The sequence below is a fragment of the Microbacterium sp. AK031 genome (assembly GCF_024807145.1).
Classification (GTDB): Bacteria; Actinomycetota; Actinomycetes; order Actinomycetales; family Microbacteriaceae; genus Microbacterium.
In genome coordinates this window covers 1-57,671 of the sequence record NZ_JANUCA010000004.1, presented here as the reverse complement: position 1 = coordinate 57,671, position 57,671 = coordinate 1, and the positions used below count along the sequence as shown (strand labels likewise).

The 57,671-nt window shown below is 66.3% G+C and carries 51 protein-coding genes, 1 pseudogene and 1 other annotated feature (1 of these 53 running past the window's edge); of the genes and pseudogenes, 24 read left to right on the top strand and 28 right to left on the bottom strand.

Annotated elements, in window-relative coordinates; translation table 11 throughout:
- Positions 1-104, bottom strand: the start of a protein-coding gene (locus HDC95_RS09625) for an ABC transporter substrate-binding protein (RefSeq protein WP_259063225.1). It extends 1,252 nt beyond the left edge of the window; 104 of the gene's 1,356 nt are visible here — the first part of the coding sequence; it begins with the start codon at positions 102-104; its stop codon lies beyond the left edge, outside the window.
- A gap of 151 nt (positions 105-255) precedes the next feature.
- Here HDC95_RS09625 and HDC95_RS09620 point away from each other — a divergent pair, with 151 nt between their 5' ends.
- A complete protein-coding gene (locus HDC95_RS09620) occupies positions 256-1,275 on the top strand; it encodes a LacI family DNA-binding transcriptional regulator (RefSeq protein ID WP_259063224.1) in 1,020 nt (339 codons plus the stop codon).
- Positions 1,276-1,298: 23 nt separating this feature from the next.
- Here HDC95_RS09620 and HDC95_RS09615 read toward each other — a convergent pair whose 3' ends face one another.
- The 7 genes from HDC95_RS09615 to HDC95_RS09585 form a co-directional block, all read right to left on the bottom strand.
- Positions 1,299-2,297 (bottom strand): aldo/keto reductase, encoded by a 999-nt coding sequence (locus HDC95_RS09615; RefSeq protein WP_259063223.1) that lies wholly within the window; start codon positions 2,295-2,297, stop codon positions 1,299-1,301.
- A 49-nt stretch (positions 2,298-2,346) separates the two neighbouring features.
- A complete protein-coding gene (locus HDC95_RS09610) occupies positions 2,347-3,318 on the bottom strand; it encodes an aldo/keto reductase (RefSeq protein ID WP_259063222.1) in 972 nt (323 codons plus the stop codon).
- 16 nt (positions 3,319-3,334) lie between these two features.
- Positions 3,335-4,387 carry an NAD-dependent epimerase/dehydratase family protein gene (locus tag HDC95_RS09605; protein ID WP_310503244.1) on the bottom strand — a complete coding sequence of 351 codons (1,053 nt, stop codon included), beginning with the start codon at positions 4,385-4,387 and terminating at the stop codon, positions 3,335-3,337.
- The gene (locus tag HDC95_RS09600; RefSeq protein ID WP_259063221.1) at positions 4,384-4,740 is read right to left on the bottom strand and encodes a tautomerase family protein; all 357 of its coding nucleotides are present in this window, start codon (positions 4,738-4,740) and stop codon (positions 4,384-4,386) included. Before HDC95_RS09600 ends, HDC95_RS09605 begins: the two co-directional genes overlap by 4 nt.
- A gap of 37 nt (positions 4,741-4,777) precedes the next feature.
- The gene (locus HDC95_RS09595) at positions 4,778-5,566 is read right to left on the bottom strand and encodes a carbohydrate ABC transporter permease (protein ID WP_259063220.1); all 789 of its coding nucleotides are present in this window, start codon (positions 5,564-5,566) and stop codon (positions 4,778-4,780) included.
- Positions 5,566-6,336, bottom strand: a complete 771-nt coding sequence (locus HDC95_RS09590) for a carbohydrate ABC transporter permease (RefSeq protein ID WP_259063219.1) — start codon at positions 6,334-6,336, stop codon at positions 5,566-5,568. The genes HDC95_RS09595 and HDC95_RS09590 overlap by 1 nt, the downstream gene beginning before the upstream one ends.
- Before the next feature lie 236 nt (positions 6,337-6,572).
- Positions 6,573-7,949, bottom strand: coding sequence for an ABC transporter substrate-binding protein (locus HDC95_RS09585; protein WP_259063423.1), 1,377 nt, complete (start codon positions 7,947-7,949; stop codon positions 6,573-6,575).
- Positions 7,950-8,367: 418 nt separating this feature from the next.
- Here HDC95_RS09585 and HDC95_RS09580 point away from each other — a divergent pair, with 418 nt between their 5' ends.
- The 4 genes from HDC95_RS09580 (at position 8,368) to HDC95_RS09565 (ending at position 12,565) form a co-directional block, all read left to right on the top strand.
- Positions 8,368-9,678: an extracellular solute-binding protein gene (locus HDC95_RS09580; RefSeq protein WP_259063218.1), complete on the top strand. Its 1,311-nt coding sequence runs from the start codon at positions 8,368-8,370 to the stop codon at positions 9,676-9,678.
- 106 nt (positions 9,679-9,784) lie between these two features.
- Positions 9,785-10,630 carry a carbohydrate ABC transporter permease gene (locus HDC95_RS09575; protein ID WP_259063422.1) on the top strand — a complete coding sequence of 282 codons (846 nt, stop codon included), beginning with the start codon at positions 9,785-9,787 and terminating at the stop codon, positions 10,628-10,630.
- Positions 10,627-11,454 (top strand): carbohydrate ABC transporter permease, encoded by an 828-nt coding sequence (locus tag HDC95_RS09570; protein ID WP_259063217.1) that lies wholly within the window; start codon positions 10,627-10,629, stop codon positions 11,452-11,454. The genes HDC95_RS09575 and HDC95_RS09570 overlap by 4 nt, the downstream gene beginning before the upstream one ends.
- A gap of 13 nt (positions 11,455-11,467) precedes the next feature.
- Positions 11,468-12,565: a Gfo/Idh/MocA family protein gene (locus HDC95_RS09565; protein WP_259063216.1), complete on the top strand. Its 1,098-nt coding sequence runs from the start codon at positions 11,468-11,470 to the stop codon at positions 12,563-12,565.
- A 39-nt stretch (positions 12,566-12,604) separates the two neighbouring features.
- On the opposite strand, the gene HDC95_RS09560 is transcribed toward HDC95_RS09565, so the two are convergent.
- From HDC95_RS09560 to HDC95_RS09540, 5 genes are read right to left on the bottom strand one after another with little or no spacing between them, the layout of a single operon-like run.
- The gene (locus HDC95_RS09560) at positions 12,605-14,053 is read right to left on the bottom strand and encodes an aldehyde dehydrogenase (NADP(+)) (protein ID WP_259063215.1); all 1,449 of its coding nucleotides are present in this window, start codon (positions 14,051-14,053) and stop codon (positions 12,605-12,607) included.
- 7 nt (positions 14,054-14,060) lie between these two features.
- Positions 14,061-14,843 carry an SDR family NAD(P)-dependent oxidoreductase gene (locus HDC95_RS09555; RefSeq protein WP_259063214.1) on the bottom strand — a complete coding sequence of 261 codons (783 nt, stop codon included), beginning with the start codon at positions 14,841-14,843 and terminating at the stop codon, positions 14,061-14,063.
- Positions 14,840-15,943 carry a zinc-binding dehydrogenase gene (locus HDC95_RS09550; RefSeq protein WP_259063212.1) on the bottom strand — a complete coding sequence of 368 codons (1,104 nt, stop codon included), beginning with the start codon at positions 15,941-15,943 and terminating at the stop codon, positions 14,840-14,842. The genes HDC95_RS09555 and HDC95_RS09550 overlap by 4 nt, the downstream gene beginning before the upstream one ends.
- 44 nt (positions 15,944-15,987) lie before the next feature.
- Positions 15,988-17,703 carry an IlvD/Edd family dehydratase gene (locus HDC95_RS09545; protein WP_259063210.1) on the bottom strand — a complete coding sequence of 572 codons (1,716 nt, stop codon included), beginning with the start codon at positions 17,701-17,703 and terminating at the stop codon, positions 15,988-15,990.
- Between the two features lie 43 nt (positions 17,704-17,746).
- Positions 17,747-18,757 (bottom strand): NAD(P)-dependent alcohol dehydrogenase, encoded by a 1,011-nt coding sequence (locus HDC95_RS09540; protein WP_259063421.1) that lies wholly within the window; start codon positions 18,755-18,757, stop codon positions 17,747-17,749.
- A 147-nt stretch (positions 18,758-18,904) separates the two neighbouring features.
- On the opposite strand from HDC95_RS09540, the gene HDC95_RS09535 reads away from it, so the two are divergent.
- The gene (locus HDC95_RS09535; protein WP_259063209.1) at positions 18,905-20,311 is read left to right on the top strand and encodes a glycoside hydrolase family 5 protein; all 1,407 of its coding nucleotides are present in this window, start codon (positions 18,905-18,907) and stop codon (positions 20,309-20,311) included.
- 40 nt (positions 20,312-20,351) lie between these two features.
- Here HDC95_RS09535 and HDC95_RS09530 read toward each other — a convergent pair whose 3' ends face one another.
- A complete protein-coding gene (locus HDC95_RS09530) occupies positions 20,352-21,206 on the bottom strand; it encodes an SMP-30/gluconolactonase/LRE family protein (protein WP_259063208.1) in 855 nt (284 codons plus the stop codon).
- 122 nt (positions 21,207-21,328) lie between these two features.
- On the opposite strand from HDC95_RS09530, the gene HDC95_RS09525 reads away from it, so the two are divergent.
- Genes HDC95_RS09525 through HDC95_RS09515 form a run of 3 tightly spaced genes read left to right on the top strand, consistent with a single transcriptional unit; the run spans position 21,329 to position 24,560 of the window.
- On the top strand, positions 21,329-22,621 hold the full coding sequence (locus tag HDC95_RS09525; protein WP_310503243.1) for an endo-1,4-beta-xylanase: 1,293 nt from the start codon (positions 21,329-21,331) through the stop codon (positions 22,619-22,621).
- A 47-nt stretch (positions 22,622-22,668) separates the two neighbouring features.
- Entirely contained in the window at positions 22,669-23,841 is a 1,173-nt protein-coding gene (locus HDC95_RS09520; protein ID WP_259063207.1) for a Gfo/Idh/MocA family protein, read from the top strand.
- Positions 23,838-24,560 (top strand): ThuA domain-containing protein, encoded by a 723-nt coding sequence (locus HDC95_RS09515; protein ID WP_259063206.1) that lies wholly within the window; start codon positions 23,838-23,840, stop codon positions 24,558-24,560. The genes HDC95_RS09520 and HDC95_RS09515 overlap by 4 nt, the downstream gene beginning before the upstream one ends.
- 5 nt (positions 24,561-24,565) lie before the next feature.
- Here HDC95_RS09515 and HDC95_RS09510 read toward each other — a convergent pair whose 3' ends face one another.
- The 3 genes from HDC95_RS09510 to HDC95_RS09500 form a co-directional block, all read right to left on the bottom strand.
- Positions 24,566-25,912 carry a serine/threonine-protein kinase gene (locus HDC95_RS09510; RefSeq protein ID WP_259063205.1) on the bottom strand — a complete coding sequence of 449 codons (1,347 nt, stop codon included), beginning with the start codon at positions 25,910-25,912 and terminating at the stop codon, positions 24,566-24,568.
- 111 nt (positions 25,913-26,023) lie between these two features.
- Complete coding sequence (locus tag HDC95_RS09505) at positions 26,024-28,249, bottom strand: cation-translocating P-type ATPase (RefSeq protein ID WP_259063204.1); 2,226 nt, start codon at positions 28,247-28,249, stop codon at positions 26,024-26,026.
- Between the two features lie 40 nt (positions 28,250-28,289).
- Complete coding sequence (locus HDC95_RS09500; protein ID WP_259063203.1) at positions 28,290-28,499, bottom strand: heavy-metal-associated domain-containing protein; 210 nt, start codon at positions 28,497-28,499, stop codon at positions 28,290-28,292.
- Positions 28,500-28,615: 116 nt separating this feature from the next.
- Here HDC95_RS09500 and rraA point away from each other — a divergent pair, with 116 nt between their 5' ends.
- Positions 28,616-29,083 carry a ribonuclease E activity regulator RraA gene (rraA, locus tag HDC95_RS09495; RefSeq protein ID WP_259063202.1) on the top strand — a complete coding sequence of 156 codons (468 nt, stop codon included), beginning with the start codon at positions 28,616-28,618 and terminating at the stop codon, positions 29,081-29,083.
- Between the two features lie 26 nt (positions 29,084-29,109).
- Here rraA and HDC95_RS09490 read toward each other — a convergent pair whose 3' ends face one another.
- Positions 29,110-29,964, bottom strand: coding sequence for an SDR family oxidoreductase (locus HDC95_RS09490; protein ID WP_259063201.1), 855 nt, complete (start codon positions 29,962-29,964; stop codon positions 29,110-29,112).
- Positions 29,965-30,058: 94 nt separating this feature from the next.
- Between HDC95_RS09490 and HDC95_RS09485 the strand changes: the two genes are divergently transcribed.
- Complete coding sequence (locus HDC95_RS09485; protein ID WP_259063200.1) at positions 30,059-30,430, top strand: helix-turn-helix domain-containing protein; 372 nt, start codon at positions 30,059-30,061, stop codon at positions 30,428-30,430.
- Between the two features lie 32 nt (positions 30,431-30,462).
- Here HDC95_RS09485 and HDC95_RS09480 read toward each other — a convergent pair whose 3' ends face one another.
- Both HDC95_RS09480 and HDC95_RS09475 read right to left on the bottom strand, forming a co-directional pair.
- On the bottom strand, positions 30,463-32,556 hold the full coding sequence (locus HDC95_RS09480; protein ID WP_259063199.1) for a bifunctional lysylphosphatidylglycerol flippase/synthetase MprF: 2,094 nt from the start codon (positions 32,554-32,556) through the stop codon (positions 30,463-30,465).
- Between the two features lie 50 nt (positions 32,557-32,606).
- Entirely contained in the window at positions 32,607-33,410 is an 804-nt protein-coding gene (locus tag HDC95_RS09475) for a peptidase dimerization domain-containing protein (protein ID WP_396652690.1), read from the bottom strand.
- On the opposite strand from HDC95_RS09475, the gene HDC95_RS09470 reads away from it, so the two are divergent.
- The 3 genes and pseudogenes from HDC95_RS09470 to HDC95_RS09460 all read left to right on the top strand — a co-directional run bounded on the left by HDC95_RS09470 (position 33,342) and on the right by HDC95_RS09460 (position 35,775).
- A complete protein-coding gene (locus HDC95_RS09470; RefSeq protein ID WP_396652692.1) occupies positions 33,342-34,157 on the top strand; it encodes a MetQ/NlpA family ABC transporter substrate-binding protein in 816 nt (271 codons plus the stop codon). The genes HDC95_RS09475 and HDC95_RS09470 overlap by 69 nt on opposite strands.
- A 3-nt stretch (positions 34,158-34,160) precedes the next feature.
- On the top strand, positions 34,161-35,102 hold the full coding sequence (locus HDC95_RS09465) for a methionine ABC transporter ATP-binding protein (protein WP_259063195.1): 942 nt from the start codon (positions 34,161-34,163) through the stop codon (positions 35,100-35,102).
- Positions 35,099-35,775 (top strand): annotated as a pseudogene (locus tag HDC95_RS09460) (methionine ABC transporter permease). Before HDC95_RS09465 ends, HDC95_RS09460 begins: the two are co-directional and overlap by 4 nt.
- 81 nt (positions 35,776-35,856) lie before the next feature.
- Here the strand turns inward: HDC95_RS09460 and HDC95_RS09455 are convergent.
- The gene (locus HDC95_RS09455) at positions 35,857-36,525 is read right to left on the bottom strand and encodes an endonuclease/exonuclease/phosphatase family protein (protein WP_259063194.1); all 669 of its coding nucleotides are present in this window, start codon (positions 36,523-36,525) and stop codon (positions 35,857-35,859) included.
- Positions 36,526-36,568: 43 nt separating this feature from the next.
- Complete coding sequence (truA, locus tag HDC95_RS09450) at positions 36,569-37,420, bottom strand: tRNA pseudouridine(38-40) synthase TruA (protein WP_259063193.1); 852 nt, start codon at positions 37,418-37,420, stop codon at positions 36,569-36,571.
- Positions 37,421-37,473: 53 nt separating this feature from the next.
- On the opposite strand from truA, the gene HDC95_RS09445 reads away from it, so the two are divergent.
- On the top strand, positions 37,474-39,360 hold the full coding sequence (locus HDC95_RS09445; protein ID WP_259063192.1) for an acyltransferase family protein: 1,887 nt from the start codon (positions 37,474-37,476) through the stop codon (positions 39,358-39,360).
- Positions 39,361-39,473: 113 nt separating this feature from the next.
- Here HDC95_RS09445 and HDC95_RS09440 read toward each other — a convergent pair whose 3' ends face one another.
- Positions 39,474-40,589: a sensor histidine kinase gene (locus HDC95_RS09440; RefSeq protein WP_259063191.1), complete on the bottom strand. Its 1,116-nt coding sequence runs from the start codon at positions 40,587-40,589 to the stop codon at positions 39,474-39,476.
- A 346-nt stretch (positions 40,590-40,935) separates the two neighbouring features.
- Here HDC95_RS09440 and HDC95_RS09435 point away from each other — a divergent pair, with 346 nt between their 5' ends.
- The 6 genes from HDC95_RS09435 to HDC95_RS09410 all read left to right on the top strand — a co-directional run bounded on the left by HDC95_RS09435 (position 40,936) and on the right by HDC95_RS09410 (position 49,923).
- Positions 40,936-41,586, top strand: a complete 651-nt coding sequence (locus tag HDC95_RS09435; protein WP_259063190.1) for a response regulator transcription factor — start codon at positions 40,936-40,938, stop codon at positions 41,584-41,586.
- A gap of 143 nt (positions 41,587-41,729) precedes the next feature.
- Positions 41,730-41,942, top strand: coding sequence for a hypothetical protein (locus tag HDC95_RS09430; protein WP_259063189.1), 213 nt, complete (start codon positions 41,730-41,732; stop codon positions 41,940-41,942).
- 187 nt (positions 41,943-42,129) lie between these two features.
- A complete protein-coding gene (gene rplM / locus HDC95_RS09425) occupies positions 42,130-42,576 on the top strand; it encodes a 50S ribosomal protein L13 (protein ID WP_259063188.1) in 447 nt (148 codons plus the stop codon).
- A gap of 29 nt (positions 42,577-42,605) precedes the next feature.
- Entirely contained in the window at positions 42,606-43,091 is a 486-nt protein-coding gene (rpsI, locus tag HDC95_RS09420; RefSeq protein WP_259063187.1) for a 30S ribosomal protein S9, read from the top strand.
- A gap of 14 nt (positions 43,092-43,105) precedes the next feature.
- Complete coding sequence (glmM, locus tag HDC95_RS09415; protein ID WP_259063185.1) at positions 43,106-44,464, top strand: phosphoglucosamine mutase; 1,359 nt, start codon at positions 43,106-43,108, stop codon at positions 44,462-44,464.
- A 251-nt stretch (positions 44,465-44,715) separates the two neighbouring features.
- Positions 44,716-49,923 carry a metallophosphoesterase gene (locus HDC95_RS09410; RefSeq protein WP_259063183.1) on the top strand — a complete coding sequence of 1,736 codons (5,208 nt, stop codon included), beginning with the start codon at positions 44,716-44,718 and terminating at the stop codon, positions 49,921-49,923.
- A gap of 109 nt (positions 49,924-50,032) precedes the next feature.
- Here the strand turns inward: HDC95_RS09410 and HDC95_RS09405 are convergent, their stop codons facing one another.
- From HDC95_RS09405 to HDC95_RS09390, 4 genes are all read right to left on the bottom strand, one after another.
- Complete coding sequence (locus HDC95_RS09405; RefSeq protein WP_259063182.1) at positions 50,033-51,793, bottom strand: HNH endonuclease signature motif containing protein; 1,761 nt, start codon at positions 51,791-51,793, stop codon at positions 50,033-50,035.
- Between the two features lie 58 nt (positions 51,794-51,851).
- Positions 51,852-52,568 carry a signal peptidase I gene (lepB, locus tag HDC95_RS09400; RefSeq protein ID WP_259063181.1) on the bottom strand — a complete coding sequence of 239 codons (717 nt, stop codon included), beginning with the start codon at positions 52,566-52,568 and terminating at the stop codon, positions 51,852-51,854.
- 122 nt (positions 52,569-52,690) lie between these two features.
- Positions 52,691-54,130: a hypothetical protein gene (locus tag HDC95_RS09395; protein ID WP_259063180.1), complete on the bottom strand. Its 1,440-nt coding sequence runs from the start codon at positions 54,128-54,130 to the stop codon at positions 52,691-52,693.
- Between the two features lies 1 nt (position 54,131).
- Positions 54,132-54,914, bottom strand: coding sequence for a glycosyltransferase family 2 protein (locus HDC95_RS09390; RefSeq protein WP_259063179.1), 783 nt, complete (start codon positions 54,912-54,914; stop codon positions 54,132-54,134).
- Between the two features lie 56 nt (positions 54,915-54,970).
- On the opposite strand from HDC95_RS09390, the gene HDC95_RS09385 reads away from it, so the two are divergent.
- Positions 54,971-55,420, top strand: a complete 450-nt coding sequence (locus HDC95_RS09385) for a GtrA family protein (RefSeq protein WP_259063178.1) — start codon at positions 54,971-54,973, stop codon at positions 55,418-55,420.
- Positions 55,421-55,436: 16 nt separating this feature from the next.
- On the opposite strand, the gene HDC95_RS09380 is transcribed toward HDC95_RS09385, so the two are convergent.
- The gene (locus HDC95_RS09380; RefSeq protein WP_259063177.1) at positions 55,437-56,675 is read right to left on the bottom strand and encodes a heparan-alpha-glucosaminide N-acetyltransferase domain-containing protein; all 1,239 of its coding nucleotides are present in this window, start codon (positions 56,673-56,675) and stop codon (positions 55,437-55,439) included.
- A gap of 152 nt (positions 56,676-56,827) precedes the next feature.
- Between HDC95_RS09380 and HDC95_RS09375 the strand changes: the two genes are divergently transcribed.
- Positions 56,828-57,163, top strand: coding sequence for a transposase (locus tag HDC95_RS09375; protein ID WP_310503241.1), 336 nt, complete (start codon positions 56,828-56,830; stop codon positions 57,161-57,163).
- Positions 57,122-57,249, top strand: a sequence feature (AL1L pseudoknot). (Overlaps the previous gene by 42 nt.)
- On the top strand, positions 57,157-57,588 hold the full coding sequence (locus tag HDC95_RS09370; protein ID WP_259063175.1) for an IS3 family transposase: 432 nt from the start codon (positions 57,157-57,159) through the stop codon (positions 57,586-57,588). It overlaps the preceding feature by 93 nt. The genes HDC95_RS09375 and HDC95_RS09370 overlap by 7 nt, the downstream gene beginning before the upstream one ends.
- Positions 57,589-57,671 lie beyond the last annotated feature (83 nt).

Genomic DNA, 57,671 nt, shown 5'->3' with positions numbered 1-57,671 from the left:
TCGGACGTGCTTTGGTCGGACGCTTGCGAGCTGCATCCGGTCGCGAAAGCCGCGACCGCCGTGAGCGCGATGATCGCTGTGTACCGGCCCTGCCGGCGCGACATACTGGGAAAGAACATCGTCGTCCTCCGTCTGCGGTGTGGGAACTCTTTCAAGGTACGTGCTCAAGCGTGTTTGATCAAGTTTCATCGTCAAGTACGATAGTTTTCGTACTACGCGTCGTATCGACCGGCTCGAACAGAGAAGAAGTGCAGCATGACAAAGACCGAAGCCGAACCTCGCCGGGCCACACTCGCCGTGATCGGGCAGGAGGCGTCCGTGTCGATGTCGACTGTGTCCAAGGTCCTGAACGGTCGATCAGGCGTCTCGGCGGAGACTCGCGCGATCGTCGAGGGGCTCCTCGATCGGTACGGATACACTCCGCGAGGGCAGACGACGGCATGGGATCCGTTCCTCGAACTCGTGATGAGCGAGATCGACACCCCGTGGTCGCTTGAGATCATTCGCGGTGCGCAGTCCGTCGCGCGTGACCACGGCCTCAGTCTCATTCTCACGCAGAGCGGCGACCGATATGCGCCGGAACCGGATTGGATCGACGGTGTGCTGCGCAGACGGCCGTTCGGCGTCGTCCTGGTTCTCTCCAGCCTGTCCGACCAGCTGCAGCGACAGCTGCGCACCCGTGGCATCCCGTTCGTCCTGGTGGACCCGTCAGGGGAGCAGTCCAGCGACATTCCGGCTGTCGGCGCTGCGAACTTCGACGGCGGGTTGCTCGCCACGCGCCACCTGATCGAGCTCGGACACACCCGCATCGGCGTGGTCGGCGGTCCTGAGCACGTGATGTCGGCACGAGCGCGGATCGCGGGATTTCGCACTGCCATGGAGGCTGCCGGACTTCCGATCCACAACGAGCTCATGCTCCCCGGCGACTATCACACAGGCAGCGGCATCGAAGCTGCGGAGAAGCTGCTCTCACTGCCGCAGCCGCCGACTGCGATCTTCGCACTCAACGACCTCGAGGCATTCGGCGTCTACACCGCAGCTCGCCGGCTCGGGGTATCCATCCCGCAGCAGCTCTCGGTCGTTGGCTTCGACGATATCCAGGGCGCGGAGTGGGCCGGACCGCCGTTGACGACGGTCCGGCAACCTCTGACGAAGATGGCTGAAGAGGCGGCTCGCATGCTGATCCGGATTCGCAATCAAGAATCTGATCTCAGTCTGCGCGTTGACCTCGCGACGACGCTCGTCGTCCGCGACAGCACCCGCCGCGTCGACTGAGGAGCTCCTCCGGCCGCGGAGGATCAGGCCGGCACTGCTCCCGCGCCGGCCGCACGCACCTCGGCATAGTCCTCAGCGGTCAGGTGCAGCGACGCTGCAGGCAACCAATCATCTACCTGTGCTGGTCGGCGTGCGCCGACGATCGCGCCCGTGACGCCGCGGAAGCCGAGAGTCCAGGCCACTGCTGCCGCAGCCTGAGGAACGCCGTGGCGCTCTGCGATCTTCCCCAGAGCGGCGCCGATGGCGAGATTCCGATCGAGGTTCGTCGTGAAATCTTCGCTCTGCTTGCGCCAGTCGTCGTCCGGAAGCCCGGCAACTCGTGTCGCCGTGAAAGCGCCGCTGAGCAGTCCGGAGCCCATCGGGCTGTACACGATCGCGCCCGTGCCGTTCTGATCGCACCACGGCAGCACATCGCTCGCGCTCTGCGTGGCGATGGCTGAGAACTTCGGCTGAAGCGAGGCAACGCGGCCCAGGTGCGCCGCGGCGGTCAACTGCGGCACGGAGTGATTTGAAAGGCCCACCCAGCGCGCCTTTCCCGACTGCTGGATGTCGAGCATCGCCTGCCAGTACTCTTCGACGGGCGTGCCGTTCTCAGCGGGCCAGTGCACCTGGTACAGGTCGATCTGCTCCACGCCGAGCCGTCTCAGCGAAGCATTCACTTCGGCGCGCAGCGAGGCCGCGTTCGCAACTCTGCGAGACGGCTGCGAGGGGTCCGCGTCGTCCCAGACCACTCCGCCCTTCGTGAAGATGTAGGGCCTGTCCGGTCCGGCGAAATCACGCACGACACGACCGACGATGGTCTCCGAATGGCCGAGGCCGTAGATCGCAGCGGTGTCTATCCAGTTGACGCCGCGCTCGATCGCCGATCGGATGGTGCCCACAGAATCGTCATCGTCCTGCGGACCCCAGCCGAACGCCCAATCCCCGCGGCGAGGTCCGCCGACAGCCCAGGCGCCGAGACCGACGCGCGTGATCTTAAGATCGGTGCGTCCGAGCGGGATGACGGGCAGTTCGGTTCTCATGATGCCTTTCGAGTCGTGTGATCTTCAGGTGGTGAGGGGTGCGCGAAGGTCACTCCAACCAATACTCGCGCGGGGGAGCGAGCGAGCGCAGCTCATCCCAGAGGCCCTGCGGTACCCGGACGGCGAGGAGCTCAAGAGTCTGGGCCACTCGCTCCGGCGACGACATGCCGACGACGGTGGAATGGATGCGGGGATCGGCAACCGAGAACTGCAGAGCGGCGGCGGCCAGCGGCACGTCATGGCGTGCGCAGGCCGCCATCATCTCCGTCGCGCGTCGGCGGATGGTGTCGTCGCGCTGTCCGTAGGCGTACTTCGGCTGCGCATCCGGTCCCTTGACGAGCATGCCACCGCCATAGGGTGCGGCGTTCACGACACCCATCCTCTTCGCTGCGGCGCTCTCATACAACGCCTCGGCCGACTGGTCGAGCAACGTGAAGCGGTTGTGGTTGAGGACGACATCGAACTCGCCCGTGTCGACGTACTTCTGCATCACGTCCAACTGCCCGCCGGCGACGCCGATATGGTCGACGAGCCCGTCGTCCTTTAGCCGTACGAGAGCCTCGAGCGGGCCTCCGGGCGCGATTCCGTCCTCGAACGAGATGCGCTCGGGGTCGTGCAGGTACAGCAGCGGAAGACGGTCCATCCCCAGTCGTTCCAGGCTCTCCTGGAACGATGCACGAACCCGTGCTCCGGAGAAGTCCTGGGATCCGTGAGCGGGGTCGACCTTACTCGCGACGATGCTTCCGTCCGGCAGCCCGCCTCTCTGCGCGATGGCCAGGCCGATCCGATGCTCGCTCTCGCCGCTGCTGCCGTACCCGTTGGAGGTGTCGATGAAGTTGATCGGACTGTCCAACGCCGCAGCCACGGTCGCCACCGCGGTCTGCTCGTCGACGCCATAGCCATACAGGAACGCCATGTCCGCCAGTGGGCTGGTGCCGAGGCACACCGAGGTGACCTCGAGCCCGGTCGACCCCAGCTGGCGCCGAGTGAGTCCCGAGGCCGTCGTTCGATCTTCACTCACGCCGTCTGCCTGTCTCTCACTCGTCTCGAGGTGCGAGCGCCGCATACACTTCGCTCGCCTTGTGGTATCCCTCGACCAATCGATCGAAGATCGCGTCTGTCGCGGCATCGGCCTGTGTCGTCTCAGGGTTCGCCTGTCTCCATTGCACCATCCGCAGCACCGCGCGATGGAACGTGAGCCGAGGATTGAACCCGGGGACGAAGCGCCGCAGCTTGGAATTGTCGAAGACTGCACTGTGGGTGAGGTCGCCGGTGAGCAGTTCAGACCAGAACCAGTCCGGGGCGGCGACGGAGATCATCTCCGAGGGAATGTGCACGAGCCGGGCCTCGACCTCGAGCGCATCCGCAATGAGCGTGTAGATCTGGTCCCAGGTATAGGTTTCGTCGCCGGTGATGTGGAAAGCTTCGCCGATCGCCCGAGGGTTTCCGAGAAGACCGACCAGGCCCTGGGCGAAGTCCTCCGCGTGAGTGAGAGTCCACAGCGAGGTCCCATCGCCGTGGACGACCATCTCATCACCGCGGGCGATTCGCTCGAAGACCGTCCACCCACCGGGCAACGGCGGGTTGGCATCGTCGTAGGTGTGCGATGGCCGCACGATCGTGACGGGGAAGGCCTGCTCGGCGTAGGCGCGGTTCAAGACGTGCTCGGCGTCCAGCTTCTTGCGTGAGTACTCGGTGAAGCGGTTGTGCAGCTGCGTCGATTCGTCGATCGGCGTCATCAGAACTGGCTTGCCGTAGAGCGACGCGGTGCTGATGTGCACGTAGTGCTTGGTCCGACCGGTGAACAGCCGCACCATCCGCTCCGCATCTTCTGCGTCGAATGAGAGGAAGTTCACCACGACATCGAAGCGCTGCTCGCCAAGGGCGGCCAGCAGGCTCTCGTCGTCGGTGACGTCACCGGTGATTCCGATCACGGACTCCGGCAGGTCGCGACCTGCGGAGTTGCGGCCGCGGTTCAGTACGGACACCGTCATTCCCGTCTCCACCGACAGCCGCACGCACGATGCGCTGATGGTGCCGGTTCCGCCGATGTACAGCACGCTCAGGGGAGCGACGTCATGGTTCATCATCGTCCTGCGTACCAATCCTCGAAGCCGTTCTCCACGACAGAGATCAGGATGTCTTCCGGACGGAGGCCGAGTGCGCCGAGACGACGGACTATGGTCTCGAACAGCGCCCGTTTCTTGCTCACGGGATACATGTGCACCATCGTGATGTGGATGAGCAAGAGGTCTCGTCTATCGACGTCGTTGTAGCCGGGATCGAACTTGAGCTCGCCCGGTCCGTGCGGTCGGAACACGTGGAACAGGTCGTCAGGGGTGATGTCGAGAGCTTCGACCTGCGCAGCCTGAATCTCCGTGCTCAGTTGCTCGTGCAGCTCGTTGTAAATGTGTTGGGCGAGATCGACCTGGATGAGGGGCATTGCAGACTCTTTCGTCGAGCGGTTGGTGGTTGGGTGGTCACTTGATCGCGCCGGCCGCGAGGCCGCGCTCGAACAGGCGCTGCAGGAGCAGGTAGGCGATCACGATCGGCAGCGCTGTGATGACCGCCGCCGCGAGAACCTTCGTCTGATCGTTGTTGAACTGGCCGATGAAGAACGTCGGCAGGAGGGTGATGGTCTGCGTGTCCGGGGACTGCAGGAACACGAGCGGGAGAAGGAAGTTGTTCCACGCCCCGATGAACGTCAGCACCACGATCGCCGCAGCGATGGGCCGGGTGAGCGGCAGGATGATGTGCCAGAACGCCCTCCAGGTGTTCGCTCCATCGATGCGGGCGGCCTCGAGCAGACCGTTCGGGATGCCGTTCATGAACGATCGAGTGATGAGCACGGTGAAGGGGATCTGCAGTGCCGCCAGCGGCAGGATCACCGACCAGTACGTGTTGTAGAGGCCCAGGTGCAGCGTGGTCGAGAACAGCGGCGTCAGCAGCACCACCTCGGGCAGCGTGAGCGCTGCGAGGATCATCCAGAAGTAGATCTCGCGGCCGCGGATGTGCAGCTTCGAGAAGGCGAACGAGGCCAGCATCGTGCACACGTAGACCACGACGATCGTGCCGGCCGAGATGAGGAGGCTGTTGCGGAAGAACAGTGGCAGCTCCGGCCGCGACAGCACGGCCGCGTAGTTGCCCCATCCGATACCGGCGAGAGACCCCTGCACCATGGCGACGAGCGGGAAGAAGAACGGCAGCACGAGCAGGGTGAGCAGCACCTGCAGACCGATCTTGGCGCGCCGAGTGCGTGTTTCGAACATCAGTCTTCCTTCCGTTGTCCGCGGATGTTGACGATCATCGCGATCCCGAGCGCCAGCACGAGCAGGATGATCGAGATGGCCGCGCCGTAGCCGGCGTTTGCTAGCGGGATGCTCTCGCGGTAGATGAGGGTGCCGAGGAACTCGGTCGCGAAGTTGGGCCCGCCGAGTGTGACGAGGTACGGGATGTCGAACGTCTTGAGCGCGCCGATGATGCTCAGGATCAGGATCGCGATCGTCGTTCCTCGCACGCCCGGCAGCACGATACTCCACAGCGTGCGCAGGTTGCCGGCTCCGTCGATGCGGGCCGCCTCGAGCACCTCCGTCTCGATCTGGCCCATGGCCGCGAAGTAGAGGATGAACGTGAGTCCGGTGAAGTGCCAGATCGTCACCGCCATCAGTACAGGTAGCGCGGTCGCGGAGTCCGCGAGCCATGGATGGGCGAGGAACCCGAGGCCGATCGCCTCGAGGAGTTGGTTGAATTGCCCGTCGGCACCGAATATCTGGCGGAACACGGGCGCCATGATGGCGGGAGCGAGCACGACTGGAAGGAAGATGATCACCTTGTAGACGACGGCGAGCTTCACCTTCGAGTGCATGATCGCTGCGAAGACGATGCCGAGCGTCGTCTGGATCAGGAATGAGATGACGAAGAAGATGACGGTGTTGCGGATCGCGATCCAGAAGACCGGATCCTGGAAGGCATCGATGTAGTTCTGGGCGCCGACCGAGCGGGAGACGGGACTCACTCCGTCCCACTCCAGCGTCGACATGTAACCGGTGTAGCCGACGCTGTAGTAGATGAGGCCTACCGAGAGTGTCAGCGCGGGGACGAGCCAGGCGTAGCCGGGCGACCGAAGCCGCCGGGGTTTCCGCTTTCCTGTGACTATCAGTTCTGTAGCGCTGTGTGGCGCGCGGACGGGGGATTCTATGACCACGGTGTCAATCCGTTCAAGATCGGTTCGCTGGTGGGGCGGAGCCATCGGGCACCGCCCCACCAGCGGATGCATTACTCGAAGACGACGCCGGCGGCTTCGGCGGATACCTGCAGCGTCTTCACGGCTTCTTCCGGTGTGACATCGCCGGCGGCGAGCGTCGTCGCGGCGATGCCGATCGCATCGGCGAGCTCACTGTTGGGGAGGAGGCGGTTGTCGCTCACGGTCGCAGCACGTTCGTAGAGTTCCTCGAGCTTCGGTCGCTGCACGTCGGGATCGACCAGCTCGATCGAATCCCAGTCCGGCTGCACCGAGGTGAGCGAGGGGATGTCGTTCAGAGCGTTCGCGACGATCTGCTGCCCCTCGTCGGATGTGCCGAGCCATACGGCGAACGTCTCGGCTGCGCTGCGCACATCCGATTTCGTGTTGACGACGAGTCCGTAGTTGGCATCGCCGAACATCGCACCGGGAGTGCCCTCAGCGTCAGCGGCGGGGAACGGGATCGGTGTCATCGTGAACGGTGCGGCGTCTCCGACACCTGCGGCCTCGATCGCGATGGACATGTTGTTCGGTCGAGTGAACTGCATGTACCAGGTGCCCATCATGACCATCGCGTACTCCTGGGACATGAATGCATTGTTCGCGTCGGGATACTGCTGTACGCCGAGGGCGCCCTTCTGCATGATGCCGTCATCGAACAGTCGCTGCCATGTGGCGAATGCCTTCACGAGATCGGGGTCGGTCCATTCGGCTTCGCCCCGAGTGGCCTTCGTGAACAGCCCTGGATTGATCGTGTCGGCGATCGCCTGGATCGTGTCCTGGTCGAAGGCGACCTGAGAAGCTCCCTGCACGAAGCAGCCCACGCCGGCAGCGGTGAGGGTCTCGCAGACAGAGACCCATTCGTCCACTGTCGTCGGCGGCTGAAGGCCGAGCTCGTCGAAGATCTCCTGGTTGATCCAGACCGGTCCGGCGAACGTGGAGCCGACGGGGATTCCGCGCAGCGCGCCGTCCTCGTCCGTGAGGCCCGCCACGCCGATCGGCGCCAGCTGGTCCTCCCAATCGTCACCGAGGGCATCCGACACCTTCTCCGTCAGATCGGTGCCGTATACGCCGAACTGCACGAATTGCGCGCCCGGTGCGATGTCGAAGACGTCCGGTCCTGTGTTCGACGCGAGCGCGGGACGGATCGCAGCTTCGTATCCGTCGATCGTGAGCTGGCGGAAGTTGATGGTGATGTCGGGGTACTCCTCGTTGAATGCCGCGATGTACTCCTCTGCGACGGCCTGCTCCGGAGTCCAGCCCCACCAGTCGACTGTCCCCGAGGTGGCGGATCCCCCGTCGCCGCCCCCTCCGCCGGACTGAGCGCAACCCGCGAGGGCTGCGACGACGGCGCCGGTCACGGCCACCGCGGCGATGGAGCGTTGGGCTCCCTTGAATCGTCCTGACTGCATTGTCACTCCTGGGTTCGTCCGAGCGGTGGTGCCGGCTCGGTGGTGCGGCCGACGACACGGGTGCGGCGACGGGGGTGCACGCGGCTGTGACGACGAAAACGATATCGATCGGGGTTCTCGTCACCGCCAGCATCAAGTTAACATTCACGCTCGGATTGGTCAAGGTTTCTGCGAAATAAGCAAAACATTTACATAATCAGGTCTGTGCTCTCGCGAGTGCAATGCTCTGCGCGAGCGATTATCAGCGGCGCGACGATTCAGTCCAGCCCTGATATGCTCACGACTCACCGTTAGAAATGTTTCTGTACACGTCGATCAATGTTGTCACCTCAACGCTGCTCTGTTAGCGTGACGCGACGTCACCTGTACCGGATGTCATACGTAACCCGAAGTCTCAATGCAGAGAAAGGAGTGGGCGATGATGCTCACCAGATATCGGCGGCCGCTGACGGTCGCAATCGGCGCCGTCTCGATCGTGGCCCTCACAGCGTGCGGATCGAGCGGTCCCGGCGACACCGGGGGAGGGGCGACCGGTTCCGCATCAGCGTGGGCGCTGACCGGAGGCATCCACGAGATCATGTGGGGTGAGTCGTTCGAAACATGGAATGAAGAGAACTCGCAAGAGAAGATCAACGTAGAATGGTTCGCCAACGACGCCTACAAGGAGAAGATCCGCACGTCGATGGGGGCCGGAACCGGTCCTTCACTTGTATTCAGCTGGGGCGGCGGTCCGCTTCGCGATTACGTCGAATCCGACAAGGTCGTGGATCTGACCGAAGGCGCGGCCGACCTCATCGACCGGGTGTTTCCCTCGGTCGCTGACGGCGGGAAGGTCGACGGAGTCGTCTACGCGGTGCCGAACTCGCAGACCCAGCCGGAGCTCATCTACTACAACAAGGACCTGTTCGATCAGGTGGGGGCCGAGATCCCGACCACGTGGAACGAGGTCATGGATCTGGTGCCCAAGTTCAACGATGCCGGTATCGCGCCGTTCGCGGTCGCGGGTGCATCGAAGTGGCCCGAGCTCATCTGGTTGCAGTACATGGCCGACCGCGTCGGAGGGCCTGAGGCGTTCGCATCCGTCATGGCGCAGGAGCCCGATTCGTGGTCGAATCCGGCGTTCGCCGAAGCGCTGACGAAGATCCAGGAGCTGGTCAAGGCCGGCGGCTTCCAGGACGGGTTCGGAACGACCGTCGCGGACACGCGCGCCGACGCGGCGCTCGTGCACACAGGAAAGGCCGCAATGCTGCTGCAGGGAAGCTGGGTGTTCTCCAGCTTCGTGCAGGATGCTCCGGAGCTCGTCGAGAACGATCGGATCGGCTTCTTCGAGTTCCCTGCAGTCGAGGGCGGCAAGGGAGACCCGGCGAACGTGGTCGGCAACCCGTCGAACTACTGGTCGCTCAGCTCGGGCGCCTCGGGAGAGGTGCAGGAGCAGATGATCACGTATCTCAACGAGTACGTCTTCAACGAGCAGTACACCGAGACGCTGCTCGATGGCGGCGGCGTGCCGCCGGTGATCGGCATCGAAGATCGCCTCGCCGACACCGACCACGGCGACTTCCTGACATTCGCCTACAACCTCGTGCAGGATGCGCCGAGCTTCACGCTCTCCTGGGACCAGGCACTGCCCGCAGCCCAGGCTCAGGAGCTTCTGACGAACATCGATCGGATCTTCCTGCTGGAGATCACCCCGGATGAGTTCGTCGCCAATATGAATGCGACGCTCTAGAGGGATGTCATACGAGCACAAGGGGGTCGGTGTCGTGTCTCGACACGGTACCGACCCCGTCGGCACGGTCAAGGCCACCCGTCCCACCGGTGGCCCATCGATCTGGATGGCGATACCCGCACTGGCCTTCTTCGGCGCCTTCGCGATCATCCCGCTGCTGGGCGTCGTCGTGCTCAGCCTCATGTCGTGGGATGGGCTGGGCACGCCGCAGTGGACGGGCATCGACAACTGGACTCGCACGCTCGCTTCCGCCGACACTGCTCACGCCGCCTGGCTGAGCCTTGTCGTGATGGTGCTCACCTGGGCGATCCAGATGCCGCTGAGTCTGCTGATCGGAGTGTTCATCGCCGGTCAGCAGCGGTATCGATCGTTCCTCTCGCTGCTGTACTTCTTGCCGCTGGTGTTCTCGGCGGCCGCAACGGCGATCGCCTTCAAAGCGCTGCTCGATCCGAACTTCGGGATGGGGCCTGCTCTCGGGCTCGATTTCCTGAGCCAGAACTGGCTGGGCGATCCGAATCTCGCGCTCGCCGTGGTGCTGTTCGTCATCGCATGGTGCTTCGTGCCGTTCCACACGCTGCTCTACCAGGCCGGCGTGCGTCAGATCCCCCGCAGCCTGTACGAGGCCGCGATGATCGACGGTGCCTCGACGTGGAAGCAGTTCTGGATGATCACCATCCCGCAGCTGCGCTACACGATCGTCACCTCGTCTACGCTCATGCTGGTCGGCTCGCTGACGTACTTCGATCTGATCTACGTGCTCACGCAGGGCGGACCCGGCACTGCGACCCGCATCCTTCCGCTGGACATGTACCTCGTCGGGTTCCGGAGCTTCGACATGGGGCGAGCGAGCGTCATCGCCGTGATCCTCGTGGTCGTGGGCCTGTGCCTGTCGCTCGCGCTGAATAGGATGAGCGGCGCGAACCGCATGGAGAGCCAGATGGAGGGCGCATGACTGCCGTACGCAATCGTCGCAACGTCATCGGCGGAATCCTCGGGTGGGTCTGGCTGGCTGTCATCATCCTGCCGATCTACTACATCGTGCTGACGAGCCTGCGTCAGCAGTCGGCCTTCTACTCCGAGAACCCATTGCTCCCGCCGTCTCAGCCGACTCTCCAGCCGTATCTGACCGTGCTGGAGAACGATTTCCTGCTCTACTTCATGAACAGCGTCATCGTCACGGTGACCACCGTCGCGGTGGTGCTGGTGATCTGCGTGATGGCTGCGTACTACATCGTGCGCAGCAGGACGCGCTTCGCGGCGAGGTCGTTCGCGTTGATCCTGCTCGGGCTGGCGATCCCGCTACAGGCGACGATCATCCCGATCTATTACATGATCACGCAGCTGCGGCTGTACGACACCTTGATCGCGCTGATCCTGCCGTCGATCGCATTCGCCGTACCGATCACCGTCCTGATCCTGGTCAACTTCCTCCGAGACATCCCCGGAGAGCTGTTCGAATCGATGCGCGTGGACGGGGCCGGCGACTGGCGGATGCTATGGAATCTGGTGCTGCCTCTGGCGAAGCCGGCGATCGTCACCGTCGCGATCTACGACGCGCTCAACGTCTGGAACGGCTTCCTCTTCCCGCTCGTGCTCACCCAGAGCGCGAACACGAGGGTACTGCCCTTGTCGCTGTGGACCTATCAGGGCGAGTTCCAGGTCGACATCCCCGCGGTGCTGGCGGCGGTCACTCTCTCGGCACTGCCCATCGTGGTGCTCTATGTAGTCGGAAGGCGTCAGCTGATCAGCGGCCTGACTGCCGGCTTCGGCAAATGATGAAAGGAAATGAATGTCCAATCCGATGAGGATCGGCGTCGTCGGCGTCGGCAAGATCGCAGAGCAGTATTTCGCTGAATTGCCGAAGCTGTCGAATCTGGAGCTTGTCGCGGTCGCGGATGTCGACGCGGAACGTGCGCGCGCGGTCGCGCACGAACAGGGCGTCGAGGCACTGAGCGTCGACGCCCTTCTGGCGGACGAGCGGATCGACCTCGTGCTGAACCTCACGATCCCCGCCGCGCACGTGGAGATCGGACTGCGTGCGATCGCCGCAGGAAAACACGTCTTCGCCGAGAAGCCGCTCGGGTTGAACGTCGCCGAGTCGGCGACACTGCTTCAGGCGGCGGATGCTGCCGGCCTCCGTGTCGGCTCGGCACCTGACACCGTGCTCGGGACCGGAGTGCAGACGGCGCGGAACCTGCTGGATGACGGCGCCATCGGCGCCCCGGTGGGAGCAGCGGCGCACTGGTCGTCGTCGGGCCATGAGTCGTGGCATCCGTCGCCGCAGTTCTACTACCAGCCCGGTGGAGGGCCGCTCTTCGACATGGGGCCGTACTACCTGACGACGCTCATCACGATGTTCGGCCCCGTGGTCTCGGTCGCTGGATCTGTGAGCACATCGGACCGCAGCCGTTCCATCGGCAGCGGCCCGCTGCAGGGGACTCCGCTCGATGTGTCGGTCGACACCCACATCTCCGCCATCCTCTTCCACGAGAGTGGCGTGAGCTCGACCGTCACGATGAGCTTCGACATCTGGCAGTCGCGGGCGCCGATGATCGAGATCTACGGAACCGCGGGAACCATCTCGGTCGCCGACCCGAACAGATTCTCCGACCCGACAGAAGTGTGGACGACCGACACCCCGGAGTGGAAGGTCGCGCCGGTCTCCGGCGGCTACGCGGATGCCGGACGTGGGGTGGGTCTTTCCGACATGGCCCGTGCGATCGAGACCAGGCGCCCGCACAGAGCCTCCGGGCAGCTCGCCTTCCACGTGCTCGAGACCATGGAGGCGGTGCTCATCGCCGGGCGAGAACGCCGCGTGGTGGAGCTGGTGAGCACAACCGCGCGTCCGGAATCGGTTCCGGCGGGTTCGCTGCCCGATCGGTGGTGAGTATCGTTCGGCCGAGCGCCTCGGAGAGAGACGGCGCGCTCAGTCGAACGTGAGGCGACCGTCGACGCGGCGGGGGATGCTGAGCGGGTTCTCTTCGCGAAGCGCCGCGGGGAGAATCCGCGCCGGGGCGTTCTGATACGCCACCGGGCGCTGGAATCGACGCGCGGCGGTCGCTCCGACCGAGGTGAACAACGAGGTCGTCGCAGGCCACGGGCCACCGTGATGCTGTGCCCAGTTCACGGCGACGCCGGTCGGCCAGCCGTCGAAGAGCACCCGTCCGGCGCGGTCGCGCAGCACCTCCACGAGTTCGGTGATGTCTTCGCCAGGCTCCGAATGGACTGTCGCGGTGAGGCTTCCCGGCACCAGGCGCAGGGCGGTGAGAAGCTCCGAATCGGACGCATACGAGACCAGCAGGGTGGTCGGCCCGAAGCACTCTTCGAGGAGCGTCTCTGAACGTGTGACCAGGGCGGGCGCTGTCGTGGCGAGCACCACAGGGGTGGCTGTCGAGTGCACATCGAACTGCGCGATGTCGCCGGCGACGACCGTCACCTCTGGATCGCTCGCGAGTGCGCCGAGCCCTGCAGCAAAACCCTCGGCGATCCGTTCGGTCAAGAGCCTGCCTCCGGTCTCTGCGACCGCTGCCGCCGCGACCGCGGATGCGAAGTCGCTGCCTGCGGGGACGAAGACGACACCGGGTTTGGTGCAGAACTGGCCTGCGCCCATGGTGAACGATGCGACGAGCTCCTCAGCCAGCGCGCTCGAGCGCGCCGAGACCGCTTCAGTTGTCAGGACGACCGGGTTGACGCTGCCGAGCTCGCCGTAGAACGGGATCGGGTCCGGCCGTGACACCGCGAGATCGTACAGAGCCCGCCCGCCCGCAACCGACCCGGTGAAGCCGACCCCCTTGATGTGAGGATCCCGGACCAGTGCCGTCCCGGTCTCCCGCCCGGTCACCAGAGCGAAAGTGCCTGCCGGAGCTCCCGCGTCACGCAAAGCATCTGCGGTGAGTTCGGCGGTACGGGCGCTGAGCGCCGGATGACCGGAGTGGGCCTTCACGACCACAGGGCAGCCGACCGCAAGCGCAGACGCGGTGTCGCCGCCGGCGACCGAGAACGCGAACGGGAAGTTCGATGCCGAGAATACGGCGATCGGTCCGATCGGGTACAGCATCCGCCTTAGGTCGGGCAGCGGCGGGACAGCGGCCGGGTCGGCGTGGTCGATCACGGCCTCGAGGTATGAGCCTTCGGTGATCACGTCGGCGAACAGGCGCAGCTGCCCGGTGGTGCGTGCCACCTCTCCGCGCAGCCGGGGCACACCGAGATGGGTCTCGCTGTTGGCGAGTTCGGCGAGCTCGTCGGCGTGCGCGTCGAGGGCGTCTGCGATGGCGCTCAGCCAGCCCGATCTGGTGTCGGCGGTCGCGTTCGCCACGGCCGGTGCAGCCGCCGCTGCTGCTGCGGTGATCTCTGCGAGTTCATCGAGAGTCGTCATGTCATCCTCACATCCATCCGCCGTCCACGACCCAGAGCTGGGCCGTGCACGAGCGGGAGTCGTCTGCCGCGAGCCAGAGCATCATGCGCGCGACGTCATCGGGGTAGAGCTTGTGGGGCAGGCACTGGTTGCGCTCGATGGAGGCCTCTGCCTCCGGCGTCACCCATTGCTCGAGCTGCCGATCCGTCATGACCCAGCCCGGGATGATGCAGTTCACGCGGATGCCGTGCGGTCCCAGTTCGCGGGCGAGTGTGCGCGTCAGGCCTTCGATCCCGGCCTTCGCGGTGATGTAGCCCGGAAGGTCGAGGAGGTCGATATGTGCGCTTATCGATCCGAGGTTGATGATGGAACCGCCGCCGGTCTCGCGCATCATGTCCGTGACCGCCTGTGCGGCGAAGAAGTGATGACGCACGTTCACGGCCATGGAGTCGTCCCACATTGCGAGGTCGACATCGGAGACCTTGTGGCGGGTGTCGTTGGCGGCGTTGTTCACCAGCACGGTGATCGGGCCGAGCCGCTCGGCAGCCTGCCGGATCGCATCCTGAACGGCCGGGACGTCGCGCACGTCGCACGGAAGGAAGAGCGGTGCCGGGTGACCTCGCTCGGCGATCTGCGCCGCGAGCGCCTCGCCCTTCTCCCTGGCGATGTCGATGAACGCCACCCTGCTGCCCTGCGCGGCCAGCTGTTCGACGAACTCCTTGCCCAGTCCGGTCGCTCCGCCGCTGACGAAGGCGACTCGGTCCACGAGGCTCGGGTATCGGGCGAACTGCTTCTGCTGGTCGCTGTTCACGGCACGATCACCGCCCTACCGACGGCGCCGCCCGCGAGGGCGTCATATGCCTCGTTCGCTTCCTCCAGCGGGAAGCCGGCACCGATGAGCTCGTCCAGCGGGAGCCTGCCGGCGAGGTAGAGCTCGAAGATCTTCGGCAGATCGACGAGTGGGTTTGCCGAGCCGTAGAGACTGCCGATCACGCGCTTCTGTCGTTGCACCAGGTTGTTGACTGGGATCGCGAAGGTGTCATCGACACGGCCGAGGCCGACCGCGACGAGCGTGCCGGCGGGCGCCAGGCAGTCGAACGCCTGCTGCAGGGTCGCCGCGCGTCCGATCGCTTCGATCGCCCATTTCACGCCGCTCGGGAAGAGCGCGAGCACCTGGCCGACGGTGTCGCCGGCGGAGGCGTCGATGGTGTGGGTCGCACCGAGGCGGGTTGCCCGCTCGAGCTTCTCCGGATCCACGTCGACGACCACGATGGGATTGGCTCCGGCGAGATGTGCGCCCATGACGCTCGAGAGACCGACACCGCCGGCGCCGATGATCAGGACGGAATCGCCGGCGCATTCGCCGACGGCGTTGAGTACGGCGCCGACGCCGGTGATCACCGCGCATCCTGAGATGGCTGCGATCTGCGCCGGCACGCCCTCTGGCACGGGGACGACCGACCTCTCCGAGACCACGACGCGCTCAGCGAAGCAGGACACGCCGAGGAAGTGGTGCAGCTGCTCGTCGCCCTTGCTCAGGCGCGACGTGCCGTCGAGCAGGCCGCCGGTCGCGGCCTGACGCGGACCCGATTGGCACAGCACAGGGTTGCCGGTGATGCAGGGCTCGCAGTCGCCGCAGCGCGGACGCCACATCAGTGCCACTCGATCACCGACCGCGAGCCGACCGCTCGTGCCGTCGCCCAGCGCCTCGATGATCCCTGCACCCTCGTGCCCGAGCACGACGGGCAGCGGGCAGGCGATGTCGCCGGTCATGTAGTGATAATCGCTGTGGCACACCCCTGCGGCCTCGATGCGGACCATAATCTCGCCCGGCCCTGGCGGCGCGAGATCCACCTGCTCGATCGTGAGGGGTGCGCCCGGTCGGCGCAGGACAGCGGCACGCATCGTCATGGTTGCTCCGTCTTCTCCCGTTCCGGCCTCCTCAGCCGACTCGTTCAATGGGACTCCCTGGCGACGTGCGGGCCCGACGATCCGACGAGGAAGTCGAGATCGGCCCCGGTATCCGCCTGCTGCACGTGGTCGATGTAGAGGCGGGCCCAGCCGCGCTCGGGAGAGGCGAAGGCGTCTGCAGTGGTCGCACTCACCCGGCGCTCACGCAGCACCTCCTCCGGCACATTCAGTTCGAGCCTTCGCCCTTCGACATCGAGGATGATCTCGTCACCGTTCTCCACGAGCGCCAGCAGCCCACCGGCTGCCGCCTCCGGGCTGACGTGCAGCACGACCGTTCCGTATGCTGTGCCGCTCATGCGCCCGTCGCATACGCGCACCATGTCCCGCACTCCGGCCTGGAGCAGCTTCTTCGGCAACGGCATGTTCGACACCTCCGGCATCCCGGGATATCCCTTGGGTCCGCATCCGCGCAGCACGAGTACCGAAGTCGCGTCGACGTCGAGATCAGGATCGTCGATGCGGGCGTGGAAGTCCTCGATCGATTCGAATACGACGGCCTTGCCACGGTGCTTCATCAGCTCGGGCGAGGCTGCGGCCGGCTTGATCAATGCACCGGTCGGGGCCAGATTGCCGCGCAGGATCGCGATCCCCGCATCGTCTTGGAGGGGCTGCTCGCGTTGTGAGATCACGTCGTGGTCCCACACCTCCTGGTCATCGAGATAGCTGACCAGCGGCTTGCCGGTCACAGTGATGGCCGCAGGCTGCAGCAGATCCTTGACCTGCTGCAGCACGGCGAGCAGCCCGCCGGCGCGGAACAGATCCTCCATGAGGTACTTGCCCGTCGGCTGGAGGTTGACGAGCAGGGGGACTCCGGCGCCGACGCGGTCGAAGTCGTCGAGCGACAGGTCGATGCCGAGGCGACCGGCAATGGCAAGCAGGTGCACGACCGCGTTGGTCGACCCGCCGATCGCCGCGAGAGTGACGATGGCGTTGTGGATCGACTCCGCGGTGATGACATCGCTGATCTTGCGTCCGGCGAACACCATCTCCACGACAAGACGGCCGCTTTCGTGCGACATCTCCAAGAGTCGGCTGTCCGGCGCCGGAGTGCCCGCGATACCGGGGAGCGTGGTGCCGAGTGCCTCGGCCACGGCGGCCATGGTCGAGGCGGTGCCCATGGTGTTGCAGTGGCCGCGGCTGCGGATCATGGAGCCCTCCGACTTGACGAACAACTTCTCGGAGAGGGTGCCGGCGCGCACCTCCTCGCTGAGCTTCCACACGTCGGTGCCGCATCCCATGGCGTCACCGCGGAAGTGGCCGTTCAGCATGGGACCGCCGGGGATCACGATGGCGGGGATGTCGACGGAGGCCGCTCCCATGAGCAGCGCGGGAATGGTCTTGTCGCATCCGCCCAGCAGGACGACGCCGTCGACGGGGCTGGCCCGGAGCATCTCCTCGATGGCCATCGCTGACATGTTGCGCCACAGCATCGCGGTCGGCCGCACCTGGGTCTCGCCCAATGACGGCACGGGCATGTTCAGCGGGATCCCGCCGGCTTCGTACACGCCGTGCTTGACGCTCTCGGCGACCTCATTGAGGTGAGAGTTGCACGGGGTGAGGTCGGATGCGGTGTTCGCGATGGCGATGTGCGGCCGCCCGTCGAAGGCGTCGTCGGGCAGACCGCGGCGCATCCAGGCGCGGTGCAGATAGGTGTTGCGGTCGTGGCCGCCGTACCACTGGGCGCTTCGGAGATTATTCATGAGGTCCTATCAACTTCGTCGGTGATGGAGGAGCGGGCTCGGGTCAGGAGCATGTGTTGGGGGTGACGATGACCTTGAGCGCATTCGGATCGGTGGCCGCGTGCAGCGCCGCCTCGACGTCGGCGAGCGGGTAACGGCCGGTGACTAGGGCGTCGAGGTCGACCTTGCCGCTGCTGACCAGTTCGATGGCGAGCGGCCAGGTATTGGCGTAGCGGAAGACGCCCGTGAGCTCGATCTCCCGACCCTGGATGCGCGAGACCGGCAGCGAGATGTCGTCCTTGCCCATTCCGACGAGCACCGCTCTTCCGCCCGGTCTCAACGCCATGATCCCGGCACGCACTGCCGGTTCTGCGCCGGAGGCGTCGATGAAGACGTCGACGTCGAGCCCGGGCATGTCGTCCTGGGTCGGGTCCAGTGTGCGCGTGGCGCCGAATCGCGCTGCGGCGTCGCGGCGGGTCTGCGCGATGTCGGATATCAGCACCTCCGAGGCGCCGAAGGCGAATGCGACTTGCATCACGATGATTCCGATCGGGCCAGCGCCCGCGACGAGCACACGCGAGCCCGCGCGGGTGCCGGCCTTCTGGTTGCTCCAGATCCCCACCGAGAGCGGCTCGCAGAGGGCGGCGGCCTCGAGGCTCATCGAGTCAGGGATGGCGAAGGCGAAGTCCGACTGGATCACGGCGTACTGTGCGAACGCGCCATCGATCGGAGGCGTGGCGTAGAACTCCATGAATGGGCAGAGGTTGTAAGCGCCGCGCTTGCACTGCTCGCATGTCCGGCAGGCGCGCTGCGGTTCTATCGACACGCGCTCGCCGACTCGAGTCGGCGACACCGCGGAGCCGACCTTGCTGATCACGCCGGAAGCTTCGTGACCCAGGATCAGCGGGCTCTCCACGACGAAATCGGCGATGCGGCCCTCGTGGTAGTAGTGCACGTCGGAGCCGCATACGCCCACTGCGGCGATCTGGACGAGGACCTCATCGGGTTGCAGCTCGGGGATGGGGCGCGACCGCAGCTCGATCGAGCCGGGCGCGGTCAGCAGGCTGGCTTGCATGACGGATTCGGTCACGGACGGCTCCAATTGAGATATGTTTACTTCAGCATTGCGAAAACTCTACATGAAATTGCGCTTCGCGTGGTTTCAGAACTGGTCCGCGATCGCTTTCCGTGACACCGCAACGATGCAGAAGAAGGAAGAGAAATGGCGACCTCCCAGCCGTCTGTCCAGAGCCGACCCCTGTCCATTCGCGGAAGCGAATTCGTCGACGGCGCCGGCGCCGTCGTGAAGCTGCGGGGGGTGAACATCGGCGGATGGCTCTTGATGGAGAACTTCATCACGGGCTACGCCGCCAACGAGGCGTACATGAGGCAGACCGTCGGCGACGTGCTCGGCGAGGATCGCGCCGACAGATTCTTCGAGCGGTTGCTCACGGGGTTCTTCGCGGAGGACGACGCGGCGTTCCTGGGGCGGGAGGGATTCAACTCCGTACGCATCAACGTCAACTACCGCCATCTGGAAAGCGATGCGCGCCCTTTCGAGATCATCGAGAGCGGCTTCCGCCACATCGACCGCGCGATAGAGCTCTGTGCAGCGAACGGCATCTATTCGATGATCGATCTGCACTCGCATCCTGGGCATCAGAACCAGGACTGGCACTCGGACAACCGCACCCATGTCGACGGATTCTGGGATCACCCGCACTTCCAGGACAGGACGGTGAACATCTGGGAGGCGATCGCGGATCGATACAGGGACAACCCATGGGTGAGCGGCTACAACCTGATGAATGAACCGGCCGACGCGACCGGCGTGCGGGTGGCGGCGTTCTACGAGCGCATCGTCGCCGCGGTGAAGAAGGTCGACCCGAACCACCTCATCTTCCTCGACGGCAACACCTATTCCGTCGACTGGACGATCTTCAAGGAGCCGCAGGATGGAATCGTCTACGCCCTCCATGACTACGTGCCGTCCGGCTTCGGGAGGGGCGGGGGATACCCTGGGATCACCGACGGCAAGTACATCGACCGGGATGCCGTCGAGGCGAAGTTCCTCGAACGCAGCGAGTTCGCGCGACGAACTGGCACGCCGATCTATGTCGGGGAGTTCGCTCCGATCTACTTCAATGACGAATCCAAAGACGTCGAGCGGCGACAGATCCTGACCGATCAACTGGAGATCTACTCGCGCCACGGCGTGAGCTGGAACACGTGGATGTACAAGGATCTCGGCCGCCAGGGCCTCGTGGGTGTCAAGGCGGGCACGCCGTATCGGCGGCGCTTCGACCCCTTCGTGGCGAAGAAGTTCCGCCTGTCGGCCGATGGCTGGGGCAGCGACGAGATCGGGCCTCGCGAGGTCAGCGAACCGCTGCGAGAGCTGGTCGCGCGAGAGTTCCCCGACTTCGATCCGTACCCGTTCGGAGCATCGCACTACATCGCACGACTGCTGCTCAACATCACGCTCGCCGAACCACTCGCCCTCGAATACGCCGACATGTTCCGCGGGCTCGACGACAGCGAGCTGGATGCGCTCGCCGACTCGTTCCGATTCGAGAACTGCGCTGTGCGTGAGAGCCTGCTGGGGCAGTTGAAGAGCGGTCTGGTCTCGTAGATCGCGCACGGGCCGGCACGCTCTGCGCCGGCCCGTGCGATCAGCCTGCGAAGCACTGCTGTGCCACGCCGCGCGTCCCGACTGATGCAAGGAAGATCGCACCCGCGGCCGGCTCGGCGGCAGCATCCACGTTCTCCATGGATGTGGTGATGTAGAGGTCTGAACTGCCAGGACCGGCGAATGTGCAGGCGGTGACGTTCGTGGTCGGCAGTTCGATCACCTCAGTGAGAGCGCCGTCGCTGTCGTAGCGGCGCACGCCCGCGCCTCCCCACAAGGCGACCCAGAGCCCGTCCTCATCGTCGACGGCGCAGCCGTCCGGTGCGCCATCGGATGCGTCGATGGTGATGAACGGTCGCGGGTTCAGCAAGCGCCCCGCATCGCCATCGAAGTCGTAGGCACTGATCGTTCCTGTGGTCGTGTCGGTGTGGAACGCACGTGCACCGTCGGCAGACCACTGCAGACCGTTCGGAATCGAGACGTCCGCGAGCACAGTGTGCACGGTGCGATCGGGGTCGAGACGATAGAGGGCGCCGGCACCAGGGGCCGCAGCGTAGGCCATCGAACCGCAGTAGAAACGCCCCTGCGGGTCGCACCCGCCCTCGTTCATCCGGATCTCTGGGGAGTCGAAGACGTGGATGGTGTCCTCTCGGGTCCAGTCGGCGTCCAGCAGTGCGAATCCGCGTTCCACTGCGACGACGTATCCGCCGTCTTCGCGGGCGCGGACGACCGCGGCGATGTCATCGACATGGCGGCGTGTGAGGCGACCGTTGGGCAGCAGAGTGACCACGTCGCCTGCCAGCATGTCGACGAACCGCAGGCGAGATCGCTTCTCATCCCAGAACGGACCCTCTCCGTGATAGCTGCAGCGGTCGGTGATCTGCTCTGCGTGCGCCATCTCGGTGTCCTCTCTCGGCGACCAGATATAGTCGAAACATTTCCTTCATTCTCATATAGTTTTCCTATACGCGTCCACCGTGGCAAGGTGGACACAGCTCCCCAACGACGTAAGGATCTGACGTGGCCGCTGAAGTACCACCCATCGACCGCACCATGAAGCACCGCATCGCCGAGGCTGCGGTGACAGTGCTCGGCGCCGACGGGCGCCCGCTCGCCGACACCGAGGTGATGGTTCAGCAACGGCGTCACGCATTCTCGTTCGGGAACATCGGGTTCGACTTCATTCCGCTCGCCAACGCCGAGTCCGAGGTCCACGCGACGGCCGCGGGGGTCGAGACATTCGGCGGGGCAGACCTCGGCCTGCTCGAGCACCTCGAGGAGCTGTGGCTCGACCTGTACAACACCGCCACGCTGCCGTTCTACTGGGGCCGGTTCGAACCTGTGCGCGGTAAGCCCGACACCGGTCGGCTGCGAAAGACCGCGCAGTGGTTCGCAGATCGCGGCATCACGGTGAAGGGGCACCCGCTGCTCTGGCACACGGTCACTGCCCCGTGGCTGCTCGACCTGCCGGTCGACGAGGTCGAGCAGGCGCAGCGCGCGCGCATCCGACGTGAAGTGGGCGATTTCGCGGGACTCATCGATATCTGGGATGCCATCAACGAAGCGGTCATCATGCCGGTTTTCCGCAACGGCGACAACGGCATCACGCGCATGGCATGGGAGAAGGGGCGCATCGCCACGGCGCGGCTCGCCTTCGAGGAGGCCCGCGAGACGAATCCGAACGCCACGCTTCTCATCAACGACTTCGACCTGAGCTCCGCATACGAGTGCCTGATCGAAGGACTGCTGGAGGCAGGCATCCAGATCGACGCGATCGGCCTGCAGACCCACATGCAGAAGGGCTACCGCGGGGAGGATGCGATCCTCGACGCCGTGGATCGGTTCTCGCGCTTCGGTCTGCCGCTGCACATGACCGAGAACACGATCGTGTCTGGCCACACGGTTCCCCCGGAAATCGGCGACCTGAACGACTACCGCATCGACGATTGGCCATCCACGCCTGAGGGGGAGGAGCGCCAAGCCGACGAGATGGAGCGCCACTATCGTTCACTCGTCTCGCATCCGTCCGTGCAGGCCATCAACTACTGGGGTCTCAGTGACAGCGGGGCATGGCTCGGCGCCCCCGCCGGGCTCGTGCGGGCCGACGGTTCGCTGAAGCCGTCGTACGACGCCGTGCGCAACCTCATCAAGGGCGATTGGTGGCTGGCGCCGACGCCGTTGAAGACCGATGCCTCGGGCATCGTGCAAGTGAGGGGGTTCACCGGCGAGTACGAAGTGAGCGCCCGCGGCGAAGCCGCGACGTTCTCGCTGCCGACGACCGGCACTGTCACCGCTGAGGCGCGGCTGCCGTAGCGTCCGTCGGCCGGCTCTCCCCGCATCGCTTAAAAAAGGACGATTCAGTGAAGACGCTTCGCATCGCTCTCATCGGCACCGGCTTCATGGGCCGGGCGCATTCGCACGCCTGGCAGACCGCTCCCCGGTTCTTCGACCTGCCCCACAACGTCGAGATGGCGGTGATGGTCGGCCGTGATCCGCAGCGCACGGCCGCAGAGGCAGCGCGGCTCGGATGGGCTGAGGCGTCGACCGACTGGCGCGAGATCATCCAGCGCGATGATATCGACGTCATCGACATCTGCACTCCGGGCGACACGCACGCCGAGATCGCGCTCGCCGCGCTCGCCGCAGGCAAGCATGTGCTGTGCGAGAAGCCGCTGGCGAACACCGTCGAAGACGCCGAGCGCATAGCTGCTGCTGCCGCCGCAGTGCCAGATCAGGTGGCGTTGTGCGGATTCAGCTATCGACGCACACCGGCGCTGGCGCTGGCGCGACGACTCATCGAAGAAGGTCGCATCGGGCGGGTCAGGCACGTGCGTGCCCAGTATCTGCAGGACTGGCTGAGTGACGAGGATGCTCCCTTCACGTGGCGGCTGGATCGCGAGCTGGCAGGATCGGGCGCGCTCGGCGACATCGGCGCGCACAGCATCGACACCGCGCAGTGGCTGACAGGGTCTCAGATCGTCGGCGTCTCCGCTGCGCTGCGCACGTTCGTCGAGACTCGACCCGAGCGCGATGGAGTGGTGGGGCTCGGCGGCACAGCCGCCCTCGATGCGCCGCGCAGGCGTGTGACGGTCGACGACGCCGGCGCCTTCACCGCGCGCTTCGCCGACGACGCCATGGGAGTCTTCGAGTTCAGCCGCGTCGCCACTGGGCGTCGCAACGCCAACCGCATCGAGATCAACGGCGACCGCGGAGCGGTGGCGTTCGACTTCGAGCGGATGAACGAGCTGGAGTACTACGACGCGTCAGACGAGGGGCATCGGCAGGGGTTCCAGCGAGTTCAGACGACCGAGGCCGAGCACCCCTATATGAAAGCATGGTGGCCTGTGGGCCATGGGCTCGGGTACGAGCACACGTTCACTCATGAGATCGTCGATTTCGTGGGAGCCATCGCCGGGGCACCGACCGGGCCCGACTTCTCTGAGGCGCTGCACGTGCAGCGCGTTCTCGACGCGGTGGAAGAATCCGCCCGCTCTGACAGTCGCTTTTCGGCAGTGAAAGGAATCACCTCATGACAGACCGACGTGCACTTGTCGTCCGTGGCGGATGGGAGGGACACCACCCCGTCGAGACGACGGAGCTGTTCATCCCCTTCCTGGAGAAGTCGGGGTTCGAGGTGCGAGTCGAGGAGTCCAACGAGATCTACGCGGATGCCGAGGTCATGGCCGCTACGGATCTCGTCGTCCAGTCCGTGACGATGTCGGAGATCTCGAAAGAGGCGTTCGCCGGGCTTCGCTCCGCTGTCGAAGTGGGGACCGGTTTGGCCGGCTGGCACGGCGGCATCGCCGACTCGTACCGTGCGAATTCGGACTACTTGCAGCTGATCGGCGGGCAGTTCGCCACGCATCCCGGCCGGCCTCCGGCGGAGCGTCCTGGCGATGAGACCGACAACTACCTGTCGTACACCGTCGAAATGACCGAGCTCGGACGCACACACGAGATCACCGCCGGCATCGCCGACTTCGCGCTGACGACCGAGCAGTACTGGGTGCTGCACGACGATCTCATCGATGTTCTCGCGACCACGACCCACCCGGTTCAGCCCTACCACCCGTGGCATCGTCCGGTCACGTCGCCCGCGGTGTGGACGCGGCAGTGGGGCGCCGGCCGGATCTTCGTGGCCACGCCGGGGCACAGCGTGGACGTGCTCGAGGACCCCCACGTCCGCACGATCGTCCAACGCGGAATGCGCTGGGCGAGCCGGGCGAGCCGCGGCGCTGACACTCAGGGCTGATCGGGTCACTTCCCCTTCTTGCCGTTGTCCTTGTCATCGTCAGACGGATCCTTCTCGTTGCCCGAATTGTTCCCCGGTCCCTTGTTCGAGTTCTCGTCGGACCTCTCGTCGGGGCCGCCCTCGGTGACGTCGTCTACCGGCTCATCGTTGATGTCGGACTCGGTGTCCGTGTTCGTCGACGTGTCCGTCTGATCCGACTCCGGCGGCGAGTCCGTCTCGGGGGAGGTCGGTGTGAACGCCTCGCCGGCCGACGTCCGAGACGCGACCCGGCCGGGCGATTCCCCCGGAGGGGAGAAGGCCCAGATCCCCGCCACGATGATCATCGCCGCCGCGACGACGGCCATCGTGCTCAGTGCTCCCGCGCGCAGCTTCCGTGCGGCGCGGCGTCGAACTGTCGGAGGTGCGGCAGCGGTGGCGATCTCCTGGGTGGGGCCGGTGGTCGGGCCGTCGGTCATGATGGGCATCAGGACAGTCGGGGCGGGTTGTGGTGCTGTGCGTTCACCGTCGGAGGATGGGGCGTCGCACAGGAAGGCGGCCGCCTGCGCCACCTCGCTCGCGGAAGGGCGCTCCTCGGGGACGACGCGGGTCATGCGGGCGAGAAGCGCGCCCCAGCGCGGGCCCACAGAATCCGGTATCACCGGAGTCTCCGCAAGCCTGCGCAGCGCGGTCGGCACCTGCCCCATCATCGGGAAGGCGGGTTCGCCGGTCAGCGCTTCTATGAGCACGAGCCCCAGAGAATAGATGTCCACTGCAGGGGTGAGTTCTGCTCCTCTGACCTGCTCGGGTGCCATGTACGCTGCCGTACCGACGACGCCGCCCGGCGATGTCACGCGTGGTTCCGAGAGGCTGTACGCGATGCCGAAGTCCGTGAGCTTCGCGGTCCAGCCCGCTTCCCGTCGGGAGGCACGTGCCAGCATCACGTTCGACGGCTTCACATCGCGGTGGATGATGCCCGCGTCATGCACGACCTGCAATGCCTCAGAGAGATCGCGGGCGAAAGCAGCGGCCTCCTGGCCGGACAGCGGACCCTGAGTCAGGCGCGAGGCGAGTGTCGGCCCGTCGATGTACTCCATCGCCAGGTACTGAGCGTGCCCCGGATCCAGCCTCGCGTCGTAGAGCGTCACGAGCGATGGATGGTTCAGCGAGGCCAGAACAGTGGTCTCGCTGTGCACGCGTTCCATGGCCGATGGCGCTTCGTCCGCCCGGCCGAGCAGCTTGATCGCCACGGTTCGTCCGAGGAACGTGTCCTCGGCGCGGTAGACCACGGCCATCCCACCCCGACCGAGGCATGGGCCGAGACGGTAGCGTCCATCGAGCAGAATCTCGGTCGCATGCTCGTCGATCGTATCCATGCCGCGCTCCACGTCACGCGGCTCGGGTACCGCGCTCGTGGCGACTCTACGAAACGTCTCCTGCGTCGTCTTGCGCCTTGACACGGCTCATCGAACGTGCTTGGAGACAGATCATCGGAACGCCCGCAGCCGCAGGCTGTTGCCGACGACGAACACGCTCGAGAACGCCATGGCCGCTCCGGCGAGCATCGGGTTCAGCATCCCGAGCGCGGCGATCGGAATCGCAGCGACGTTGTAGGCGAACGCCCAGAACAGGTTCGACTTGATCGTGCCGAGCGTCTTCCGTGACAGGCGGATGGCGTCGACGGCGCTGCGCAGGTCGCCACGGACGAGCGCGATGTCGGATGCTTCGATCGCGACGTCCGTGCCGGTGCCCATCGCGAGGCCCAGATCGGCCTGCACGAGCGCGGGCGCGTCGTTGACGCCGTCGCCGACCATCGCGACGACCTTGCCCTCACGTTGAAGCCGCGTGACGACGTCGACCTTGTCCTTCGGCAGCACCTCGGCGATGACGTCGTCGATGCCGACCTCTGCCGCGATCCGACGGGCGACCGCCTCGTTGTCCCCGGTGAGCAGGATGGGAGACAGCCCCAGCTTCTTCAGCTGGGCGACGGCTTCGCCGCTCGTCGGCTTGACCGTGTCGGCGACGATCAGGATGCCGCGGGCGGCTCCGTCCCAGGCGACAGCCACGACGGTCTGCCCGTCGTTCTCCGCCGCAGCCTTCGCCGCGGCGACAGCAGGTGAGAGAGTCAGGCTCCATTCGGCGAGGAGAGACTCCCGCCCGACAACGACGCTGTGTCCGTCGACGACGCCCTGCACGCCCTTGCCCTCGACGTTCACGAAGCTCTCGACGCTCGCGAGTGCGCCGGTCTGCGCGGTGGCCGCCTTCGCGATGGCCTGGGCGATCGGATGCTCGGACGCATCCTCCAGTGCACCGGCCAGACGCAGCAGCTCCTCAGCATCCGTTCCCGGTTCCGCGGTCACGCCGACGAGCGCCATTCGCCCCGTGGTGACGGTCCCGGTCTTGTCGAGCACAACCGTGTCGACCTTGCGGGTCGACTCGAGCACCTCAGGGCCCTTGATGAGGATGCCCATCTGCGCTCCGCGACCCGTGCCGACCAGCAGCGCCGTCGGTGTGGCGAGCCCGAGTGCGCATGGGCACGCGATCACGAGCACGGCGACGGCGGCCGTGAACGCCGCAGCGGCGGGGAATCCGGCGATGAGCCATCCGGCGAGCGTGACGACGGCGATGCCGATGACGATCGGCACGAAGACGCCGGAGATGCGGTCGGCGAGCCGCTGCACCTCGGCCTTGCCGGTCTGCGCCTCCTCGACGAGCCGCGCCATCTGTGCGAGCTGCGTATCGGCGCCGATGCGCGTCGCACGCACCACCAGGCGTCCTCCGGCGTTGACGGTCGCTCCGGTGACGGCATCCGCCGGGCCGACCTCGACAGGCACCGATTCGCCGGTGAGCATGGACGCATCGACCGCCGATGTACCGGAGACGACCACGCCGTCGGTGGCGATCTTCTCGCCGGGCCGCACGATGAACTCATCGTCGACGTGCAGCTCGTCGACCGGGATGAGGGCCTCGATGCCGCCCCGCAGCACAGGGACGTCCTTCGCTCCGAGCTCGAGCAGCGCGCGCATGGCCGCCCCGGCCTGGCGCTTGGCGCGTTTCTCGAAGTAGCGGCCGGCGAGGATGAACATCGTCACGCCCGCCCCGACTTCGAGGTAGATGTTGGCGGTGCCGTCGGAGCGCGACAGTGTGAACTCGAACGGATGGGTCATGCCCGGCATACCGGCGCTGCCGAGGAACAGCGCGTACAGCGACCACAGGAACGCCGCCGACGTGCCCATCGAGATCAGCGTGTCCATGGTCGCGGCGCCGTGGCGCAGGTTGGTCCAGGCCGCCGTGTGGAACGGCCATGCGCCCCACACGATCACCGGTGCAGCGAGCGCCAGCGACGCCCACTGCCAGTAGGTGAACTGCAGTGCGGGGATCATCGCCATCGCGATCACCGGCACTGTGAGGATGATCGAGATGATCAGACGCTGACGCAACGAGGTGAGTTCGGGATCGGTATCCGTCGGGGCGGGAGCCTTGGCGTTCTTCGGCACGGGGAGTGCTGCGGTGTATCCGGCCTTCTCGACCTCCGCGATGAGCTGGGCGGCTTCGTATCCCGCCGGTACGCTCACCTTCGCCTTCTCGGTGGCGTAGTTGACCGTCGCGGCGACGCCCTCGAGTTTGTTGAGCTTCTTCTCGATGCGCATGGCGCAGGAGGCGCAGGTCATGCCGCCGATCTCCAACTCCACGTTCGATCCGGACACACTCATCGCAGACTCCTCTCGTGCCTGTTCTCGTCGTAGCGGGCGCTCAGGCGCGTACGGCCGAGTAGCCGGCCTCGTCGACGGCGGCGAGCACGTCGGCGTCGTCGATCGCGTCGGTCGCGGTGACGACGAGCGTCCCCGCCTGCGCGCTCACCTGGATGTCTTCGACTCCCGCGATCTGGCTGACCTCTTCGCGCACGGACACCTCGCAGTGGCCGCAGGTCATTCCGGTCACCTTGTACTCGGCGGTGCTCATGTTCGGTTCCTTTCGATCGGATGCCGTCGCGGGCGTTCCACAACCATAACAGAGTACCCCCTGGGGGTATTCCGCACTCTTCGGTCGGCGTGGATTCGCTATGCCACAATGACCGCATGACCAAAGCCACCGCAGACCTCTACGACGAGTTCGGCGAAGAACTCCAGTCCCTCCCTCTCCAGCTGCGCAGCTTCGGCGGCCGGGCTGCGTTCGACGGTCCGATCCGCACGATCCGCTGCGTCGAGGACAACGCGCTCGTGAAGACGATGCTCGCCACGGCCGGCAACGGCGCCGTGCTCGTGGTCGACGGTGGCGGGTCGCTGCAGACTGCCCTGATGGGCGACATGATCGCGGCGTCCGCCGTAGCGAACGGCTGGGCCGGCGTCGTGATCCACGGCGCCATCCGTGACAGCGTCACGATCGATGATCTGGATCTCGGCGTGAAGGCGCTCGGTACGAACCCGCGCAAGAGTGCCAAGCTCGGCGCCGGCGAGGTCGATGTGGATGTCTCGTTCGGAGGAGTGCTGTTCCGGGTCGGCGCGCACCTCTACAGCGACGAGGACGGCATCCTCGTCGAGCGCTGAGCGCGCGCCGACCCGGCAGTGGAAACTCAGACGGCTGCGCGCAGGCCCTCCAAGAGCGGGGTCGTCGGGCGTCCGATGAGACGGGCGAGCGTGTCATCGGTGTCGGCGAGGGCACCGCCGCGGATGTCGGCGTCCAGAGTCGTCAGGAAGCCGATCGTTCCGTCGTCGAGTCCGGCGGCGGCCAGCCCTGCCGCGTGCTCCTCGGAAGACAGCGCCTTGTACTCGACCGGTCGGCCGACGACCTCGGCGATCGCGGCAGCGAGCTCTGAGAAGTCCCAGGCGACGTCGCCGCCGAGCTCGTACACCTCGCCGATGTGGCCGTCTTCGAGCAGCACGACGGCAGCAGCATCCGCGAAGTCACGTCGGCTGGCCGAAGCGACCTTCCCGTCTCCTGCGCTGGCGGCCAGCACGCCCGTCGACGCAGCCTGGGACACGCTTTCCACATAGTTCTCGGTGTACCAGTTGTTCCGGAGGATGACGGCGGGGATGCCGGACGCGGCGATCAGCTCCTCGGTCGCCTTGTGCTCGGGAGCGAGCACGAGGTCGCTCGTGGTGGCCTTGGGAGCGCTCGTGTAGACGAGCTTGGTGACGCCGGCCGCCTTCGCCGCATCGATGACCGCCTTGTGCTGCGGCGTGCGCTTGCCGACCTCGGAGCCCGAGATGAGCAGCACCGAGTCGACTCCGTCGAGCGCGGCGCTGACGGATGCCGCATCGTCGTAGTCGAGCGTCACGACACGGATGCCGCGAGCAGCGAGATCTGCGGCCTTCGACAGGTTGCGGGCGCCGGCGACGATCGTCTGCGGGTCGGCGCCGCGGGTGAGGAGGCTGTCGATGACGAGGCGGCCGAGCTGTCCGGTGGCGCCGGTGATGAGGATGGTCATGGGGGTCCTTTCGTGGAGCGGTCATCGGAGACAACTCGGCTCGGTTCGAGAACCTTCCGATCTATGGGTACCCACTTTGAAGTAAGGTACCTACATGGTGGTTAGTTTTGCGCAGATCAAGGAGACCATTCCGAATGTCTTCGAAGACGGCTGCAGCACGCGCGTCGTTCTCGACCACATCATGAGCAAGTGGGGTGTGCTCGTGCTGTCGAGCCTGTCCGACGGCACCCGCCGCTGGGGAGAACTGCGCCGCGAGGTCGACGGCATCAGCGAGAAGATGCTCGCCTCAACGCTGCGCACGCTCGCGAACGATGGCCTCGTGCATCGCGAGTCGTTTCCTGCCGTGCCGCCCCACGTCGAATACAGCCTGACGCCCCTCGGCGTCGACCTCATGGAGCGCATGCTGCCACTGGTCGCATGGGTCGCCGACAACGCCGACGGGATGCTGGGCCGCGAAGGCGCCTGACGGCGCGCTCCGGTCTGGACGGTCTCTGACAGTCAACTCCGGATCAGATCGACCCCGGCGGCGGTGAGCTGACGCAGTGTCGCATCGGGCAGGAACGCCCTGGTCAGGCCGCTGCCGATGCGCGCGAGATCGCCCTCATCGCGGTACAGCAGGTAGATCGGCTCGTAGCGGGGATTGAACTTCTTCTTGAACTGGTGCAGCGAGCGGAATCCGTACACCGGCTCCAGCATCCCGCCCATTCGCGACAGCAGCGAGGCGATCACGCCCTCGTCCACCGGCGACTCGTGCGCGAGCGGTGCGCCGGACAGCGACAGGATCTCCGCGCCCTCCTCCGAGAACGCCTTCGCGGAAGAGCCGATCAGGAACTCCATCACCGCGGCGAAGCCGCCGTCGCGCCGCCGCATCAGATCGAGCGTCCATCCGGTGATCCGTCCGCCGGCGCCGTACACCGGAAGCCAGCTGAGCAGCCCGTCGACGTCTCCGTCCGGGGAGATGGCCAGCGCCAATCGCACCTCGGGATCCTCTGCCTCGTGCAGCGTGCCGAGCGTGAAGCGCATCTCGGGCAGGCCCTTGTCGCCGACCCACGATTCGGAGATCGCCCTGAGCTGCTGCCGCGTGCCCCAGCTGACCTCGGCGAGAGTCGTCAGGCGGAACGTCATCCCCTCGCGTTCGGCACGGCTGAACGACTGACGCACCCTCGCCCAGGCCTTGCCCTGGAAGGTGAGGCCGGCGAGGTCGATGATCGTGTCGTCCGCGACAGTGAGCGACTGCCACCCTTCCGGAAGCAGATCGCGCGTTCGCGAGGAGGCGCTGAAGAAGCAGGGAGTCACGGCGTGCGCCTCAGCGGCGGCGATGAATTCCAGGACGGAAGCGCCGTGCCCTTCGGGAGGGCCGAGCGGGTCAGCGAGCGCGATAGCCGCCCCCGAGCGCAGCTGGAACGGCACGATGCCGCCCGACGAGGTGCGCAGGTACTCCATGCCGTCCCACGTGGTCATCCATGACAGCGTCCCGCCGCCGTCCTTCTTGATGATCTGCTTCACCTCGTCGACGCTGACGTCTCCGCCACCCAGAGTGCGGGCGCGTCGCCAGACCCGGAACGAGGCGCGCGTCGCGATGAGGAAGATCAGATAGCTGAACCAGAGGATGCCGGCAGATACCGTGACATCCACGTCACCGCGGATGGATCCGACGGCACTCTCCGGCGCAACCAGATAAGCGACCCTCAGTGCGAGGGCGAGCGCGCCGATCAGGATGTTGATCGCGGCGAGGATGATGGCGATGATCCACGCCCATCGCCTGCCGCGCCACAGACCGAACGCGATCAGGAGGATCACGGCGGTGTCGAACAGCACGTCCGGCAGCGCCGTCTCGAGCCAGAGGTCGGTCTCTCCGAAGGGACCGTTCGTCGGAGTGAGCATGACGATGAGCTGGATGACGCCGAGCGCGATGACGATGCTCACGGCGAGCAGGCGCTGCTCGTGCACCGTCGTGCGCTGCACGCGCAGCGAGCGATCGATCGACAGCACGAGCAGGATGGCCAGTGCATGCTCCAGATCGGCGAGGGTTCCGAGATACAGCAGACTGATCGCGGCGAAGCCGAGCACCACGAACCACGCCCGCTGCCGCCATGGTGCGGCGAAGAGCCCGATCGCCGCGGCGATGCACGCCATGGTTCCGCCGGAGGCGCCGACGTCGAGCGTCTGCGCCAGGTTCTGCGCCCACGGCCACGGCAGTGCCCGACCACCCGTGAGCAGCAGGGCGGCGCCGAAGACTGCGAACAGCTGCCCGAACCAGTAGTACAGCAGGGCGACCCGCCACCCGCGGCGATGCTCGAGGTAGGCCATGCCCCAGAATCCGAGGATCGTCGGGATGTACACCCACGGCTGGATCACGAAGAACGTGCCGGTGATCGGCGTCCACCACCTGCCCTGCTCAAGCGCGGGCAGCCCGTAGGCGACGACGTCGAACAGGGGAGTGCCCGCGAACGGTCGCCAGAGCCCTTGCCCTACGACGCCGACGATGAGGATCACTGCCACGAAGATGAGTGTCGCCGGTATCCGGCGGGCTAAGCCGAGGATCGCGGGAGTCTTCGAACGAGTCGCTTGCGGTGCCTCGGCGTTGCTCATGCCTTTAAGGTATCGACGTGCCGAGGTGTGGGGCAACGGCAACCAGCAGGTCACGCCGTCGCGAGGATCCCCGCCGTCACGCGCGCGCAGAAGTACAGGCTCTCGACCGGCACGCACTCGTCCGCCGAGTGGAACTGCCCGTACACATCGAAATCGTCCGGCACGCGCAGCGGCACGAACCCGTACCCGTGCACGCCGAGGCGCGCGAAGTGCTTGTTGTCGGCGGATGCCGGCAGCAGGTAGGGCACCACGACGCCGTCCGGGTCCTCCACAGTGAGAGCGGCGTAGATCGCATCGACGAACGGGCCGTCGATGGGCGCCGCGATCGGATGCATCGACCGCAGCCGCTCCACCTCCACGGTCTCTCCGGCCAGACGTGCGACCTCGGCGAGCAGGTCGTCCTCACCATCCGGAAGCGCCCGGAAGTCGACGGTCGCCTCGGCGCTGCCGGGGATGATGTTGCTCTTGTCCCCGGCGTGCAGCACAGTCGGCGCTGCCGTGTTCCGCGCGGCGGCGGCGATCACCCGCCCGACGAATCCGATGTCCTCCAGGTCGGCATCCAGATTCTCGTCGGTGAAGGCGACGCCGCGCGCCTCGCCGAACACCTCCAGAAATCTTGCCAGCGCCGGAGTGCGCACGATCGGGAACCGATGCGCGCCGATCCGCGAGACGGCGCCGGCGAGCTGCGGCACGGGGTCGCTCAGCAGCGGCCTGGATGCATGCCCTGCCTCGCCGCGCGCAGTGAGCCTGAGCCCGCCGACGCCCTTTTCTGCCGTCGCGAGCAGATATGCGCGACGTCCCTCGACGAGCGGCACCGAGAATCCGCCGACCTCGCTGACGGTACCGAACAGCACTGGACGATCCTCAAGGACAAGCTGGCAGACGACGGCATCGAGATCGAGGTGCGCACCATCACGGATGCCGTACAGCTCAACCAGGGCGTGCACGACGGCGAGCTCGACGTCAACCTGTTCCAGCACCTCATCTTCCTCTCCGACTTCAATGTGAACAGCGGCGGCACCCTCGTGCCGGTCGGCGCGACCGCGGTGTACCCGCTGGCGCTGTACTCCGAGCAGTACAAGAGCGTCGAGGAGATCCCGGATGGCGCGACCGTCGCGCTGCCGAACAACCCCACCAACCTCGCCCGCGCCCTGCTGAACCTGCAGCGTGCAGGTCTGCTCGAACTCGAGGACGGCGGCGACGCCTTCTCGACCGAGGCCGACATCACCTCCAGCACGATCGAGATCCTGCCGGTCGACTCCAACCAGACGGTCACCGCGCTCAAGGACGGCAGCGCCCAGGCCGCGATCGTCAACAACACCCAGGCCCAGAAGGGCGGACTCGGCGACGACCTGATCATCTTCAAGGAAGACCTCGACAACCCCGAGCTCGCGCCGTACATCAACGCCTTCGTCGTGAAGGACGAGGACAAGGACGACCCGCGCTGGGAGAAGCTCATCGAGGCGTACCACTCGACCGAGGTCGAAGACGCCGTCACCGAGTTGAACCAGGGCAACCTGCAGTTCAAAGCCGACTGGACCGCCGCTGACCTGCAGAAGGAACTCACCGGCCTCGAAGACAAGTTGCGCGCGGCGAAGTAACCGGTGACCGACATCATCTCGTTCGATCGGGTGTCCAAAGCGTTCCCCGGAACGCGGCGGGGGCCCGTCGTCGACGCCCTCGACGACGTCGACCTTGAAGTCCAGCGGGGCTCCATCGTCGGCGTCATCGGCTACTCCGGAGCCGGCAAGTCCACGCTCGTGCGCCTGATCAACGGACTGGAGAAGCCGACCGGCGGCACCGTGAACGTACTCGGAGTCGACGTCGGAGGTGCGTCGGAGACCGAGCTTCGGGGGCTGCGCGCGCGCATCGGCATGATTTTCCAGCAGTTCAACCTCTTCAATTCGCGCACGGTCCGCGGCAACGTCGCATACCCCTTGAAGGTCGCGGGCTGGAAGCGTGCCGACATCGGGCCGCGCGTCGCCGAGCTGCTCGACTTCGTCGGCATCGGCGACAAGGCGGGCCGATATCCGCGGGCGCTGTCCGGCGGGCAGAAGCAACGCGTCGGCATCGTCCGCGCGATCGCCGCGAATCCTGAGCTGCTGCTCGCGGATGAGGCCACCAGCGCCCTCGATCCGCAGACCACCGGCGAGGTGCTGGCGCTGCTCAAGGAGATCAATCGCCGACTCGGCATCACGATCGTCGTCATCACCCACCAGATCTCCGGCGTGCCGTCGGGTGACACCCTGGAGGCGCTGCTCATCGGAGGCGGCACGCTCGTGAGCGTCGACGTCAACGAGTTCACCAGCGAAGACATCGACGAGGTGTTCGAGAAGCACGGCGTGCGTCGCGCGGTCGTCTTCGGCGGGGTCACCGACATCCGCGGTCGGCAGCTGGGCACCCTGACGTATCGTCTGCAGGCGGGGGCGGATGCTGTCGCCGAGGCGGTAGGGGAGTTGTCGGCTCGTACGAAGGTCACGGTGCTGCGTGGCGCGGCAGAGGTGCCGGCATCCGGATCGTCATCCGGATCGGAGGGCGTCGCATGACCGGCATCCATCCACTCGCGAACTGGGATTCGCTGACGCCGGTGCTGCTGCAGTCGATCCAGGAGACCATCTACATGGTCGCCATCACCCTCGTGATCGGCGGCGTCGCCGGGCTTCTGATCGGCGCGGTGCTGTACGCCACGCGGCCGGGCAACCTGTTCGGCAACCGGATCGTCTTCAACGTGATGAACCTGGTGATCAACGTCATCCGGCCCATCCCGTTCATTATCTTCCTGACTGCTGTTGGCCCGGTCACGAAGCTCGTCGCCGGTACGACCCTCGGCACCGAAGCGGCGATCGTGCCGATGACGATCATGGCTGCGGTCGTGATCGGACGTGTCGTCGAGCAGAACCTCGTCGCCGTCGATCCTGGCGTGGTCGAGGCCGCGCTCGCGATCGGCGCGAAGCGGCTGTCGATCCTGTTCGGCGTCGTGATCCCCGAGGCACTGGCGCCGCTGATCCTCGGCTACACCTTCATGTTCATCGCGGTGGTCGACATGTCGGCGATGGCCGGGTACATCGGTGGCGGCGGACTGGGAAACTTCGCGATCATCTACGGCTACAACCAGTTCGATCAGCAGGCGACCTGGGTCACCGTGGCGATCATCATCGTGATCGTGCAGGTAGGGCAGATCTTCGGCACTGGCTCGCGCAGCGGGTGCTGCGGCGGTAGCGGGGTCGCGCTTCCGTTCCCGTCGCGATTTCTGTCGTCAGAATCACCGGAGGGCGACGGAAATCGCGACGGGAAGCGGCGCTAGCTCACCGCGGCCGTGATCAGGATCGGACGGTGATCGCTCGATCGCTGCGGCAGGGTCTGGATGCTGTCGATCGTGAAGCCGTCCGACGTCGCGAAGTCGTAGTGGCCCTTGAACACCCGGTAGCGGGTGTACGTGCGGTCATCGCTGAGCGTCAGCCTGTAACCGTGGTCGCGGATCGTCTGGCCGAGGTTCTCTTTGAACACGGGATAGTTGTAGTCGCCGACCATGAGCACCGGCACGCCGGGAGCCATCGACTCGAGCTCGGTGAGCGCCGCGCGGATCTGGTTGCGCCGCAGAGAGTTCAGCGCCGTGAGCGGCGCCGCGTGGAAGGACGCCACGATCAGCTCGCGGCCGTTGTCGATGTCCCGGAGGAGCGCACCGAGCACTCGTTCGTGGGCGGGTTTCAGCACGCGATCGTGCAGCGACTTCTTCAGCCCGAACGCGCGCATCTTCTTGAGCTCGAACGTGTTCATCCGGTAGTAGAGGGCCAACCCGAGACGGTTGCCCTGCGTCGCATGCGCGAACTTGAGCCCCGCGATCTCGTCGGGAAGCGCCGCGACATCGCATTCCTGCAAGCACAGGATGTCCGGCTCGTGCGCCGTGATGAGCTCTGCGAGTTCGGTCGCCGCACGATGCTTGCGCAGGTTGTAAGAGATCACCTTCATCTCTGCCAACGCTACTGCGTTCCTCCGCACTCGGAGTTTCCAATCAATCCGAATCTTCGCTGTCGCGTCGCGCGCGGGTCTGCTCGGCGCGCACGGCGAGCAGGTCGTCAGCGGGGTAGCCGACCTCGGTCAGGGTCAGCCCACGGGCCGCGAACACCTTGAACTCGCTGGTGCGCTCGAGCGCGTCGCGCAGCACGACGAGATCGCTCACGTCGAGGCGCTGCTCTCCGACCGCCACGCACGCCCCGACGAGCGCGCGCACCATGCTGTGGCAGAACGCATCGGCTTTGACCTCGGCGATCAGCACTCCATCCGCGTCGCGATGCCAGCGGTAGTCGAGGAGGGTGCGGATCGTCGTCGCCCCCTCGCGAGGCTTGCAGTAGGCGGCGAAGTCATGCAGGCCGATCAGGGTCCGCGCCGCGGCATCCATCGACGTCGCGTCGAGCTCGCCGCGGACGCTGGTGGTGTCGAGGCGCCTGGCCGGATCGTAGCCGGCGATCTCATCGGCGAGCCGGTAGCGGTATCGACGCCAGACGGCGGAGAAGCGTGCGTCGAATCCCTTCGGGGCGAGCGACGAGCGACGCACCGTGACATCCGAGTAGGCGCCGAGCACTCCGCGGATGCGTCCGGCGATGGACCCCGCCGGATCATGCGCGCTGCGACCGTGCCTGGTGACTATGCGCGACCATTGCTCGTCACCGAGTTCGACATGCGCGATCTGGCCGGCTGCGTGCACTCCGGCATCCGTTCGCCCGGCGACGACGAAGTGCACGTCGGAGCCGACGATGCGCGCGAGTGCGGCCTCGAGCGTGCCCTGTACCGTGCGCAGCCGCGGCTGCTTCGCCCAACCGCGGAACTGGGTGCCGTCATAGGCGATGTCAAGCCGGATTCGCACGAAGGCCAGCTTAGACTGGAACCTTTGGCCGCGAGCCGATACGCCCCCTCATCATGACGCTATCCACGACACCTTCCACGCGATTCGCGGGACTCGACGGTCTCCGCGCGGTGGCGGTCATCCTCGTGGTGGTCTACCACCTGTTCCCGTCGTCGCCGGTGCAGTCGGGCTTCATCGGCGTCGATGTGTTCTTCGTGATCAGCGGGTTCCTGATCACCTCGCTGCTGCTGCGTCCCTCGCGATACGGGCCGCTTCCGTCTCCGCGCCGCCTGCTCGACTTCTGGCGCCGCCGCGCCCGCCGGTTGCTGCCGGCGCTCGCCGTGGTGATCGCCGTGTGTGCGACGACAGCGTGGATGCTGGGCGGCGACGTGCTCGTCGGCATGGGCCGGCAGGTGCTGGGAGCTGCGACCTTCAGCTACAACTGGCTCGCGATCGCAGGCGGCAGCGACTACTTCACCGCGACGGCGCCGGAGCTCTTCCGCAACGTCTGGTCGCTCGCGGTCGAAGAGCAGTTCTACGTGCTGTGGCCGCTGCTGCTTCCGCTCGTGCTGCTGATCCCCGGGCGATGGTCGCGCGTCGCGCTCATGCTCATCGCGGCGGGTGGCTCGGCGTGGTGGATGGCGGCACTGGTCGCCGGCGGCGACGTCACGCGTGCGTACTTCGGCACCGATTCGCACGCGTTCGGCCTGCTGCTCGGAATCGCACTCGCGCTCGCGACCGTGAACATGCCGGAGAGAGCATGGATGCTGCGGCGCGGTGCGCAGGTCGGCTCGCTGCTGGTCGGACTCATCGGGCTGGGCGCAGTGCTGGTCGCCGCACTGTTGCCAGAGACCCCGGATGCGGCGACCTTCCCCGGTGCGCTCGTGATGGCGTGCGTGGGGACGGCGCTCACGATCTTCGCGGGGGTATGGCCGGGCTCGTGGTTCGGACGCGGCCTCGACGTCGCGCCGCTTCGCTGGGTCGGAGAGCGGTCGTACGGCATCTACCTGTGGCACTGGCCGGTGCTCGTGCTGGCCTTGGTCGGCACGCAGCGGACCGGGCCGGAGGCCGGGGTTCCGGTGGCGATCGGTGCCGCGGCGCTCGTGCTGTCGGTCGGAGCCGCGGCGCTGTCGTACCGGTTCGTGGAGCAGCCGCTGCGTCGGTACGGTTTCCGGCGCGCTGCGCGCGCACTGTGGCTGCGGATCGCGGGTCGTCCGTTGATGCGTCTGGCAGGGGCTTCCGCGCTGGCTGTCGGAGCCGTCGCCGTCGGTGGAACGGCCGCGGCGATCGTGACCGCCCCGCCCACCACTTCTGCGGCGGCGGCCATCGCCGCGGGGGAGCAGGCCATGAAGGATGCCGAGAAGGCGGCGCCCGATGAGCCCGACGAGGAGTCGGAGCAGATCGAGATCGCCGACGGCACCGAGATCACGGCCGTTGGCGACTCGGTGATGCTCGCATCCGCGCCGTCACTGTACGAGCAGTTCCCCGGGATCGAGGTCGACGCCGACGTCTCGCGCTCGATCTGGGCGGGGCCCGACATCCTGGGCGACCTGTCCTCGCGGGGAGAACTGCGCGAGAACGTGGTGGTGGCATTGGGCACGAACGGCCCTGTCGATTGGGGCGTGCTCGAGCAGATGTCGCAGGTGGCGGGAAAGGATCGCAATCTGATCCTCGTCAACGCGCATGCGCCGCGCGATTGGATTCCCGGTGTCAACGCCGAGCTCGATGACTTCGCCGACAGCCACCGCTCGGTGTGGGTCGCGGACTGGTCGGGTGCCATCGCACCGCACACCGAACTGCTCGCCGAAGACGACATCCACCCCGGCGAAGCCGGGGGAGACGTGTTCGCCGATTCGGTGGAGGCCGCTCTGGAGCGCGTGGAGAAGGACCGCATCCGTGCCGAGCAGCAGCGGGAGCAGGCGCCCTCAGGGCGTGCGCATCACATTCCGTTCCTGGAGTGAGTCGGCTGTTCCCGGAGTGAGTCGGCCGTTCCCGGGGTGAGTCGGCCGTTCCCGGGGTGAGTCGGCCGTTCCTGGTGCGAGTCGCGCGTGCCGCATCGCGCGGTCCCGGGCGGCTATCGCAGGGTCGCTGAACCCGGATGGAGAGTGGTGGGCAGCGTCGCCCGAAGAATCCAGCCGTCGACCGTGCGACCCGATTCCAGCTGCCCGTTGCTTTGCGCGAGGCGTTGACCCGCACGACTCAGACCGCGGCCGCCGGATGCACCGTCTTCCTTCGAGCGCGGCGGGCCGGCGGAAGCGACGTTCTGCACGACGAGTTCGACGGCGCCCGGTCGAATTTGGATCTCCATGCTCGCGGACTGAGAGTCGGGAGCGTGCTTGATGATGTTCGTCACTGCTTCGATCGCGATCTCGGTGAGCAGGCGTTCGGCCAGCGGCGAGATCTGGAGCGGATCGTTCGGCGCCGTCACCCGCGTCGGGATCCCCGCGTCCTCGAGCAGCGTCCCCAGGGACGAGATCGCCTCCAGCACCCGGCCGTTGTAACGACCCAGGTGCGCTCCGGGTGCCTCGGTCTTCGTATCCCTGATCAGCGAGAGCAGCGATTGGATGCTCTCAAGAGCCTGCTCGGCTGACTCCTCGATCGTGGAGAGCGAGACCTGCCGGGACGCCTCGTCCGGCTGCTTGGGCAGCGCGCGGGCATGGAACAGGATGAGAGTGAGATCGTGCGCGATGCCGTCGTGCAACTCGTCCGCGATCCTCTCCTGCTCTTCGCGGGCGATCAGCTCGAGGTCTTCCACGACGCGAGCGCGTTCCGCGAGAAGAGTCATCTCCCTCGCAGCCACCAGCCGGAACGCCAGACCAGCCAAGAAGGCGATCGCGGCGATGCCCGCGATGGCGAAGATTCCGCCGCCGGTCAGAGTCGCCCCGTCGATGGCGACATACGCCGTGAGCGCACCCAGCAGGACCGCATGCGTGACGATCACCCACGGGACGCATGTCGCGGCGACCAGGCTGAGCGCGATGGCGAGCTCGAGGAGATCTCCGCCGCTGCCGGTGAAGACCACACCGACACTGCTGATGAACATGACGATGAACGCCGCGGTCATCGGGTGCCAGGCGAAGGCGGCCAGGCCCAGATAAAGGGCGATCGCGAGAAGATCGTACCTCGCGAACTCGCCGCTCGCCAGGATGAACCCGACCGCGACGCACAGGAGTACTCCTACGGCCAGCACTAAGAGAAGGCGAGCAACCGAGTGGAGTGAGCGCTGCTGCCAGAAAGCGCGAGAGCGCAGCATCCTCCCGATGGAACTCTGAGCAGCGAGGATCGGCTCCCGACCTCCGATGGCAGCTGGACCGGTTTCAGGCACAGATGCCCAGCACGCTGCAGAGCCAGTCACCCAGGTCGGCATTCGGGTCGGTGAAGACCCGCATGAATGCGCCGACTCCGTACGCGTTGATCAGTCCCACGCTGGTCTCCTTCAATCGGTTCAATCCAGAATACGAGCACTACTCTCCGGGCCACCGAATCATGACCCCAGGGCTAGAGATCGGGGAGAAGGCCCGCGGTACCGTGATGAGGTGAGTGAAGCCGTCCGAGTTCTCGTCGTCGACGACGAGGCGCTGGTCCGGCATGCCCTGCGCGCGTTCCTCGCTGATGACGACCGAGTCACGCTGGTCGGCGAGGCGACCGACGGCTCCGAGGTCGTCGAGATCTGTGAGGCGATGCATCCCGATGTCGTGCTGATGGACATCAAGATGCGCGAGGTCGGCGGCGTCGAGGCGACGAGACGCGTCTTGGAATGGAACCCGCACTGCCGTGTGATCGCCCTGACCACCTTCACGACGGAGTGGCGTGCACTCGAGGTGCTGCGCGCCGGCGCATGCGGGTACCTCGTGAAGAACTCGACCCCGGAGCAGATCATCGATGCCATCGTGGCCGCCCACGCCGGCGATCGGGTCGTCTCACCCGAAGTCCAGGAGAGGTTCGTGCGGGCCGCGATCGAGACAGGCAGCAGCCAGATCACCGATGCACCCGCGTTGAGCGACCGCGAGAGGCAGATCATCGAGATGATCGCGAAAGGCCTCTCCAATGCCGAGATCGCCCAGGAACTCCACTATGCCGAGGGCACCGTGAAGGCCGACATCCGCCGCATCAACAACGAATGGAACGTCGAGAACCGACTCCAGATCGTGCTCCGAGCGACCGAACTCGGGATCATCAGTCTCTGATCCGGTACCGCCGATCTGTAGCCCTGGGGCTACGAAGCAGCCGGCTGTCTTGATCGATCGCCGAGGCGGTGGTCACGATGGATGCGGGTGATCGCCGTCGGCGATGTCCCAGACCGCCTCGCGGGCCGAGCAGAGAGATGACGATGACCCAGACCCTCACACAGCGATTGATCCTCGCTCTTCCGCTCGTCGGCGTGGCGTTCCTCCTGGGGGCGATCTTCCTGCCGATTCACTTCGCGGCGATCGCATGGGTGCTCGCACTGATCAGCTTCGGCATCGCCTTGACATGCGCGATCATCATCCAGCGACGCGACAAGGCAGAATTGACTGCCCCTCAGCGCCGTGGATCGAGATGAGTCGCGTGCATCGCCCGGCTCGACCATTTGGCCGGGCGCCCGGGATGCCGTAGGCTATCCCTTTGGTACTCGACTGCAGAGTGCCGCGAACGTGAGCCCTCCACTGGCGTGTTCCGCGCAATAGCGAAGAACCACCCCGGAGTGGGATTCACGAACTCCTCCGTTCGAACAAGAAAGCAGCACTATCGTGACGCGCACTTACACCCCGAAGGCCGGGCAGATCCAGCGTGACTGGGTCGTCATCGACGCGAATGACGTCGTTCTCGGTCGCCTCGCCTCGCACGCCGCAGCGCTCCTGCGCGGCAAGCACAAGGCCACCTTCGCCAACCACCTCGACTCGGGTGACTTCGTCATCATCGTCAACGCCGAGAAGGTTGTGCTCACCGGCCAGAAGCTCCAGAAGAAGATGGCCTACCGCCACTCGGGCTACCCGGGTGGTCTGTCGAAGATGTCCTACGAGGAACTCCTCGAGAAGAACCCCATCCGTGCTGTCGAGAAGGCCGTCCGCGGCATGCTCCCCAAGAACAGCCTCGGTCGTCAGCAGCTGACGAAGCTCAAGGTGTACGTCGGTGCAGAGCACCCGCACGCCGCTCAGCAGCCCACGACGTACACCCTCGACCAGGTCGCCCAGTAAGCGCCGCTAAGACTACTAAGGACATTCTCGTGGCTGATACTCAGGACACCACCGAAACCCCTCAGAACTACTCGACCTCCAGCCCGGAGACCGTCGAGACCGAGGCGGCTCCCCGTCCCGTTCTCAACGTTCCCGGCGCAGCCGTCGGCCGTCGCAAGCAGGCCATCGCCCGCGTGCGTCTGGTCCCCGGATCCGGCGTCATCACGGTCAACGGCCGTTCGCTTGAGGACTACTTCCCGAACAAGCTGCACCAGCAGCTGATCAACGACCCGTTCACGGTGCTGAACCTCCAGGGTGCGTACGACGTGATCGCGCGCATTTCCGGTGGCGGCGACTCGGGCCAGGCCGGCGCGCTGCGTCTCGGCATCGCCCGTTCGCTGAACGGCATCGACGCGGAGAACAACCGCGCCACCCTCAAGAAGGCCGGCTTCCTCTCTCGTGACGCTCGCGTCATCGAGCGCAAGAAGGCTGGTCTCAAGAAGGCCCGCAAGGCGCCTCAGTACTCGAAGCGTTAAGCACGAGAGCCCGGATGCCGCTTTTCGGCACGGACGGCGTGCGAGGACTTGCCAACGGCATCCTCACCGCCGACCTCGCGCTCACCCTGGCCCAGGCGACAGCTGTCGTCCTGGGCCAGGGCCGCACCGCGGAGGCGCGTAAATCAGAGGGAAAGCGACTCTCAGCAGTCGTCGCCCGCGACCCGCGCATCTCCGGTGAATTCCTCGTGGCCGCAGTCTCTGCCGGCCTCGCAGCATCCGGTGTTGACGTCCTCGACGCGGGCGTCATCCCCACTCCGGCGCTGGCATTCCTCGTCGCCGACCACGATGCCGACTTCGGCGTCATGGTGTCGGCCTCGCACAACCCCGCGCCCGACAACGGGATCAAGATCTTCGCCCGCGGCGGTGTGAAGCTCCCCGATGAGGTCGAGCAGCGCATCGAGGCCGCGATGGGTGAGAAGAAGCTTCTTCCCACCGGCTCGTCCGTCGGTCGCATCGAGCGCTTCTCCGACGCGGAAGACCGCTACGCGCTGCACCTGCTGGGTTCGCTGCCGCACCGGCTCGACGGCATCCACGTCGTTCTCGACTGCGCACATGGCGCGGCATCCGGTGTCTCGCCCGAGACGTTCAACGACGCCGGCGCGAACGTGACCGTCATGGGCGCTGAGCCCGACGGCATCAACATCAACGACGGCGTCGGGTCGACGCATCTCGACAAGCTGGCCGAGGCCGTCGTGCGTCTCGGCGCCGACGTCGGAATCGCCCACGACGGCGACGCGGATCGCTGTCTCGCGGTGGATGCCGACGGCACCATCGTCGACGGCGATCAGATCATGGCCATCCTCGCGGTGGCGATGAAGGATCGCGGACACCTCACCGACAACACGCTCGTCGCCACGGTGATGAGCAACCTCGGTCTGCACAAGGCGATGGAGGCCAACGGCATCACCGTGCGCCAGACCGGCGTCGGCGACCGCTACGTGCTCGAAGACATGAACGCGGGCGGCTACGCACTCGGCGGCGAGCAGTCGGGTCACGTGATCATGAGCGAGTTCGCGACGACCGGCGACGGCGTGCTGACCGGCCTGCACCTGGTCGCCGAGATGGCGCGCCAGAAGAAGACGCTCGCGGAGCTCGCCTCCGTCATGACCGTCTTCCCGCAGGTGCTCATCAATGTTCGCGACGTCGACAAGGATCGCTGCGCCGACGACGAGGGCGTGCAGGCTGCTGTCGCCGCCGTCGAGACGGAACTCGGTGACACCGGACGCGTGCTGCTGCGCAAGTCCGGCACGGAGCAGCTGGTTCGCGTGATGGTCGAGGCGGCGGATGCCGAGTCCGCTCAGTCCTACGCACAGCGCCTCGCAGACGTGGTCAAGGAGCGCCTCGCTCTCTGAGCAGTCGCTTCCTCGCACGCGTTTCCGACGGCGTCGGGGTCTGCGGAGAACAGTTTCGCGGCTTCAGATCCGCAGGAAGCCCCGAAACTCTTCTGCGGTCTTCTGAGTGAGCGTGTTGAGCGTGTTGGGGTGGGCCGTTAACCGGGCGGCAACCCTGCGGTCATGTGGAACGGGGTAACGCGACACTGGATGTTGCGTCGGCATCAATAGCTTCGAGGAGTCCTCTCCCTCGATGTAATTGGAACTTCCCCGTGCCTGTGCGCCGCTCTTCTCTTTCCCTTCCGTCCATTCTCGGCGCCACTGTGCTGCTGGCATCGCTGCTCCCGGCGGCGCCTGCTGCGGCGGCCGGCGCTCCGGCGGCGCCTGCTGCGGCAGCCAGCGCTGCGGCCATGCCCGTCGGTACGGCCCACGCGGCAACGCCGATCCCGGCCGCGGTGAATGCGACCCCTGCCCCCGAGACCCCGGCGATCATCGTCACCGAGATCCTGGCGAACACGGCGGGCGATGACCACTTCGAGTACTTCGAGATCCACAACACGACAGCTGAGGCGATCGATCTCGCTGCGCAGGGGTTCTCGTTCGCGTACTCGTACGTCGACTCCGACGACCTGACCCGCGACGTCGCGCTCACCGTGGACGAGCCGCTCGCCCTCGCCGCGGGCGAGACCGCGGTGCTGTGGCTGAGCTATACCACCGGCAACGTCGACTCCTTCGCGCGCACCGTCGACCAGTTCCGGGAATACCACCGCGTGGATGGCGCGACCCAGGTGGTCCGTGTCACGGGCCAGAACGGCATGGCGAACGGTGGAGACCGCGGCATCCGCGTACTCCAGGCCGGCGAACTGCGCACCTGGTCGCACTACCCGTCGGGTTCGATGGGCGAAGACGTCGCCGTGCACTTCCGCCTCCCGGCTGAATCCGCCGACCCCACCGCACCAGAGAGCCTCACCGTTCTCGGGCTGCAGTCCGAGCGCACCCCCGGCACCGTGCTTCCGATCGCGCTCGAGCGTCCGACCACCGAGCCCGAGCCGCCCGTGCAGGGTCCTGCCTCGAACTGGCCGATCATGGTCACCGAGATCGCCCCAGACAACTCCGGTGTCGACGACTTCGAGTTCTTCGAGATCCACAACACCACGGCAGAGGCCATCGACCTCGCCGGCTACTCGTTCGCCTACACCTACGTCGACGCGGCCGACCGCACGCGTGACGTTCCGCTGACCGTGGCCGAGCCCACTGTCATCGAAGCGGGCGAGACCATCGCGCTGTGGCTGAGCTACACCACGACCACGGTCGACTCGTTCGCGCGCACCGTGGACGAGTTCCGTTCGCACTGGGGCGCTCCTGCCGAGACGCGTGTCGTCCGAGTGGAGGGACAGCCCGGCATGGCGAACGGCGGAGGCCGCGGCATCCGCGTCGTCCACACCGCCGACGACGTCGCGAACTGGTCCTACTATCCCTCTGGCTCCGTCGGCGTCGATCTCACCGCTCACTTCCGCATCCCGGGCGACATCGCCGCGCAGAGCATGCTCCTGCTCGAAGAAGCCGCAGCCCCGACCCCGGGCACGATCACAGAAGAGGCGCTCACGGCGCCCGAGCCCGACCCGGAGCCCGGGTTCGATCCGCAGCCGGACCCGTCCGTCGTCACCGCAGCGCTGCAGGTGACCGAGGTGCTGCCCGACTCCACGAACGTCGGGGCATCCGACGGCTACGAGTTCATCGAGGTCTACAACGCCACGAGCGAGCCGATCGACTTCGGCGACTACTCGATCAACTACCTCTACCCGGTGGACGAGTACAGCAACACGCAGAGCACACGTTGGCCTGCGACGCCCGCCGATGTCGTGATCCCCGGCGGCGAGACGCTCGTGCTGTGGATCAAGAACGGCCCCAACAACGACCTGAACGCTACGGACTTCAACGGAATGTTCGGCACGTCGCTGACGCTCGGCGAAGACCTGGTCGAGATCTTCGCCGGCGGAATGGCGAACTCGTCGCCGCGTGGCATCGAGATCATCACGAACACCGGTCACACCGTCAACCGCGGCTACTACTTCATGGGCGACACGGACGACACGCTGCCCGACCAGGGCATCCGCTACGCGATCCGGGAGGACGACCTCACCCTGCAGCGGATGCTGGGGATCGCTCCCGCGACGCCCGGCACGGTGCAGTCCGACCAGGTTCCCGCAGGCCTCATGATCGAAGCGTCCGACACTGTCGCACCCGTGATCGAGAACCTGACGGTCGGGCAGATCGACCCGGCATCCGATTTCGCTCTGACTTTCCGCGTCACCGACGATGTGCTCCCGCGAACGGTGACGCTGTCGCTTGCGAACGACGTCGACGGCGAGTTCGCGCCGATCAACCTCAGCGACGCGGGCGATGGCACCTACGTCCACACGATCAACGCGGTCGACCTGATCGGCAAGTCGTGGTTCGAGTACGCCGTCACGGCGACCGACGGCACGAACGTCACGACCGTGGAGACCGTGCGCATTCCGGTGGCAGGCGCGTCTACCGACCTGGTGCGCCTGAACCTCGAAGAGGGCGCCTTCGTCGGCGGCACCACGACGGTCATCGCCGGGGGCGACCACTACCCCGCAGAGATCGAGCTCGACGTCGACGGCGAGCCACTGGAAACCGAGACGACGCTGGAAGACGAGCCGGTGTTCGCCTTCGAGGCGTCGAACACCGACTACTACTTCAAGAACGGCGTGCGTGTCGGTGACGACATCCTGCAGATCTTCGATGAGGGCACTTACGACGCGTGGAAGACGATCGCGACCGACGTGCCGCTGTCCTACGTGCGCCAGGGCGACGAACTCGTCGTGAGCGTCTGGGCGGGGACGAAGAAGGCACCCGAGATCGATGAGTTCGAGAACAACGACGACTTCACGATCCGCGGCCTGCGACTGATTCTGCCCGACGGCCGCACGCTCACCCCGCAGGGCTACGACGACCCTGCCAGCGTGCTGCAGATGGGCGACAGTGCAGGCAAGCATGACTTCTTCGATGCGCGCTTCACCATCCCCGAGGATGCATTCGCCGCAGTGTCAGCGGAATGGGAGACCACGGGTCGCGAAGATGGCGCCGCGGTCGTGACGGCGACGGATGCCGCGACTTCGGCGGTCCGCACCGTGCAGGTCGACAACACCGGCCCGCAGGTGACGACCGAGATCGTCGACGGCTCGGCCTACCAGGGTGAGATCGCGATCGACGCGGAGATCGTGGATGCCGGAATCGGTGACGTCACCACGGTCGCGACGCTCGACGGTGTCGAGATCGCCCTGCCGTACGTGACGTCGTCTGTGGAACTCACCGCCGGCGACCACGTGGTCACGATCACGGCGACGGATGCTCTGGGCAATGCCTCGGAGTACTCGGCGACCTTCATCACCTATGACGAGCAGCCCAGCGCCGGTGCGATCGCGCCGGTCGAGGGCGCCGAGGTCACGGCGGGGGATGTGACGCTGCAGGCGAAGGTCGAGGATCCGACCGGCGATGTGCTGGATGTGTCGTTCCTCGAAGGTCGCAGGGTCGATCTGTCCGACGGCGACATCGCGCTGCAGTCCGGCACGGTGAACGATGCGCAGGGCCTCGAGCGCGAGCAGCCCGAGACGCTGAGCGACGACGACATCCGGATGCTGTCCACCGCCGACGGCCTCGCCAGCGATGTCACATCGAGCGCGGAGTTCCCGTACCAGCTGTTCGACGTCGACACCGGCGATGCCGCCGACGGGTCGCTCGTGCGAGTGTCGTGGACGGGACACGCGGATGCCGGAGCCACGGTGATTCTGTACGCGCTGGCGGCCGACGGAACGTCGTGGGCCGAGCAGACCCGGCAGGTCACGGTCGATGAGGGCTCGTTCACGCTCGAGGCTGCGGTCGACATCACCGCACACGCGCGCGACGGGGTCGTGCGGGTGCTCGTGCAGCACTCGGAAGGCTTCGCCGGAGACGACCTGAGCACGCGCGAGTCTGACGTGGCGCTGCCGCATCCGCTCGACACTCCGCGCGCGGAGTACGACTTCACGTTCGGCTGGGAGTCGGACACGCAGTACTACAACGAGAACGCGGTGCCGGAAGAGGATCGTTACCGCCACCAGCAGGCCATCCACTCGTATCTGCTCGAGCAGCGTCAGGCGATGAACCTGCAGTACCTGTTCCACACCGGCGACATCGTCGATGACTACGACCAGATGTACCAGTGGGTGGACAACGCCGACCCCGAGTACCGTCGCCTGGACGAGGCGGGGCTGCCGTACGGCGTGCTCGCCGGCAATCACGACGTGGGTCACCAGGAGATCGACTACACGAACTATGGCACGTACTTCGGAGAAGACCGCTTCGTGGGCAACCCCTGGTACGGCGGCAGCTTCGAAAACAACCGTGGCCACTACGACCTGCTCTCGGCCGGCGGCATCGACTTCATCATGGTCTACACCGGATGGGGTCCTGGCGACGCCGATATCGCATGGATGAACGAGGTGCTCGCGCAGTACCCCGACCGTGTGGCGATCATCGCGCAGCACGAGTTCATCCTCACGACCGGCGGGCTCGGCGAAATGCCGCAGCGGATCCTCGATGAAGTCGTGGCCGTGAACCCGAACGTGAAGATGGTGTTCTCCGGGCACTATCACAGTGCTCTGACCCGCACGGATCAGTTCGACGACGACGGAGACGGCGTCGCCGAGCGCAACGTGTACTCGATGCTGTTCGACTACCAGGGCCTGCCCGAGGGTGGTCAGGGCTTCTTGCGTCTGCTGCACTTCGACACTGTCGGTGAGCGCATGATCGTCCGTACCTTCTCGCCGTCGCTCGAAGACCCCGCGAACGGCGGTGTGCTCGGCAAGCACAACTCCGACGATCCGTCACTGGTGAACGCTCCGCAGGAGTTCGAGCTCACGTTCGAGCAGCTCGGCATCGAGACGGGCGAGCGGATGCTGGGAACCGACGCCTTCTCGGCCGAGATCCTCACCTCGAGCGAGATCGCGTCGTTCGAGGGTGTGTCCTCGGGCTCGATCCTCTCGGCCACCTGGCCGCTCGCCGAGGTGGGGGAGCGCGGATGGTACGTGCGAACGAGCGACCCGTATGGCGCGGTCGACTTCTCGCCGGTGCAGCTGTTCTCGGTGCTTCCGGCTCCGGACCCCGAGCCCGGCACCGGTGGTGGTGGCGATGGTGGCAACGGGAACCCCGGCAATGGCAATGGCAACCCCGGCAACGGGAACCCGGGGAACGGCAACCCCGGGAACGGGAACGGATCCGGCGGTAACGGGTCCGGCGGCAACGGAATGCCCGGTGAAGCAGGCGGATCTGGTCCGGGTGCCGGTGACGACGCGCTCGCGACGACCGGTGGAGACGTCTCCGGCCTGATCGGCTGGGTGATCGCCGGCGGCCTCGCGCTGCTGCTCGGCAGCGGAATTCTCATCCGCCGTCGCATCATCGGTACCACGCGCTGACTTTGCGTCGGCCTGTTCACGGCGACATCCGTCGGGTCTATGTATCCCGGCGGATGTCGCTGTTCGTTGTGTTGGCGCGCGTGGAGGGCAGTGCGGCGGCGTCCGCCGGTTACGCCGAATGAGCCAGTCGCGGGTCGGCGACGTCGGAGGGCATACTTCTCCAGTGCGGCCACTCGGGTGGTGGATCCCATGCCCACCGGATCGCTGACCGGCTGGTGAGGGGGATCGGCTCCAGATCGCCACCGCCGCTGCTTCTCTCGACCTCGATCCCGCTGCCGCCGCCGACCCCGCTGCTGCCGCCGCCCCGACCACTGCTGCTGCCATCGCCGCTGCTTCTCTCGATCTCGCCGCCGCCGACCCCACTGCCGCCGCCTGCCTCGCGGCCTCCTGGGCCCCCGCGTCTGCGGCTGCCGGGCGGATGGAGCATGAACATGCCAAGCCCCTCACGTGTGATCTTCCACCCGTTGTTGTGCAGCAGCATGTGGTGATGTCTGCACAGCAGAATGCCGCGGTCGATGTCGGTGAGTCCGAGATCTTCATGCCAATGGTCGCAGTGATGCGCTTCGCAGTACGACGCCGGGACGCGACATTCCGGGAACATGCATCCGCCGTCGTCGGCCGCGTTGGCGAGTGCCCCGGCGCGCAGGATGTCCATGAACAGGTCGTAGGCGATCTGGTCGTTCGTGCGCGGATCGTCCACCAGTGCGCTCGCCGCTGCGCGTTCCTCATCGGTCATGAACCTCGGTCCTCCCCGACGAGGCCGAAGTGCGGCATCTCGGATCGATTCAAGCCAGGCCGCAGTCTCGTCGTCGGAGATGATGTGCGTGTGATGCTGCCCGTCTGTGTTGCGCCACGACCGCCACGATCGGGCCGCGTAGGAGCGCTCGAAACGTTCCTGCACGCCTTGCGGATCCAAGGTGTCGCGCACCTGCCGCGCACGACGCGCGAGGTCTTCTACCGACATGTCAGCAGCCTCTTGCGCGAGCTGCGCCGCGGCGAGCGACCATACTTCGATCATCGCGTCGGTCGGGCTGTCGACACCGTCGCGGGCGGGAGGCTGGCCCATTCCGCGGAAGATCGCATCGTGCTGCGCGGGTGTGATCTTTCCCGCGAACAACGACTGACGCAACGGCTCGTGCCAGGGCATCGGCGCATCGTGCTCGAGCGTCGATGCTCCTGCGCCCGCACTCGCGCCGCCACCGACACCCTCGCCTCCGCTCGCGCCGTCATCGGGTCCGCTCGACCCAGTGTGCGACCCCGCGGCGTCCTCGTCCCCAGGATCTCCGGACCCAGCCTCTGTCCCGGCAGGCCCGGCCCCAGTTCCGGCAGGCCCGGCCCCCGCCCCGCCATGCTCGAACCCGGCATCCGCCCCTCCGGTCGCCCCGTCGGCATTCGATTCTCCGTAGCCAGCTCCATCACCCCAGCTCCAGCCGTCTCCGCCGTCGCCGGGCGAACCGCTCCAGCCGTTTCCGCCCCAGCCGTCTCGGTCGGAGCCGTCCCTTCCCAGCGAGCCTGCCCCCGCAGCATCCGCCCCTTCGATCAACGTCTCGCCCAGCCGTACGGCGCGCGCCGCATCTGTGCGCGTGCCGCCGACGATCGACTGCACCAGAGACACGGCGTTGCGGTGCCCACGCGTCGCAGCCAAACCGGAATGCCCGGCCTCGCGCCGCGAACGCTCTGCGACCACTCCGGCGCCGACCGTCAGCATCCGCTCGGCGCAGTTCGCAACGGCCGCCGCGCCGGCCAGCGCACCGACGATCGCATCGTCGTCGAGCCTGCGCATGGCCGTCAGCAGGACGTCGATATCGACGTCACCCATGCGCGATTCCAACCCCTCAAGGGTGTCGCGCAACTCGCTGAAAATGGCCATACTTCATAGTGTCAGAGGCCGCCGACATTAGAACAAAGATTCACAATGTTGTGGATAACTAAAGCGCGCCCCAGCGCCCGATCGGCCACAGGATCAGGCTGACCTTGCCGACGACGTCGTCGCGAGTCGCCCAGCGCCAGCACGACGGATCGGCGTCGGGCACCCCGCGACACTGCGCCGCGGAGTCCGAGGAGTTGGTGCGGTTGTCTCCGAGCACGAGATATGACCCTGGTGGCACGGTCACCGCATCGAAACACCGCAGGGACGCGGGCACAGTGGTGCAGTCGAGAGTCCCCGCTTCGAAGGGGAAGTCCGACCCCAGGTACGTCTCGTCGAGCGCGATGCCGTCGACCGTGATGGCTCCGGATGCCGTGCAGCATTCCACGACCTGCCCAGGGCCCGCGATCACTCGCTTCACGAGAGTGTGCGGGCCGGACGGACCGAAGCCCGTGACCTCGCCGACCCATCGGGCTGCGGCCTTCCACCAGACCTCGGAACCGGTGGCGTGCGCGCCCCAGGTCTCGTCTGCGTCGAACACGATGATGTCGCCCGTCGCGGGCTCGGATCCGACATAGGCGAGGCGATTGACCATGAGTCGATCGCCGGGCTGCAGCGTCGACTCCATCGAGGCCGACGGTACGAGGTATGGCTTCGCGACGAAGGTCAGCAGGAGCCCCGCGACCACGAACGCGGCGACCAGATGAAACCAGGCGCTGCCCGTGATTCGTCGCCAGAGCGGTTTGGCTGCGTGCGCGGCGGGAGTATCGGTCGTCACACCCCCACGTTACCGGTGGAGCACACTTCGACAGGCTCGGCGAGCGGATGCCGCGAACGAGACGCAGCGGGCCGCCCGGCGAGATGCAGCGGGCCGGCCGACGGCACGCAGCGCGGCGAACCCTATGGCGCCGCGCAGATCCGGAACAGCCCGCTGTCGACGAGCACCTCGGTGGCGCACTCCATCCCGGTGAGCCTCGGCACGTCCGCCATCGCAGGGGCGTCGAACAGGCCCACATGCGCGCCGGTGAGCACGATCGGAGCAACCGCCGCGCCCCACGGCTCCGCCGCGAGCCATTCGACATCGTTCGCCTCGACCCATTCCTTCAGCGGAGCCACGGCTGCGCGCTGCGTCTCGAGCGTCAGCCAGGGCGCTTGGGCGGCCGCGACCGCGTGCACAGCAGCCCCTCCACCGATCCCCAAGAGAACGACACCGGCCGCGACCACAGTCACGATGCGAAGACGCTGCTCGCGCAGCATCCGCTGGGCTCCCCAGACCGCGCATGCCGCCAGGATCGGGAAGAACGCGAACACGCCGGGGGCCGGATGCCGCACCCACAGCGGCAGATGCGACGCGGTCGCCCACCAGCCGACAAACGCGAGCGCGCCGACGGCAGCAGCCGCGACATAGACAAGAACAGCAGGGAAGGAACCCCGAGAAACCCAGAGCCCGCCGCCGATCAGAAGCAGCGAGACCACCGCGACGGCGACCGCTGCCCACACCGGCAGCGACCACGATTCCGCGAGGGTCGTGAACTTCTGCACCACCGTCGTCGGCTCGCCGAGCTGGCCGCCGCTGCGGACGAACCTGACCAGCGCACGCAGGTGCTCGATGAAGCCGCTGAAGCCGAAGGTCAGCAGGGCGGCGAGCTCGAACAGGAACGTCGGCAGCGCCACGAACAGCAGCGGCACCAGCGACCGTCGCACCCACGCCCAAAGGCGCGCCCAACTGGTACCGGAAGCCAGCAGCAGCAGCGCGATGGCGAACGCGGGCAGCGCGAGCAGGGCGATGAGCTTGGCCTGGATCGCGAGTCCGACCAGCAGCCCCGCGAGCCACGCGCGTCGCGGCAACACAACGAGCGCCCACACCAGCAGCGCGGCCGCAGGGATCTCGCCGAGCAGATCGGCAGGACCCTGAATGGGGGAGACCGCTGTCGAGGTCGTGAAAGCAAGCGGAACGGCGACGGGGACGAGCGCGGCCCAACGCCCGCCGATGCGGCGTCCGAGCACCCAGAGCCCTGCGAGCAGCAGCACCCAGTACGCGAGCGGGACCAGCCGTGCGCCGATGACCGGATCGATGCCGGTGGCGAGCACGGCGGCGACCGGCAGCAGCACGGCGGGCCCGGTCGAGATGCGCGCGTCGAACAGAGTGATCGTCGACCCGGAGAGCGCACCGTCACTGGCGTAGCCGAGGCCGTCGAGCAGGTTGAGCGGCACGGTGAGGTTGAGTGCTTCGTCTTCCCAGAACCGCCACACGAAGAGGCTCTGCCACGCGACGAGCACATGCCCGACGAGCAGGGCGGCGGCCAGCACCCAGAAGACGATGGAACGCGCGCGGATCATGTCAGTGTGAAGACCCTGGTCGACGGATGCTGCGCAGCGGCGCCGATGGACGCAGCGAGAGCGCCCACACCTCCTGCAGGGCGGCGATCGCGAACTCGCGCAGACGCTTGGGCGGCAGCCGAACCCCGGCCGCGCGACCCCACATGGTTCCGCTGGCCGATTCGCCGCGACGCGGGATGCTGGCCACGCGCACGTAGCGCACGATGAACCCGCCACGGGCCTCGGCGAGCGCGAAGTGCACGTGCGGCACGCTCACGTCTGCGGGCACAGCATCCACCAACGTCTGCAGGGCGGCGGGACGGTAGGCGCGCAGGGGAGTGTTGACGTCGGGAATGCGACGACCGGATGCCGCGGCGATGAGCAGCCGTACGGCAGCGGTGAGCACCTTCCGGTACCAGGGGTCGGTGCGCCCGTCGCGCACGCCGTGCACGACATCGGCGCCCGTGGACTCCGCCGCGGTGATGAGCCGCACGAAGTCTGCGCCGAGGAACTGTCCGTCCCCGTCGACGTGCACCAGGAGGTCTGGGTCGGTCTCGAGCCCTGCGCGGTAGGCGGCCAGCGCGGTGGGTCCGTGGCCGCGATTGGCCGGCTGAGTCTGCAGGTCGACGTCTGCCACCTCGTCGAAGACGCGGGCGGTGTCATCCGTCGAGCGGTCGTCGGCGATGACGAACGAGACGCGGGTGGCGAGTGGTGCGACGTGGTCGCGGATCTCGTCGATGAAGCCACGGATGCCTTCGGCCTCGTTGTAGGCCGGCATGACGATGGCGAGATGGGAGAAGGTCAAGAGGCTCCTCGGCGGGCGTGTGCGGCGAGAGTACGCGCACGAAGTAGCCTAGTGGAGTGAGGATCCCTGCCCGTCTGCGCCGCCTTGTGGGCGTGGGAAGCCGATTCCTCGTTGTCGGTGCACTCAGCACGGTCATCGAGATCGCGGTGTTCAACCTGCTCGTGTTCGTGTTCGGGTGGGATCTGGTCGTCGCGAAGATCGTCGCCTCTCTCATCGCACTGGTCAACGCCTACATCGGCAACCGGGAGTGGACGTTCCGTCACCGCGACCGCCGTGGGCGGGTCTCCGAGCTCGTGCTCTTCCTGGGCGTGAACGTCGCCTGCACGCTGCTGGGTGCCGCGCTTGTCTGGCTCGGTGTCGAGGTGTTCACCGGATTGCGCGGACAGGAACCCGGCGCGCTGGCCGTCAACGTCGTGAACCTCATCAGCATCGTGATCGTCGTGCTGATCCGGTTCGTGCTGTACCACAAGGTGGTTTTCCGGGTGGCGCCGACGGCCGCTGACTGATCGAGCCAGCGGGAACTCATACCCGGGTGCGTACGCTGCCCGAAGATGGCGTATGACGCCTGCTGGTGCCGCTGACGAACCCCAGCAGGATTTCGAGTGGGCCTCGTCGGCGCAACCGTGCGAGCACGGCACCGATCGCGAGGACGCCAACGATCTGCAACAGCAGGATGCTGAGGCCCTGTGCATACCAGACCGGCGAGGTCGTTTCTCCCGCGACGACTGCTCGGGTGGCGAGCGACGACAAGAGCGTAGTGACCAGAACATGCGCAGTGTAGATCGTCAGAGGTGCGGCGCCGGCCGCGCGCACGGTTTCGACTGCGAAGCCGTGTTCATGGTGACGCACGTCGAACAACAGCACGAACAGGCCGATGAGCACGCACGCGCCGGCGACTGTTCGCAGCATGTCGGCAGGGTTACCGCTGTGCGGTGTAGGGATGACCAGCATCCACAGCTCTGTGCCGATCGGAGCGCCACGCCCGCTGCTCAGCATCGCCTCGCCGATCTCCGGCAGCTCGAACCATGTCGGGCGCATCCGCGCGATGCGGCCCCCCACAGTGATGACGCCGTAAATCGCGAGCCCCCAAATCGTGAGGAGCAGGCACAGCCGGCGTAACGCGTCTAATGTCGGCGGCGCGAACAGAACGCGGGCGAGCAGGATGCCGACGAGCATGTAAGCGACCCAGGTGATGGCGGGGTAGTGCCCGGTGAGCAGCAGATCACGCACGACACGACCGAGTTCATCGATCGGCCCGGATGTTGGTGTCGGTGTCGCGACGATCCCGGCGCGCACCTGCGCGTTCACGGCACCTCCGCCGATCCACAGCACACCGGCGATCACAGCGATGACTGCCGAGGGGAGGAAGAGCGCGAACGCGGCGATGATCATCGCGGTGCCGTACGCGGTGAGCACCACGCTGATGGGGCCGCCGAGGACATCGAGCAGCGTGCCGATGAGCGAGATGGCGAGACCGCGGATGAGAATGCTGACGAGCATGCGTCCGCGCGAGCTATCGCGCATGCCGCGCGATAGCAGCACGAGGCTGACTCCGCCGAGCACTGCGAAGGTCGTCGCCGATGTGCTGCTCACGGTGGCGCCGATGAGCCTTCCGGCGAGACTGTCTATGCGTGCTGCGCTCGCGTCTGATCCGAGCTGCACCACCAGGTGCGCGGCCATCATGCCGATGATGGCCGCGAAACGGGCGATGTCGACGCCGACGATGCGTCGTCCTGCGAGGGGGCGGTCCGGCGAGGTCATTCGACCATCCTGGCATCCTCGGAGGCGCAGCACGATCGGCAAGACTAGGAGTAGAAAACGGGGGAACGCATGCAGAGTGAGGCGACGACGTTGTCGCGATGGCACATCATGAATCGCCCCGGGTCTGGTGGAGGGTCTGAAGTCCCGAGAGGATGAGGGCTATGCCAGCTTTGAGGAAGTATCCGCAAGAGTTGCGGGAGCGAGCGATGAGGCTCGTGCAGGAGGCGCGGAAGGAGGATCCGGAACTGTCTGTGAATCAGGCGGTGATCCGGATCGGGCAGCGCGTCGGAGTCAATCCGGACACGCTGCGCGGTTGGGTCAAGCAAGCACAGATCGACGCGGGAGAACGTCCTGGGACCACGACAGACGACGCGTCGAGGATCAAACAGCTCGAGGCGGAAGTGCGTGAGCTGAAGCGGGCGAACGAGATCCTGCTCGCTGCGTCGAGTTTCTTCGCGCGGGAGCTCGACCCGCGACTGCCGTGGTAGTTCGGTTCATCGATGATCATCGTGACCGGTTCGGAGTCGAGCCGATCTGCCGCGTGCTCACCCAGCACGGTGTGAAGATCGCTCCGTCCGGTTACTACGCCTTCAAGAAGCGGCCCGCCTCCGCGCGAGCGGTCAGCGACGCGGAACTGGTGGTTCAGATCGAGCGGGTGTTCTGGGACCGCAAACTCGGTCGCGGGATTAGCGGGGCCCGCAAGATCTGGCGATTGCTGGCACGCGAGGACATCGTCGTCGCCCGCTGCACTGTCGAACGTCTCATGCGCCGGCAGGGACTGCGCGGCATCCGCAGGGGCAAGCAGTTCATCACCACACGGCCCGACGACGCTGCGCCGAGGGCTGAGGATCGCGTCAAGCGCGAGTTCTACGCTGACCGGCCGAACGAGCTCTGGGTGGTGGACTTCACCTAATGGGACAGCCGAAGGTCATGCTTCGACAATCGAGTAGGTCGACAGGGGTCACTGAGATTTCACCGACCCGGGTCGGGCAGTGT

Bases quoted from the DNA above. Each gene is read 5' to 3' on its own strand.
- HDC95_RS09595 (WP_259063220.1), bottom strand. From the start codon at position 5,566: ATGTTCGAAACACGCACTCGGCGCGCCAAGATCGGTCTGCAGGTGCTG.
- HDC95_RS09530 (WP_259063208.1), bottom strand. From the start codon at position 21,206: ATGGCGCACGCAGAGCAGATCACCGACCGCTGCAGCTATCACGGAGAG.
- HDC95_RS09500 (WP_259063203.1), bottom strand. From the start codon at position 28,499: ATGAGCACCGCCGAGTACAAGGTGACCGGAATGACCTGCGGCCACTGC.
- HDC95_RS09455 (WP_259063194.1), bottom strand. From the start codon at position 36,525: ATGAAGGTGATCTCTTACAACCTGCGCAAGCATCGTGCGGCGACCGAA.
- HDC95_RS09535 (WP_259063209.1), top strand. From the start codon at position 18,905: ATGGCGACCTCCCAGCCGTCTGTCCAGAGCCGACCCCTGTCCATTCGC.
- HDC95_RS09375 (WP_310503241.1), top strand. From the start codon at position 56,828: ATGAGGGCTATGCCAGCTTTGAGGAAGTATCCGCAAGAGTTGCGGGAG.
- HDC95_RS09540 (WP_259063421.1), bottom strand. From the start codon at position 18,757: ATGCAAGCCAGCCTGCTGACCGCGCCCGGCTCGATCGAGCTGCGGTCG.
- HDC95_RS09590 (WP_259063219.1), bottom strand. From the start codon at position 6,336: ATGTCGACGCTGGAGTGGGACGGAGTGAGTCCCGTCTCCCGCTCGGTC.
- glmM (WP_259063185.1), top strand. From the start codon at position 43,106: ATGCCGCTTTTCGGCACGGACGGCGTGCGAGGACTTGCCAACGGCATC.
- HDC95_RS09405 (WP_259063182.1), bottom strand. From the start codon at position 51,793: ATGGCCATTTTCAGCGAGTTGCGCGACACCCTTGAGGGGTTGGAATCG.
- HDC95_RS09445 (WP_259063192.1), top strand. From the start codon at position 37,474: ATGACGCTATCCACGACACCTTCCACGCGATTCGCGGGACTCGACGGT.
- HDC95_RS09615 (WP_259063223.1), bottom strand. From the start codon at position 2,297: ATGAGAACCGAACTGCCCGTCATCCCGCTCGGACGCACCGATCTTAAG.
- HDC95_RS09605 (WP_310503244.1), bottom strand. From the start codon at position 4,387: ATGATGAACCATGACGTCGCTCCCCTGAGCGTGCTGTACATCGGCGGA.
- HDC95_RS09485 (WP_259063200.1), top strand. From the start codon at position 30,059: ATGGTGGTTAGTTTTGCGCAGATCAAGGAGACCATTCCGAATGTCTTC.
- HDC95_RS09575 (WP_259063422.1), top strand. From the start codon at position 9,785: ATGGCGATACCCGCACTGGCCTTCTTCGGCGCCTTCGCGATCATCCCG.
- HDC95_RS09430 (WP_259063189.1), top strand. From the start codon at position 41,730: ATGACCCAGACCCTCACACAGCGATTGATCCTCGCTCTTCCGCTCGTC.
- HDC95_RS09550 (WP_259063212.1), bottom strand. From the start codon at position 15,943: ATGACGATGCGTGCCGCTGTCCTGCGCCGACCGGGCGCACCCCTCACG.
- HDC95_RS09560 (WP_259063215.1), bottom strand. From the start codon at position 14,053: ATGACGACTCTCGATGAACTCGCAGAGATCACCGCAGCAGCAGCGGCG.
- HDC95_RS09380 (WP_259063177.1), bottom strand. From the start codon at position 56,675: ATGACCTCGCCGGACCGCCCCCTCGCAGGACGACGCATCGTCGGCGTC.
- HDC95_RS09490 (WP_259063201.1), bottom strand. From the start codon at position 29,964: ATGACCATCCTCATCACCGGCGCCACCGGACAGCTCGGCCGCCTCGTC.
- HDC95_RS09565 (WP_259063216.1), top strand. From the start codon at position 11,468: ATGTCCAATCCGATGAGGATCGGCGTCGTCGGCGTCGGCAAGATCGCA.
- HDC95_RS09505 (WP_259063204.1), bottom strand. From the start codon at position 28,249: ATGAGTGTGTCCGGATCGAACGTGGAGTTGGAGATCGGCGGCATGACC.
- HDC95_RS09515 (WP_259063206.1), top strand. From the start codon at position 23,838: ATGACAGACCGACGTGCACTTGTCGTCCGTGGCGGATGGGAGGGACAC.
- HDC95_RS09395 (WP_259063180.1), bottom strand. From the start codon at position 54,130: ATGATCCGCGCGCGTTCCATCGTCTTCTGGGTGCTGGCCGCCGCCCTG.
- rraA (WP_259063202.1), top strand. From the start codon at position 28,616: ATGACCAAAGCCACCGCAGACCTCTACGACGAGTTCGGCGAAGAACTC.
- HDC95_RS09580 (WP_259063218.1), top strand. From the start codon at position 8,368: ATGATGCTCACCAGATATCGGCGGCCGCTGACGGTCGCAATCGGCGCC.
- HDC95_RS09585 (WP_259063423.1), bottom strand. From the start codon at position 7,949: ATGCAGTCAGGACGATTCAAGGGAGCCCAACGCTCCATCGCCGCGGTG.
- HDC95_RS09600 (WP_259063221.1), bottom strand. From the start codon at position 4,740: ATGCCCCTCATCCAGGTCGATCTCGCCCAACACATTTACAACGAGCTG.
- HDC95_RS09545 (WP_259063210.1), bottom strand. From the start codon at position 17,703: ATGAATAATCTCCGAAGCGCCCAGTGGTACGGCGGCCACGACCGCAAC.
- HDC95_RS09480 (WP_259063199.1), bottom strand. From the start codon at position 32,556: ATGAGCAACGCCGAGGCACCGCAAGCGACTCGTTCGAAGACTCCCGCG.
- HDC95_RS09620 (WP_259063224.1), top strand. From the start codon at position 256: ATGACAAAGACCGAAGCCGAACCTCGCCGGGCCACACTCGCCGTGATC.
- HDC95_RS09570 (WP_259063217.1), top strand. From the start codon at position 10,627: ATGACTGCCGTACGCAATCGTCGCAACGTCATCGGCGGAATCCTCGGG.
- HDC95_RS09510 (WP_259063205.1), bottom strand. From the start codon at position 25,912: ATGGATACGATCGACGAGCATGCGACCGAGATTCTGCTCGATGGACGC.